The 57,128-nt window shown below is 43.6% G+C and carries 63 protein-coding genes and 1 rRNA gene (1 of these 64 running past the window's edge); 15 read left to right on the forward strand and 49 right to left on the reverse strand.

Features of this window, described 5'->3' with window-relative positions; all coding sequences use genetic code 11:
* The 3 genes from G327_RS0114120 to G327_RS0114130 all read right to left on the reverse strand — a co-directional run.
* Positions 1–98, reverse strand: a 16S ribosomal RNA gene (locus G327_RS0114120); the annotation flags it as partial.
* A gap of 584 nt (positions 99–682) precedes the next feature.
* Positions 683–970 (reverse strand): pyrimidine/purine nucleoside phosphorylase, encoded by a 288-nt coding sequence (gene ppnP / locus G327_RS0114125; protein ID WP_019615441.1) that lies wholly within the window; start codon positions 968–970, stop codon positions 683–685.
* 69 nt (positions 971–1,039) lie between these two features.
* Positions 1,040–2,956: an ABC transporter ATP-binding protein gene (locus G327_RS0114130; protein WP_019615442.1), complete on the reverse strand. Its 1,917-nt coding sequence runs from the start codon at positions 2,954–2,956 to the stop codon at positions 1,040–1,042.
* A 139-nt stretch (positions 2,957–3,095) separates the two neighbouring features.
* Between G327_RS0114130 and G327_RS0114135 the strand changes: the two genes are divergently transcribed.
* Together G327_RS0114135 and slyD are read left to right on the forward strand one after the other, a co-directional pair.
* Positions 3,096–3,311, forward strand: a complete 216-nt coding sequence (locus tag G327_RS0114135; RefSeq protein ID WP_019615443.1) for a YheV family putative zinc ribbon protein — start codon at positions 3,096–3,098, stop codon at positions 3,309–3,311.
* 27 nt (positions 3,312–3,338) lie between these two features.
* A complete protein-coding gene (slyD, locus tag G327_RS0114140; protein ID WP_019615444.1) occupies positions 3,339–3,962 on the forward strand; it encodes a peptidylprolyl isomerase in 624 nt (207 codons plus the stop codon).
* A 106-nt stretch (positions 3,963–4,068) separates the two neighbouring features.
* On the opposite strand, the gene G327_RS0114145 is transcribed toward slyD, so the two are convergent.
* The 3 genes from G327_RS0114145 to bioH form a co-directional block, all read right to left on the reverse strand.
* Positions 4,069–4,488: a hypothetical protein gene (locus G327_RS0114145; protein WP_019615445.1), complete on the reverse strand. Its 420-nt coding sequence runs from the start codon at positions 4,486–4,488 to the stop codon at positions 4,069–4,071.
* Between the two features lie 11 nt (positions 4,489–4,499).
* A complete protein-coding gene (locus G327_RS0114150; RefSeq protein ID WP_019615446.1) occupies positions 4,500–4,787 on the reverse strand; it encodes a hypothetical protein in 288 nt (95 codons plus the stop codon).
* An 89-nt stretch (positions 4,788–4,876) separates the two neighbouring features.
* A complete protein-coding gene (gene bioH / locus G327_RS0114155) occupies positions 4,877–5,650 on the reverse strand; it encodes a pimeloyl-ACP methyl ester esterase BioH (RefSeq protein WP_019615447.1) in 774 nt (257 codons plus the stop codon).
* A 28-nt stretch (positions 5,651–5,678) separates the two neighbouring features.
* On the opposite strand from bioH, the gene G327_RS24765 reads away from it, so the two are divergent.
* Positions 5,679–6,455, forward strand: a complete 777-nt coding sequence (locus tag G327_RS24765; RefSeq protein WP_281167235.1) for a ComFC family protein — start codon at positions 5,679–5,681, stop codon at positions 6,453–6,455.
* A 134-nt stretch (positions 6,456–6,589) separates the two neighbouring features.
* Positions 6,590–7,171 carry a Fe-S biogenesis protein NfuA gene (gene nfuA, locus G327_RS0114165; protein WP_019615449.1) on the forward strand — a complete coding sequence of 194 codons (582 nt, stop codon included), beginning with the start codon at positions 6,590–6,592 and terminating at the stop codon, positions 7,169–7,171.
* Between the two features lie 84 nt (positions 7,172–7,255).
* Here the strand turns inward: nfuA and G327_RS26120 are convergent, their stop codons facing one another.
* The gene (locus G327_RS26120; protein ID WP_019615450.1) at positions 7,256–9,952 is read right to left on the reverse strand and encodes a family 14 glycosylhydrolase; all 2,697 of its coding nucleotides are present in this window, start codon (positions 9,950–9,952) and stop codon (positions 7,256–7,258) included.
* Between the two features lie 585 nt (positions 9,953–10,537).
* On the opposite strand from G327_RS26120, the gene G327_RS0114175 reads away from it, so the two are divergent.
* The gene (locus G327_RS0114175) at positions 10,538–12,256 is read left to right on the forward strand and encodes a DEAD/DEAH box helicase (RefSeq protein WP_019615451.1); all 1,719 of its coding nucleotides are present in this window, start codon (positions 10,538–10,540) and stop codon (positions 12,254–12,256) included.
* Positions 12,257–12,577: 321 nt separating this feature from the next.
* Here G327_RS0114175 and glmU read toward each other — a convergent pair whose 3' ends face one another.
* Positions 12,578–13,936 carry a bifunctional UDP-N-acetylglucosamine diphosphorylase/glucosamine-1-phosphate N-acetyltransferase GlmU gene (gene glmU / locus G327_RS0114180; protein ID WP_019615452.1) on the reverse strand — a complete coding sequence of 453 codons (1,359 nt, stop codon included), beginning with the start codon at positions 13,934–13,936 and terminating at the stop codon, positions 12,578–12,580.
* A 215-nt stretch (positions 13,937–14,151) separates the two neighbouring features.
* Between glmU and nadE the strand changes: the two genes are divergently transcribed.
* The gene (gene nadE / locus G327_RS0114185) at positions 14,152–14,982 is read left to right on the forward strand and encodes an ammonia-dependent NAD(+) synthetase (RefSeq protein ID WP_019615453.1); all 831 of its coding nucleotides are present in this window, start codon (positions 14,152–14,154) and stop codon (positions 14,980–14,982) included.
* A 196-nt stretch (positions 14,983–15,178) separates the two neighbouring features.
* A complete protein-coding gene (asd, locus tag G327_RS0114190; protein WP_019615454.1) occupies positions 15,179–16,291 on the forward strand; it encodes an aspartate-semialdehyde dehydrogenase in 1,113 nt (370 codons plus the stop codon).
* Between the two features lie 69 nt (positions 16,292–16,360).
* Here asd and G327_RS0114200 read toward each other — a convergent pair whose 3' ends face one another.
* The 5 genes from G327_RS0114200 to G327_RS0114225 all read right to left on the reverse strand — a co-directional run bounded on the left by G327_RS0114200 (position 16,361) and on the right by G327_RS0114225 (position 19,888).
* On the reverse strand, positions 16,361–17,281 hold the full coding sequence (locus tag G327_RS0114200) for a hypothetical protein (protein ID WP_019615456.1): 921 nt from the start codon (positions 17,279–17,281) through the stop codon (positions 16,361–16,363).
* A 342-nt stretch (positions 17,282–17,623) separates the two neighbouring features.
* On the reverse strand, positions 17,624–18,628 hold the full coding sequence (gene gpsA / locus G327_RS0114210; RefSeq protein ID WP_019615458.1) for an NAD(P)H-dependent glycerol-3-phosphate dehydrogenase: 1,005 nt from the start codon (positions 18,626–18,628) through the stop codon (positions 17,624–17,626).
* Positions 18,629–18,653: 25 nt separating this feature from the next.
* Positions 18,654–19,139: a protein-export chaperone SecB gene (gene secB / locus G327_RS0114215; protein WP_019615459.1), complete on the reverse strand. Its 486-nt coding sequence runs from the start codon at positions 19,137–19,139 to the stop codon at positions 18,654–18,656.
* A gap of 65 nt (positions 19,140–19,204) precedes the next feature.
* Positions 19,205–19,456: a glutaredoxin 3 gene (gene grxC / locus G327_RS0114220; protein WP_019615460.1), complete on the reverse strand. Its 252-nt coding sequence runs from the start codon at positions 19,454–19,456 to the stop codon at positions 19,205–19,207.
* A gap of 3 nt (positions 19,457–19,459) precedes the next feature.
* Positions 19,460–19,888: a rhodanese-like domain-containing protein gene (locus G327_RS0114225; protein ID WP_026339367.1), complete on the reverse strand. Its 429-nt coding sequence runs from the start codon at positions 19,886–19,888 to the stop codon at positions 19,460–19,462.
* A 225-nt stretch (positions 19,889–20,113) separates the two neighbouring features.
* Here G327_RS0114225 and gpmM point away from each other — a divergent pair, with 225 nt between their 5' ends.
* The 4 genes from gpmM to panM all read left to right on the forward strand — a co-directional run bounded on the left by gpmM (position 20,114) and on the right by panM (position 24,230).
* The gene (gpmM, locus tag G327_RS0114230; protein WP_019615462.1) at positions 20,114–21,643 is read left to right on the forward strand and encodes a 2,3-bisphosphoglycerate-independent phosphoglycerate mutase; all 1,530 of its coding nucleotides are present in this window, start codon (positions 20,114–20,116) and stop codon (positions 21,641–21,643) included.
* Between the two features lie 97 nt (positions 21,644–21,740).
* On the forward strand, positions 21,741–22,958 hold the full coding sequence (locus tag G327_RS0114235) for a murein hydrolase activator EnvC family protein (RefSeq protein ID WP_019615463.1): 1,218 nt from the start codon (positions 21,741–21,743) through the stop codon (positions 22,956–22,958).
* A gap of 24 nt (positions 22,959–22,982) precedes the next feature.
* A complete protein-coding gene (locus G327_RS24775) occupies positions 22,983–23,792 on the forward strand; it encodes a divergent polysaccharide deacetylase family protein (RefSeq protein ID WP_019615464.1) in 810 nt (269 codons plus the stop codon).
* A 15-nt stretch (positions 23,793–23,807) separates the two neighbouring features.
* The gene (gene panM, locus G327_RS0114245) at positions 23,808–24,230 is read left to right on the forward strand and encodes an aspartate 1-decarboxylase autocleavage activator PanM (RefSeq protein ID WP_019615465.1); all 423 of its coding nucleotides are present in this window, start codon (positions 23,808–23,810) and stop codon (positions 24,228–24,230) included.
* Between the two features lie 67 nt (positions 24,231–24,297).
* Here panM and G327_RS0114250 read toward each other — a convergent pair whose 3' ends face one another.
* Positions 24,298–24,894 (reverse strand): DUF4136 domain-containing protein, encoded by a 597-nt coding sequence (locus G327_RS0114250; protein ID WP_019615466.1) that lies wholly within the window; start codon positions 24,892–24,894, stop codon positions 24,298–24,300.
* 52 nt (positions 24,895–24,946) lie between these two features.
* On the reverse strand, positions 24,947–25,939 hold the full coding sequence (dusA, locus tag G327_RS0114255; protein ID WP_019615467.1) for a tRNA dihydrouridine(20/20a) synthase DusA: 993 nt from the start codon (positions 25,937–25,939) through the stop codon (positions 24,947–24,949).
* A 107-nt stretch (positions 25,940–26,046) separates the two neighbouring features.
* Between dusA and G327_RS0114260 the strand changes: the two genes are divergently transcribed.
* Complete coding sequence (locus G327_RS0114260; RefSeq protein WP_019615468.1) at positions 26,047–27,117, forward strand: tyrosine-type recombinase/integrase; 1,071 nt, start codon at positions 26,047–26,049, stop codon at positions 27,115–27,117.
* A 10-nt stretch (positions 27,118–27,127) separates the two neighbouring features.
* Here the strand turns inward: G327_RS0114260 and G327_RS0114265 are convergent, their stop codons facing one another.
* The 24 genes from G327_RS0114265 to G327_RS0114380 form a co-directional block, all read right to left on the reverse strand.
* Positions 27,128–27,325 carry a hypothetical protein gene (locus G327_RS0114265; protein WP_019615469.1) on the reverse strand — a complete coding sequence of 66 codons (198 nt, stop codon included), beginning with the start codon at positions 27,323–27,325 and terminating at the stop codon, positions 27,128–27,130.
* A gap of 1 nt (position 27,326) precedes the next feature.
* A complete protein-coding gene (locus G327_RS0114270; RefSeq protein ID WP_019615470.1) occupies positions 27,327–28,937 on the reverse strand; it encodes a hypothetical protein in 1,611 nt (536 codons plus the stop codon).
* On the reverse strand, positions 28,934–29,407 hold the full coding sequence (locus G327_RS0114275) for a baseplate complex protein (RefSeq protein WP_019615471.1): 474 nt from the start codon (positions 29,405–29,407) through the stop codon (positions 28,934–28,936). The genes G327_RS0114270 and G327_RS0114275 overlap by 4 nt, the downstream gene beginning before the upstream one ends.
* Positions 29,395–30,291 carry a hypothetical protein gene (locus G327_RS0114280; RefSeq protein WP_019615472.1) on the reverse strand — a complete coding sequence of 299 codons (897 nt, stop codon included), beginning with the start codon at positions 30,289–30,291 and terminating at the stop codon, positions 29,395–29,397. Before G327_RS0114280 ends, G327_RS0114275 begins: the two co-directional genes overlap by 13 nt.
* On the reverse strand, positions 30,288–30,890 hold the full coding sequence (locus G327_RS24780; RefSeq protein WP_019615473.1) for a hypothetical protein: 603 nt from the start codon (positions 30,888–30,890) through the stop codon (positions 30,288–30,290). Before G327_RS24780 ends, G327_RS0114280 begins: the two co-directional genes overlap by 4 nt.
* Entirely contained in the window at positions 30,890–33,232 is a 2,343-nt protein-coding gene (locus tag G327_RS26125; RefSeq protein WP_019615474.1) for a tail fiber protein, read from the reverse strand. The genes G327_RS24780 and G327_RS26125 overlap by 1 nt, the downstream gene beginning before the upstream one ends.
* A gap of 1 nt (position 33,233) precedes the next feature.
* Positions 33,234–33,806: a phage tail protein gene (locus G327_RS0114295; RefSeq protein ID WP_019615475.1), complete on the reverse strand. Its 573-nt coding sequence runs from the start codon at positions 33,804–33,806 to the stop codon at positions 33,234–33,236.
* A complete protein-coding gene (locus G327_RS0114300; RefSeq protein ID WP_019615476.1) occupies positions 33,806–35,047 on the reverse strand; it encodes a baseplate J/gp47 family protein in 1,242 nt (413 codons plus the stop codon). The genes G327_RS0114295 and G327_RS0114300 overlap by 1 nt, the downstream gene beginning before the upstream one ends.
* Positions 35,044–35,376 (reverse strand): DUF2590 family protein, encoded by a 333-nt coding sequence (locus tag G327_RS0114305; RefSeq protein WP_019615477.1) that lies wholly within the window; start codon positions 35,374–35,376, stop codon positions 35,044–35,046. The genes G327_RS0114300 and G327_RS0114305 overlap by 4 nt, the downstream gene beginning before the upstream one ends.
* Entirely contained in the window at positions 35,366–37,534 is a 2,169-nt protein-coding gene (locus tag G327_RS0114310) for a phage tail tape measure protein (protein WP_019615478.1), read from the reverse strand. The genes G327_RS0114305 and G327_RS0114310 overlap by 11 nt, the downstream gene beginning before the upstream one ends.
* Positions 37,531–37,707 (reverse strand): DUF6890 family protein, encoded by a 177-nt coding sequence (locus tag G327_RS26870; RefSeq protein WP_019615479.1) that lies wholly within the window; start codon positions 37,705–37,707, stop codon positions 37,531–37,533. The genes G327_RS0114310 and G327_RS26870 overlap by 4 nt, the downstream gene beginning before the upstream one ends.
* A gap of 8 nt (positions 37,708–37,715) precedes the next feature.
* Complete coding sequence (locus G327_RS0114320; protein WP_019615480.1) at positions 37,716–37,997, reverse strand: putative phage tail assembly chaperone; 282 nt, start codon at positions 37,995–37,997, stop codon at positions 37,716–37,718.
* Positions 37,994–38,233 carry a hypothetical protein gene (locus G327_RS0114325; protein ID WP_019615481.1) on the reverse strand — a complete coding sequence of 80 codons (240 nt, stop codon included), beginning with the start codon at positions 38,231–38,233 and terminating at the stop codon, positions 37,994–37,996. The genes G327_RS0114320 and G327_RS0114325 overlap by 4 nt, the downstream gene beginning before the upstream one ends.
* Positions 38,233–38,478 carry a hypothetical protein gene (locus G327_RS0114330; protein ID WP_019615482.1) on the reverse strand — a complete coding sequence of 82 codons (246 nt, stop codon included), beginning with the start codon at positions 38,476–38,478 and terminating at the stop codon, positions 38,233–38,235. Before G327_RS0114330 ends, G327_RS0114325 begins: the two co-directional genes overlap by 1 nt.
* A 14-nt stretch (positions 38,479–38,492) precedes the next feature.
* Positions 38,493–38,915: a DUF5675 family protein gene (locus G327_RS0114335; RefSeq protein WP_019615483.1), complete on the reverse strand. Its 423-nt coding sequence runs from the start codon at positions 38,913–38,915 to the stop codon at positions 38,493–38,495.
* On the reverse strand, positions 38,915–39,124 hold the full coding sequence (locus G327_RS0114340; protein WP_019615484.1) for a TraR/DksA C4-type zinc finger protein: 210 nt from the start codon (positions 39,122–39,124) through the stop codon (positions 38,915–38,917). The genes G327_RS0114335 and G327_RS0114340 overlap by 1 nt, the downstream gene beginning before the upstream one ends.
* Before the next feature lie 2 nt (positions 39,125–39,126).
* Complete coding sequence (locus G327_RS0114345) at positions 39,127–39,579, reverse strand: phage protein (RefSeq protein WP_019615485.1); 453 nt, start codon at positions 39,577–39,579, stop codon at positions 39,127–39,129.
* A gap of 3 nt (positions 39,580–39,582) precedes the next feature.
* Complete coding sequence (locus G327_RS0114350; protein ID WP_019615486.1) at positions 39,583–40,716, reverse strand: DUF2586 domain-containing protein; 1,134 nt, start codon at positions 40,714–40,716, stop codon at positions 39,583–39,585.
* Between the two features lie 27 nt (positions 40,717–40,743).
* Entirely contained in the window at positions 40,744–41,445 is a 702-nt protein-coding gene (locus G327_RS0114355) for a phage virion morphogenesis protein (RefSeq protein ID WP_019615487.1), read from the reverse strand.
* Complete coding sequence (locus tag G327_RS0114360; RefSeq protein WP_019615488.1) at positions 41,442–41,945, reverse strand: phage tail protein; 504 nt, start codon at positions 41,943–41,945, stop codon at positions 41,442–41,444. The genes G327_RS0114355 and G327_RS0114360 overlap by 4 nt, the downstream gene beginning before the upstream one ends.
* Positions 41,942–42,406, reverse strand: coding sequence for a head completion/stabilization protein (locus tag G327_RS0114365; RefSeq protein ID WP_019615489.1), 465 nt, complete (start codon positions 42,404–42,406; stop codon positions 41,942–41,944). The genes G327_RS0114360 and G327_RS0114365 overlap by 4 nt, the downstream gene beginning before the upstream one ends.
* 120 nt (positions 42,407–42,526) lie before the next feature.
* Positions 42,527–43,240, reverse strand: coding sequence for a phage terminase small subunit (gene gpM / locus G327_RS0114370; protein ID WP_019615490.1), 714 nt, complete (start codon positions 43,238–43,240; stop codon positions 42,527–42,529).
* Between the two features lie 8 nt (positions 43,241–43,248).
* Positions 43,249–44,265, reverse strand: coding sequence for a phage major capsid protein, P2 family (locus tag G327_RS0114375; RefSeq protein ID WP_019615491.1), 1,017 nt, complete (start codon positions 44,263–44,265; stop codon positions 43,249–43,251).
* The gene (locus G327_RS0114380) at positions 44,265–45,149 is read right to left on the reverse strand and encodes a GPO family capsid scaffolding protein (RefSeq protein ID WP_019615492.1); all 885 of its coding nucleotides are present in this window, start codon (positions 45,147–45,149) and stop codon (positions 44,265–44,267) included. Before G327_RS0114380 ends, G327_RS0114375 begins: the two co-directional genes overlap by 1 nt.
* A 203-nt stretch (positions 45,150–45,352) precedes the next feature.
* Between G327_RS0114380 and G327_RS0114385 the strand changes: the two genes are divergently transcribed.
* The 3 genes from G327_RS0114385 to G327_RS26570 all read left to right on the forward strand — a co-directional run bounded on the left by G327_RS0114385 (position 45,353) and on the right by G327_RS26570 (position 48,982).
* A complete protein-coding gene (locus G327_RS0114385; RefSeq protein ID WP_019615493.1) occupies positions 45,353–47,116 on the forward strand; it encodes a terminase large subunit domain-containing protein in 1,764 nt (587 codons plus the stop codon).
* Positions 47,113–48,150: a phage portal protein gene (locus tag G327_RS24790; RefSeq protein WP_019615494.1), complete on the forward strand. Its 1,038-nt coding sequence runs from the start codon at positions 47,113–47,115 to the stop codon at positions 48,148–48,150. Before G327_RS0114385 ends, G327_RS24790 begins: the two co-directional genes overlap by 4 nt.
* A gap of 580 nt (positions 48,151–48,730) precedes the next feature.
* Positions 48,731–48,982 carry an Ogr/Delta-like zinc finger protein gene (locus G327_RS26570; protein ID WP_019615495.1) on the forward strand — a complete coding sequence of 84 codons (252 nt, stop codon included), beginning with the start codon at positions 48,731–48,733 and terminating at the stop codon, positions 48,980–48,982.
* Between the two features lie 71 nt (positions 48,983–49,053).
* Here G327_RS26570 and G327_RS0114395 read toward each other — a convergent pair whose 3' ends face one another.
* The 10 genes from G327_RS0114395 to G327_RS0114440 form a co-directional block, all read right to left on the reverse strand.
* Positions 49,054–49,311, reverse strand: a complete 258-nt coding sequence (locus tag G327_RS0114395; RefSeq protein ID WP_019615496.1) for a hypothetical protein — start codon at positions 49,309–49,311, stop codon at positions 49,054–49,056.
* Positions 49,312–49,580: 269 nt separating this feature from the next.
* The gene (locus tag G327_RS25700; protein ID WP_211217235.1) at positions 49,581–50,501 is read right to left on the reverse strand and encodes a DNA-methyltransferase; all 921 of its coding nucleotides are present in this window, start codon (positions 50,499–50,501) and stop codon (positions 49,581–49,583) included.
* A 315-nt stretch (positions 50,502–50,816) separates the two neighbouring features.
* Positions 50,817–50,999, reverse strand: coding sequence for a hypothetical protein (locus G327_RS0114405; protein ID WP_019615497.1), 183 nt, complete (start codon positions 50,997–50,999; stop codon positions 50,817–50,819).
* A gap of 33 nt (positions 51,000–51,032) precedes the next feature.
* The gene (locus tag G327_RS0114410) at positions 51,033–51,758 is read right to left on the reverse strand and encodes a DNA-methyltransferase (RefSeq protein WP_019615498.1); all 726 of its coding nucleotides are present in this window, start codon (positions 51,756–51,758) and stop codon (positions 51,033–51,035) included.
* 11 nt (positions 51,759–51,769) lie between these two features.
* Positions 51,770–52,000, reverse strand: a complete 231-nt coding sequence (locus G327_RS0114415; RefSeq protein WP_019615499.1) for a DUF7415 domain-containing protein — start codon at positions 51,998–52,000, stop codon at positions 51,770–51,772.
* A gap of 19 nt (positions 52,001–52,019) precedes the next feature.
* On the reverse strand, positions 52,020–52,247 hold the full coding sequence (locus tag G327_RS0114420; RefSeq protein ID WP_019615500.1) for a hypothetical protein: 228 nt from the start codon (positions 52,245–52,247) through the stop codon (positions 52,020–52,022).
* A 20-nt stretch (positions 52,248–52,267) separates the two neighbouring features.
* A complete protein-coding gene (locus tag G327_RS0114425; RefSeq protein WP_019615501.1) occupies positions 52,268–53,764 on the reverse strand; it encodes a DNA cytosine methyltransferase in 1,497 nt (498 codons plus the stop codon).
* 48 nt (positions 53,765–53,812) lie between these two features.
* Positions 53,813–56,515, reverse strand: coding sequence for a replication endonuclease (locus tag G327_RS26130; protein ID WP_019615502.1), 2,703 nt, complete (start codon positions 56,513–56,515; stop codon positions 53,813–53,815).
* Positions 56,516–57,082 (reverse strand): 3'-5' exonuclease, encoded by a 567-nt coding sequence (locus G327_RS0114435; RefSeq protein WP_245542698.1) that lies wholly within the window; start codon positions 57,080–57,082, stop codon positions 56,516–56,518. It lies immediately after the preceding gene.
* Positions 57,083–57,092: 10 nt separating this feature from the next.
* Positions 57,093–57,128, reverse strand: the final stretch of a protein-coding gene (locus G327_RS0114440; RefSeq protein ID WP_019615504.1) for a hypothetical protein. 255 nt of this gene lie beyond the right edge of the window; the window shows 36 of its 291 coding nt (coding positions 256–291); its start codon lies off the right edge, out of view; the stop codon is at positions 57,093–57,095.

Here is a 57,128-nt window from a genome sequence, read left to right on the forward strand (position 1 = left end):
TCAGCAAGATAGCAAGCTACCCTCTGTTACCGTTCGACTTGCATGTGTTAAGCCTGCCGCCAGCGTTCAATCTGAGCCATGATCAAACTCTTCAATTTAAAGTTTAATTTGCACCTAAGTGCGACTCAATATTACTGACTAAAACTAATCACCGAAGTGATTGGTTATTCTGAATTAATGAATTAATTCGTGTGTCATTCTATTGATAATGTAACTCTTTCACGAAGTGAAAAGTTACTTTGATTTTTTTGAAATCACATCAACAATGAATGTCCACACAGATTGTTTGATTAAATTGTTAAAGAGCGTGCCTTTCGGCGAGGCACGTATATTACGCGCCTTTCAAACGATGTCAATGGTTTATTTTAACTTTAAAACCAAACCTCTTTCGTTCTCAGAGTTTGGTAAGTAGCTTGCGCTGCATCCCGTGTCTGTGGGGTCGCATTATAGGGATTCAGATCACGTTGGCAAGTATTTATTTGCAATTATTTAAATTTAAAGTTCAAGTGGGCAATTAGTAAACAAGGCGTGCATATATTAGCTAAATTACGCTTGTTTTTTAACTAGACAGATAACATTCAAGAGTTACAACTGTTGTAATTCTTAACTGATTTAAAGGATTCGTAACGAGAAGTTATAAAAAAAGGAGCTTTCGCTCCTTTTTCATAGTTAACAAAGTGCATTATTTTTCATAAAGACAAAGATAAGCTGTCTGCACTGTAACTTTTACGTCAAAGCTGGCATTGCCTTCAACTTCGAATGTTTCGCCAGCATTAAATGTTTTCCATTTTTCTTCACCCGGTAGTTTCACAGTCAAGTTTCCACTTACTACAGTCATGTACTCTTTTGCACCAGTACCGAATGTATAGTCACCAACTTCCATTACACCAACTGTTGCCGGTAATGTTTCACTCTGGAACGCGATTGATTGTACGTTGCCGTCGAAGTATTCATTAGTTTCAAAGCTCATCGTCTTTCCTTTATAGGTGTGGTTTGTCTGTAAATGATTATGACCAAGCTAAATTTAAAACTCAAGACGCTAAATTAAAGACTCAAATTCACTCTGCATTGCTTCAATCATTTCTTGTGCATCCATCCAGTTCATTTCCGCTTCTTCAAGCTGCTCTTTAAGTTCTCTCTGGTTTTTTAACAATTCTGTTAAACGCGACTTTTCAGAGTGTTCATATAATGAAGCATCTGTCAGCTTCTGTTCAATTTCTTCAAGCTGTACAGTAAATTTATCCATCAACTTTTCAGAACTTGTTAACTGCTTCTTATAAGGTGTTAACTTTTTACGAAATTCTGCTTCCAGACGTTTTTGTTCTTTGCGGTTAGCACTAGGAGAATTGTTTTTTTCAACTTCCAGCTCAGGCTGCTTTTCAATTCGCTGCTGATCCGATAGCCAGCGGTGGTAATCATCTAAATCACCAACAAAAGGCTCAACTTTCTGATCATGTACTAAATAAAGATCATCTGTTGTGGTGCGTAATAAATGGCGGTCATGCGAAACAACGACCATCGCACCTTCAAATTCCTGCAGCGCCATGGTTAATGCATGGCGCATTTCCAAATCCAGGTGATTGGTCGGCTCATCAAGTAATAATAGGTTAGGTTTCTGCCACACTAATAATGCTAAAACCAGACGGGCTTTCTCTCCGCCAGAAAAAGGAGCTACTTTATCTAAAGCTTTATCTCCTTGAAAACCAAAGCTTCCGAGAAAATTCCGCAAGGACAGTTCTTTTTCATCTGGTGCCAAACGTGCCAGGTGCTCAAGCGGAGATTCATCTAAACGTAAGAATTCTAACTGGTGCTGTGCAAAATAACCGATTTTAGCATTCGGATTAATTTCTAACTTACCGGAAAAAGGCTGCAGCTGATTTGACAGCAGTTTAATCAAAGTTGATTTACCCGCGCCGTTTCTTCCTAACAAGCCAATACGGCTTCCAGGCACAAGGTTGAGTTTGATTTTATCAAGAATTAACAGGTCATCGTAACCGGCACTGACTTTTTCTAAAGTAAGCAGCGGCATAGGTAATGCGTCCGGCTCTCTAAATGAAAAACTGAACTGACTATCCATATGAGCCGGCAGCAGCTGTTCCATTTTTTCCAGCGCCTTAATACGGCTCTGCGCTTGTTTGGCTTTACTGGCTTTATAACGGAAACGATCAATATAACTCTGCATATGATCCATCTGTTTCTGCTGCTTCTCAAACGAGGCCTGCTGTTGTGCTAATTTTTCAGCGCGCTGTCGTTCAAAACTGCTGTAGTTACCGGTATATTCATGAAGCAGGTTCTGCTCGATATGAATGATTTTATCCACGATCGTATCAATAAAGTCACGGTCATGCGATATCAGCACTAGCGTTCCTGGATATTGACGCAGCCACTTTTCTAACCAGATAACGGCATCTAAATCGAGGTGGTTGGTCGGTTCATCGAGTAACAGTAGATCCGAAGGACAAAGCAGCGCTTGTGCTAAGTTTAAACGCATCCGCCAGCCGCCTGAAAAATCACTGACAGAGCGGCTTTGAGCCTGCTCTGAAAAACCCAGCCCGGCCAATAGTTCAGCAGCGCGAGATTCAATGGTATATCCACCAGCGTTATCTAGAAGAATATGCATTTCCGCTATTTTAGTACCGTCGTTATCGGCCTCTGCTTCTCGGAGCTTTTCCTGCAGCATTCTAAAATCACTGTCACCATCGATAACATACTGCAGTGCATTTTTATCTAAAGCCGGTGTTTCCTGAGCAACGCTGGCAAGGCGCCAGTGATGCGGAAGACTTAAATCACCACCATCCACGTGGGTTTCTTGTTTTAATAAAGTAAAAAAGCTGGACTTGCCGCAGCCGTTTGCCCCGACTAAGCCTACTTTTTGACGAGGGTTGATTGTTGCACTGGCATTTTCAAGTAAAGGTTTACCACCGCGTATAAATTCAATATTACTGGCAACAATCATAAATATGGCTTCTCATATAATAAGGTATAAAAATTAGGAGTGGATAATAACGGACTTTGCAAACTTGAGCTATAGCCGCTGGTAATGAAACTTTATTTGGTTACCATTAAAAAATGATTCATTTATACAGTTGACCACCATGGCTTTATCAAAAACAAAAAAACGCTTTATCGCAGGAGCGACTTGTCCAAAATGTAATGCGCTTGACACGGTTGCACTGACATTAGAAAATGCAGTCGAAACGCTAAATTGTGTGCAGTGTGGTTTTAAACAAACTCAAACACCCAAACAAGCAACCGCAGCTACGCGTCAATTTGAACAGATGATCGGTGTTTTTGATCCCGCTGCAGATTGAGCAAAATTATATATAGTGAGAGATAGAATGAAAATTGAAAATGATTTAGTGGTTTCAATCCACTTTGGTGTTGCAGAAGTTGATGGTCACGCACTAGACAGCACAGAAAACGGCGCGCCGCTTGAATACATTCAAGGAACGCATTATTTAGTGCCTGGATTAGAAGCTGAATTAGCCGGTAAAGAAGTCGGTGATAAATTTGATGTAACACTAGAAGCAGAACAGGCATACGGTCCTTTCCAGGAAGAGTTAGTGCAGCAGGTACCACGCTCTTTATTTGAAGGTGTTGATGAAATTGAAGTTGGTATGTCATTCCAGGCAGAAACAGACCAGGGGCCACGTACTGTTGAAGTTACTGAAGTAACTGAAGAAAATGTCAGCATCGATGCTAACCACCCGCTTGCAGGCATGGCATTACAGTTCGTTGGCGAAGTTGTTGGTATACGTGAAGCCACTGCAGAAGAGCTGGCACATGGTCATATTCATCAAGCCGGCAGCAGCTGTAGCGGTCACAGCCATAAGGAAGATCATGAATGCTGCGGCGGTGATAAAAGTAAACATGCAGAAGGCGAAAGCTGCTGCGGCGGCCACGGTCACGAAGAAAAGAAAGAAGAAAAATCTCCTGAAGGCTGCTGCGGAAGCTGCCACTAAGATTGATTAATCCTTTCAAAAAAACGATTGAATCGCACAACCTTTTAGGCCAAATCAGTGCGATTTAATCTGTTTTTTTATTTCCCGAGTACTGCAGGCTTATCAACTATATCGCATAGGACACGGTTGGATCCGCCAATGGACTCACCGCATCTTTATAACGCGCCTGAATAACCGATATTACCAGCTTAAAATCACTAATAGCTGTCAACTGCCCGTCGCCATTTTCTGCTTCATAACCCGAAAGCTCACTTCTTCGTGCAAAAAAAAGTGAACGCCTCTGCTGCTGAGATGACTCTTTCTGTGTATCCGGATCTGTTTTCTGGTCCTCTTCATTCTGTAGAATACCGCGAGCCTGATCAGAAAACTGCGTTCGGCTTTCATCTTCACGTAATTTTGTATATGAAGAGATAATTTCTGTTTTCGGGATCACCGGTTTGATTATATTATCACGCTGCAGGCTTTCCGTGGGCGGATGAAAGGAAGCTGCAACGGCGGGGGGAAGATGAGCGTTAATATTAACCATAAATGATAATCTTAAACACTGGTATCGATTAATGTACCTAACATATCATCTGCAGTGCTGATCACTTTTGCTGAAGCTTTCGCCTGTAATTCAGCAATTTTTAAATTAATTAACTCTGTTGTTATAGAGGTGGATGCCCGTTCAGCAGATGGAGATCGACTCTCCGGTGTCTGCGGATTTTCCGTCATACTTTTTTCTGCAGTACCCGCATGGGCTATCCGAGCGCTTGATTGACTCAGCTGCGCAGATGCATCTTGAAAACCTGTTAGACCTGAACTATAAGCAGAACGAACATCCATAAATCACCTTCTTATCTACACTTTTTGAAGAAAGGGGTTCATAAAAAGTATGGCACTATCTTAACAGAAATAAAAGAATTGTTCGATTTTTAATCAACAGCGAAATTTATTACCGTTTTACAGAAGTCATCAGCCTCGCTGACAAATGGTGCATGTGATGAATTTATAAATATTTTCTGTTTAGATTCAGGTAATAAACACTGCATTTCGCGGCCGGCCTGCACCGGAACCAGACTGTCAAATAAACCAAACAACGACAAGCATGGTACTTTCAAACACCTGAATTCAGATCTTAAATCACATTCATTGAGCAGATCTAACCCCGATAAAAGCGCCGTTAACTGTGCTTTTTCACTCGAAGCCAACAGTTTTTTCAAAATGACAGTATCTTTACGCGCACTGACACAGCCCATTGCCTGCAGTCCGATAAAGCGAGCTAGGGTTTTATCACAGTTATTTTCCACGCCGGATTTAAAGTTGTTAAAAACAGAAGACTCGACTCCCGGCCAGTTTTCTTCACTGACGAATTTAGGTGAAGCACTCACCTGAATTAATTTCTGAATTTTCTGCGGGTATTTAAGAGCTGCATAGGTCGCAATCAGTCCGCCTAATGACCAGCCGCACCAAACCGCGGAATTCGGGACTACCTTCACAACTGCATCAACAATTTCCTGCAGGTTATATTGTGTTAAAGGTCCGCTCCGACCGAATCCCGGCAAATCAATCAGGTGTAAACGAAAATGTTTACTTAACTGCTCAACAACCGGCGTCCATACAACCGAGTTAACTCCCCAGCCGTGCAGCAGTACTAAATCTTTACCTTCGCCGATCACCCGGCAATACACAGTTTGTTCTATACTCACAATCTCTCTCTTTAATCCGGAGGCACATTTGCATTCAATTTTAAATTTTACAAAACAAAAATTCGAACAATTTATTGAACAGCTTCTGCCCGCTCAATGCTTGTTATGTCATTTACCCAGCAATGATAAACTTATCTGCACATATTGCCAAAATGCATTGGATACAAAGAGACCGTGCTGTCATAAGTGCGGCTTGCGCCTAGCTAAAGCACAAGATTTTTGCGGTGACTGCCTGCAGCAGGAACACCTGTTTACACAGCTGCATGCACTTGCCGATTATCAGAGCCCCTATTCATCGTTAATTAAAAAATTCAAATATGCAAAAAAATTGATTCACGGCGAGCTATTAGGGGAGCTGCTGACATCATCGGTCAGCAGCAATGTAGATTTACAGACCATAGCCGAAGTTGATTATCTATTAGCGATCCCGCTGCACAGAAAGAAACATCAAAAACGTGGTTTTAACCAGGCAGAGATTATTGCACAAGTGGCCTCTAAACAGCTTGCTATCCCGCTGCTTAATGCTGTTGAACGCCACAAAAACACGTCAGCACAAGAAGGTTTATCCCTCAAAAAAAGAAAGCATAATTTAAATAATGCTTTTTCGCTTAAGCAGGCACAGCAGGATAAACTTGCCGGTACTCATATTGTTATTATTGATGATGTGGTTACAACTGGTGCAACGGTAAATAGTTTGTGTCAGATATTGCTGCAGGCGGGTGTACGGCGTATTGATATCTGGTGTGTATGCAGAACAGCGCTACCGGTTCATAAATTAACATCTGATAAACAAGCTTCCATTTAAAATTATTTTCACTATCATCAGAGATTCAATAATATTTCCCTGACAGGTAACAATAATCACGACTCTTTGCTTTGTGCTTACAGGCAATGCTGGTTATAATGCCTGAGTAAATGACTCAAGATTAAGGTTTAACAATGATTGAAATCACTCCTGTTGCACAAGCACATTTTAAAAAGTTACTTGAACCACAAAAAGAAGGTACAAACATTCGTGTGTTTGTTATCAACCCAGGTACCCCTAAAGCAGAATGTGGCGTTTCTTACTGTCCGCCGGAAGCTGTTGAAGGAAGTGATACCCGCTTAAACTTTGACGGGTTTGATGCCTTAGTTGATGATGTCAGCCTGCCGTTTTTAGAAGATGCTTTTGTGGATCTGGTTGAGGAAGAAACTGGTACACAATTAACACTAAAAGCGCCTAATGCGAAAATGCGCAAAGTAAAAGACGATGCACCGTTAATGGAACGTGTTGAATATGTTATTCAAGTGCAGGTAAATCCGCAGCTGGCAGGTCACGGCGGCTTTATCAAACTAATTGAAATTACTGAAGACAATGTCGCAGTCATTGAATTCGGCGGCGGCTGTAACGGCTGTTCTCAAGTAGATTTAACACTGAAAGAAGGCATCGAAAAAGAGTTATTAGAAGAGTTCTCAGGCGAATTAAATGCTGTTCGAGATATCACCGAACATCAAAGCGGCGATCATTCTTTTTATAAGTAAGCTTTAAACGAATAAGTATTATAGTACCGCCCTGCCGGTAAAAAGGAGAGTATATTTTATCTATATACTCTCCTTTTATATATTCTAGATAGATCGATTTACCAACGATCTAAGCTTTGTCAGAGGAAGCTTATTTTCATCAAAAAAGTTCTGCATTCGTAATAAAGTGATCCCGCCATATCCTGGATTACGAGTCAATGCCCGCTCCATCTGCTGCCAGCCCTGTTCTCCATAAAGTTCACCTGCCAGTGCGTTTTCCCCCATTAACTCGACCCCGACTTCATTAGCCGCATCAGCCATCCAGTTAACCAGATCTTCTGCCCGAGAATAGCCTTCATGATCTTTGTTTATCATCTCCAGGCAAGTAAAATGAACGACCACCCGCGAAAGATATTCTTCAGGAATAATCCCTTTGAGTAACTGCACGTATTCACCCGCATTTTTGTGATTAAGATTTGGATGCACGCGAATTAATCCCGCTGATATCTCTGCTGCCCGCGGCATTTTCGGATCGCTGATTTCCCAGTGGATACCGGGGATTTTAATGCCTATTGGCACATTTATATAATCACTGTCAGTAAACAGCTTTAATACGCCGCCAAGAACATCGTGTCCGTGCTGTACTAGTTTTGCGTTGTACCAGGTCAGCAGCTCTCTACCCCAGGCACTATAAATGTATTTTTTATTTTCAAATAAACTATCGGCACTCGGCATTGTGATCTCATCAAAGCTTTGGTGCTGAGTACCGAAAGTGTAATTCAATGCTTCAATAGTGTTGAATTTATTACGTAAATAAATACACCAGTCACGCTGAGCAAGCGGACTGTAACACTGCAGAGTGCCGCGATTCGGGTAATCCCCCCAGTCGTGCGCATTGTAGCTCGGATAACGTAACTCCCCTGCCGGGCCCATACTTATATTTATTTCATCAATCAGGTGCGCCTGGCAGCGATAGTGATCTCGGAATGCCTGCACAAAAGCTAAATAATAAGGTAATACATAAGGATCGGCCCACAATGAAACATATTCCATTGAAGCATCACCGGTTTCACTGACATACTGCAGATCACGGACAGATTCAATATCTCGATGCTGTTCGAGTAACTTGCCCCATAACCATAGAGGAATGGTCTGGTTAAAATCATCATTTACATTACCTCCGGCCTGATGAAAGGACAAAATGGGGACCCAATGCATATTATTGCTGTCAAGCACCTCAACAAGCCGATCGTAATAGCTCCAGTCAAACTCCCCCGGATGACGTCCTTCAATAAGACCCCACCATAGGTCGGTTGAAACAGCCGTTACACCGGCTTCACGCAGTATATTAAGTTCCTGTTCAAAAACCTGCCAGTTCTCCTCTTCAAGCAGCTGCTTTTGACTGGCGACTTTTAAGTGCAGAGGAGCCATTACTCGGAAGGACTTCCTCACAGCCCCCTGGTACTGCCCCTGCGCATATTTTAACTGCCCGAACTGACGCAGTCTAGAACAGCCGATTCCGTCATCGTCACTCAGAATATCCAGATCACGCAGGATCCAGCCGCTAAACGCATCCTGCTTCATGACTCTTTCTAATAATTTATCCCATTCAGCGTGTTGTTCCAGTTTCACCTGCTGGCTGTTTCCGGTAATGAGCTGCAGGTTAAGATCTTGCGCGGCAGAGATAAGTGCCCAATGATTCTGCTGAGTTGATTCGTCTAACCCGCAAATAAGCAGACGAGTTCGGGACTTCCACGTGCCGTTAAGTAAACGGGAAAAGCTCTGCAGCCAGTTATTTTTCTGCATCTGCTGATCGGCACCTAACTGCGGGCATAACCCTGATACTAATTCAGCAATTTCAGCACTGTTTTTCAGATCCGGTAAATGCAGAGCAAAACGTAAACCAAGCGTAGTTTTCTGCCATTGTTGGTTAAATACTTTATCGGCCAGAGCAAGTAAGCGTTGACCATGATCCATAAGCCCCTGATGATACCAGCTAAGAAAGTAGTTAAAAGCCTCGCTCTCGGCCCCCTGATGCAGGTCTTGTAAATAACTCAGCTGCTGCTCAAAAAAATCATCGTTCATTAACTGTAGATATAAATCCTGGTTTTTAAGGGCAGGTTCGCTTTTCGTCTGCAGCTCAATAAACTGCTTAAAATCTGCTTTTGCAGCCGCACTAAAACAAGGCAGCTGCAGAAAATCAGGGCCTTCGCTATGAAAGCCTAAAAAAGGATAACGCAGTTCACCTTCAGGGCCACCGCCTAAATTGATATGGGGAATATGATCAGACAAATCTGAAAAATGCTGCTGAAAACCAGATAATAAGCGTTCAAAATAGGGTAGAACCAGATGATCGCTCCACAGCGATGTTGCGGCGAAACTATCCTGGCCATAGCTGTCGATATATTTAATACTGTCAGCAGCATCATCTGACAGCTCGTTAACTAATAATCCCCATAACCAGTCCGGCAGCAGATTTAACAGGCTTGCATCTTTTAAACCTGTTGCCGCAGAATGAAACTCTGGAATGACTTTTAGTCCCTGGCTAATGCAGATTTCGATTACTCGACGGTAACTTGCCCAGTTACTCTGCAGCTCTGCACTATGAGGACCGTATGGTTCAATAACTCGCCAGCTGACAGGTAAAATAACGGCATCAACGCCCAAAGATTTTGCGCGTTTCAGATGTTTTAAAAAAGCCTTGTTCCAGGGGTTATTGCTTTTACTCAACAATCCCAGACGACGAATAAAACTCGCCGGCATTTGAACCCAGACCTGCAGCGCTTTCTGCACATTAACCATAGTAATATTCCTTAGTTATTATAAATAGTTATCCATAAAACATGATCTACAATAATGTGAGTTAAAGCGTTAGTCTCCCTCCCTCTTCTACGCCCCCTGGACGAGTCTGACAATAAAAATTGATCAACAGGCATAATCAGCTAAGTTACCATCAATACAAATAGCCGACTCACTACAAATAAAGACCTTTGCTAAATATTTGCTCCAGGCAAGCCCGTAATTTGTTTAAAAAGGCTAAAGTGACAATCCTAAAAACAATTACAAGCTGCACTAAAAAGTGTTTAGCAAGCCTTTTATTCCAAAATTCGACGAGAAACGTCTTTTTTTTATAATTTTGAGCGACACATCAAAAATAACACGGGCATTTTCTGAACAGTTCGAGTAGAATGCGCTCCCTCGCAAAAGGTTACTCCTTTAACAGATGCGAAATATTCAGATTAAACCTGCTACGCGGTACACAGCGCGAGAATTAATAGATGGTTTCAGTAGATTATTGAAATTATTAAAGTGACGTAGGTATAGGCTGAATTTAGTGTATTTAAGCAGCAGTTTAAATACGATTTAAACCGAACTCATGAGGCCGCTATGTCAGAGTCAAAAAATACAGAACAACAAACAACAACTACCTTTACAGATTTAAACCTGCCGGAAACAATTCTTAAAGTTGTTTCAGAATTAGGTTACGAAACACCTTCTCCAATCCAAGAACAATGTATTCCGCACCTTTTAAACGGTGAAGATGTATTAGGTCTAGCACAAACGGGTACAGGTAAAACAGCTGCATTCGCACTACCGTTACTTGCAAGTATTGATATCTCTGCAAATCACCCGCAGGTACTTGTGCTTGCACCAACACGTGAATTAGCTATTCAGGTTGCCGAAGCATTCCAGACTTACGCACGTCATTTACGTGGTTTCCATGTTATGCCGATTTACGGTGGTCAAAGCTACGACATTCAGTTCAAACAATTACGTCGAGGCCCGCAAGTTGTTGTCGGTACACCTGGTCGTATAATGGATCACCTGAAACGTAAAACATTAGACCTTTCAAACCTAACAACATTAGTGCTTGATGAAGCTGATGAGATGCTGCGTATGGGTTTCATCGACGACGTTGAAACAATCATGAAAGATATGCCTGAAAAGCATCAGACTGCGCTTTTCTCAGCAACAATGCCGGATCAGATCAAACGTATAACTAAACGTTACATGAACAACCCGACTGAAGTTAAAATCAAAGCTAAAACTTCAACTGTTGAAAATATCGAACAGAAATGCTGGATTGTACGCGGCGTTAATAAACTTGATGCACTAACACGCATGCTTGAAACAGAAGAGTTTGACGGTGTCATCATTTTTGCCCGTACTAAAACTGCAACTGTTGAATTAGCTGAAAAATTAGAAGCTCGCGGTTACCGTAGTGCGGCGTTAAACGGCGATATGAACCAGCAGACTCGTGAGCGTACTATTGCTCGTCTTAAGTCAGGTGGTTTAGATATTTTAGTTGCAACTGATGTTGCAGCACGTGGTCTTGACGTTGAACGTTTAAGCCTGGTAGTTAACTACGATATCCCGACAGATACTGAATCTTACGTTCACCGTATCGGCCGTACGGGTCGTGCAGGCCGTAAAGGTAAAGCGATCTTATTCGCAGCACCACGTGAGCGTCGTTTATTACAAGCAATCGAACGTGCAACTCGTCAAAAAATTACCATTATGGATCTACCGACTCATGATGAAGTAACAAAAACACGTATATCTAACTTTGAAAAACAAGTTGCAGCTGTGTGTGAAAGCGAAGATCTTTCTTTCTACCGCACTTTATTTGAACAAGTTCAAAACAACAGTGAACTTGAAGAGTTAGATTTAGTTGCAGCTCTTCTGTACATGGCACAGAAAGATAAACCACTTCAGCCGGTTGAAGAAAAATTTGTAGAGCCTCGTTCGAATGACCGTGGAGACCGTAATCGTCGAGATCGTGGTGATCGCAACGACCGCAGCCGTGACCGTGGACGTGATCGTGCAGAGCGCGGTGGTGATAAGCCTCGTGGACGTGGACGCCCTACAGATGTTGAACTAGAGACATACCGTTTAGATGTTGGTCGTTCACACGGTGTACAAGTTAAAAACATCGTTGGTGCGATTGCTAACGAAGCAGATATCAACAGCCGTTTTATCGGAGATATCAAGCTGAGTGATGATCATTCAACAATTGAGTTACCGAAAGGTATGCCGGCAGATACCCTAAAACATCTTGAAAATGTTTATGTCTGCAAACGTCAGTTGAAAATCAAAAAGAACTAATTAAACTTTAGTTTCTAAATTAAGGGTGCTTTTCAGCGCCCTTTTTTGTGCGCGTAGATAAATTTACTTAGCTTCGCTAATGCCGACCCGCTTAATAATATGCACTGCTTTAGGAAGTGAGGCTTCTGCCTCGCCTTTTGTACTGCGCGCTTAAACCACGCTTGCAAATAAAAACAGAGTGATTAGCTTGGCGAATTGGAATAATTTAGTTCTTTTAAAAATAGTAACAATACAGACGGTGTGACTAAAGAAGAGGGCAGACTAGAAAATGAGAAAAGGGCATTGGGGTAAAAATAATTACCCCAAATATAGTGGAAAAACTTATTTCTTAACCGGACGTTTCCAGTTGTTGATATTACGCTGCTTAGCACGCGCAACGGCTAGTGCATTTTCCGGCACATCATTTACAACCGTTGTACCGGCAGCCGTTGTTGCACCGTTAGCAATCGTTACAGGCGCAATCAGCTGACAGTCAGAGCCGACAAAGACATCATTACCAATTTTAGTCTGGAATTTATTGGCACCGTCATAATTACAAGTGATCACACCGGCACCGATATTAACATTGCGCCCAACCGTACTGTCACCGATATAGCTTAAATGACCACATTTAGTGCCGTTGCCTAGTGTCGATTTTTTGATTTCGACAAAGTTGCCAACGTGCACCTCTTTTTCAATCACGGTATCAGGACGAATGCGTGCAAACGGACCAATCGTTGCGTTATCACCAATACGGCTGCCTTCAATAATCGAATTTGCCTGAATAACCACATTGTTTTCAATATCACAATTGTCCAGTATACAGTTCGGCCCGATAACCACACCGTCACCTAAATTCACACTGCCTTTGATAATAACATTAACATCAATATCAACATCCTGGCCGCAGGTAAGTTCACCGCGCAGATCAAAACGCGCCGGATCACGAAGCATCACACCACGCAATAATAGCTGCTCTGCTTTTTTCAGCTGGTAAGTGCGCTCTAAGTTAGACAGCTGTAAACGGTTATTTACACCTTCAACTTCAAAGCTGTCTTCCGGGTGAACAGCATTAATAATACGCCCTTCCTGATGAGCCATTTTAATAATATCAGTAAGATAAAACTCACCGGCAGCATTATCGTTACGTAAAGCAGGCAGCCAGCGGCGCAGATCACGAGAACTGGCAACTAAAATCCCGGTATTGACCTCATTAATATTCAGCTGGTTCTGAGTTGCATCTTTCTGCTCAACAATACCAACAACATCACCGTCAACACGTTCAATACGGCCGTAACCAGTAGGATCATCCAGCTTAATGGTTAATAGACCAATGCCGCCTTCCGGCTGAACATCAATCAAATTCTGCAGAGTTTTTGCAGAAAGCAGAGGAACATCACCGTAAACAATTAATATTTTTTCCGTTTCTCTGAAATGCGGCATCGCCATCTGCATCGCATGACCCGTTCCTAACTGCTCAGACTGCTTTATCCAGTTCAAGCGGCGCTCAGTGATCTGCTCTTTCATCTGATCTCCGCCATGCCCGTATATCAGATGGATATTTTCAGAACCGATGCCTTTAACAGTATCGATAACATGCTGCACCATAGGTTTGTCGGCAATTTTATGAAGTACCTTCGGCAGACGAGAGCACATTCGCGTACCTTTACCGGCAGCAAGAATAACAACACTAAGAGACATAATTGGAGCTCCAAAATAGAATAAAATTAAGGTCATATTTTAACGGACTTTTCAGCAGGAACGAATAAGAAAATAAGCATGTACAGGTTTTTCTATTAAATAATTCACACAAATATTAAAAATATAACCATTAAAGTTTAAATTTCTCTATAAAAGAGAACAGATATTCACCATAATCTTCACTACAGAATTTTTCTCCGCAATATAGGCCGTGCATGAAACAAAAAATATTACAAGAGATGCGTGTTTTACCAAGCATAAACATTGAAGCTGAAATCCAGAGACGTATTAATTTCATTAAAGAAAAATTACAACAGGCGCATTGTAAAACATTAGTGTTAGGCATTAGCGGCGGTGTCGATTCAAGCACTGCGGGACGTTTATGCCAGCTGGCTGTTGAGCAGCTTAATCAAACAGAAAAAGACAAAGAATATCAGTTTATTGCCGTACGCTTACCTTACGCAGTACAAAAAGACGAAGATGAAGCACAGCTGGCATTGCAGTTTATCCAACCTTCTCACTCTGTTAGTGTTAATGTCCAGAGCGGCGCAGACGGCATACATGAAAGCACCTTAGCTGCACTTCGAAATTCAGACCTGGCTGTTTCTGATAAATCTAAAATAGACTTTGTGAAAGGTAATGTTAAAGCGCGTATGCGCATGATTGCACAATATGAAATAGCCGGTTTAACCGGCGGCTTAGTGGTAGGGACAGATCATAGTGCTGAAAACATCACCGGTTTTTATACTAAACATGGTGACGGCGCTTGTGATTTAGCACCGTTATTCGGTTTAAACAAACGTCAGGTACGAGCATTAGCAAGACACTTAGGAGCGCCGGCTTTATTAGTTGAAAAAGCCCCGACAGCAGATTTAGAAGAAGACCAGCCGCAGCTTGAAGATGAAATAGCTTTAGGCATGACCTACGATCAGATTGACGACTTTTTAGAAGGAAAAAGCATCAAGCAGGAGATTGAAGATAAGTTAATTGCAATTTATCTACGCACTCAGCACAAACGTTTACCTATTCCAACGATTTACGATTAATAAAATCACTGGCTTCCTGCATATTTATGCAGGAATTCAGCCTTATTTTCTAAAATTTACAACATATAGGCTTATTTATTCATCTACAACAATCAAAACACTAGCCATAACAAAGCCGATAGTGGTAAATTCGTAATTCGGTTAATCATTAACCGAATACTCTTTTATCTTTTTAAAAATTAAGGAAGGTCGGAAAATGAAAAAAGTTGGTTTAGTTGGTTGGCGCGGTATGGTTGGCTCTGTGCTTATGCAAAGAATGCGTGATGAGAATGATTTTGCAACGATTGAGCCTGTATTTTTTACCACCTCACAAGTGGGTCTTGCTTCACCTGAAATCGGAAAACCAACCGATACATTAAAAGATGCCTTTGAAATTGAAGCGCTGGCAAAAATGGATATCATCGTAACCTGTCAGGGCGGTGACTACACCAATGAAGTTTACCCGAAACTACGGGCATCCGGCTGGAACGGTTACTGGATTGATGCAGCTTCTTCATTGCGTATGAAAGACGACAGCATTATCGTATTAGATCCGGTTAATAGAGATGTTATTAAACAAGGTTTAACTGACGGCATTAAAACTTATGTCGGTGGTAACTGTACGGTTTCGTTATTACTAATTGCTCTGGGCGGTTTATTTGAACAAGACCTGATCGAGTGGGTAACACCGCATACTTACCAGGCGGCATCTGGAGCCGGCGCGCGCAACATGCGAGAGCTGATCAGCCAGATGGGTTCAATTCATGATCTTGTTAGCGATAAGCTTGCAGATCCTGCTTCAGCGATTCTGGAAATCGATCAGCAGGTTGCAGAGCATATTCGTAGTGATGCATTACCAACAGAGCAGTTCGGCGCACCTTTAGCCGGCAGCCTGATCCCATGGATTGATGTACCTATGCCTTCTGGACAAAGTAAAGAAGAGTGGAAAGCGCAGGTTGAAGCAAATAAAATTTTAGGCACAAGTGATAATCAGACTCCTATTGACGGATTATGTGTACGAATCGGTGCCATGCGCTGCCATAGCCAGGCTATCACGATGAAACTGAAGAAAGATGTTTCAGTTGCTGAAATTGAAAATATCTTAGCTTCACATAATGAGTGGGTTAAAGTTATTCCTAATGAGCGGGATATCACAGCGCAGGAACTTTCTCCGGCAAAAGTAACCGGCACCTTAAGTGTACCGGTTGGTCGTATCCGTAAGCTGACAATGGGCCCTGAATATATCAGCGCCTTTACCGTTGGTGACCAGCTGTTATGGGGTGCTGCTGAGCCGCTGCGCCGTATGCTCAATATTCTGCAGGAATCATAAGATAACCCGCAAAGTAAAATAAAAAGGCTTCTTTAACAGAAGCCTTTTTTACTGCTGTTTCATTGTTGATCATTTATGCACGGCACTCTGTTTAATGATGGCGCATCTGGCTTCAGTAACAAAAGAACTTGTATATTTGCTGGTATTTCTACCTGTCACCGATATATCGTTTGCCCCGTAATGCAGATCCGTGATTAAGAAATTACCCGCACTGGAAAACCCGCCGCCAGTCACATCATAACCATTATGACATTTAGTTCCGGCTTTAACTGTCCCCCCGGGCTTAACATTCATGGAGTTTTTAAGCACTGTGACTGTATGCAGGTAATAACCGCTGCCTGCACCGATATTACTACACACTAAGGAGCCGTCTTCCTGAATTTCAGAAACTGCAAATCCATCCGGACATGAGCCGTTAATAATATTCTGCTTTAACAAAAGCAGCGTATTAATGCTGGCGGTTTCCGCCTCTAACAGAGCGATTAAATCCGAGTTATTATCAATCTGTCCCTGCAGTCCCTGCTCAAGCGAAATCATATCGCTATTGACTAACATAACAGCACTCTGCAGTGACAATATTTCAGCCTCATTAGCACTAACCTGCGCCTCTAACAAATCAAGATTGCCTGCATTGGCCAAAATATCATCCTTAAGGGTAACATTTTCAAACTCCAGCATCTCAATCCTTGAAAGAATCTCAGTAATATCACTAATATTCTGCTCAACCAATAAACCTAACGCCATATTCTGATTCTGCAGAGTGACAACGGCCATTTCATTAGCACCGACACGTTCTTCTATCGTATCAACTTCAGCAACAAGCAGTTCGACCTGTTCTTCCAGAGAGCTGATCGCCCCTTCCACAACAACGATCTGATCCTGGATAGCAACAAAGGGTTTACCTTTCGGTTTACCGCCGGCAAGCGCACTGCTCGATGAAGCGGTCAGCAGAAGGATCGCCAGTAATGATTTTATAAACAATGATTTCATCTTCTTTCTCCTTAACTATCAAATAGTAAGCAACTATTCCACCGGTTACCAGACAACTGTATTACAAACTCTTTTGAATCTGTTAACAAACAAAAGAAACTATTTTTGATACCCCTTAAGTATGAGCGGCGGGAGCAAAAAGAAGCGGTCATTTAAGCTAAATAAAAGACAAATTAAAGCCGCTGTATTGAGGCATAAATTCACTGTAGACAGGCTGTGCAGCAGCAGTATCGATATAGAAGAAAAGAGCGACAGGGGACGGGCAAGTAATAAAAAAGCCGCTCAATAAGATTTAAACGGCTTTACATTCACAAAACAGGCTTATTTACGACAAGGGAGCCGTTACTCGCCTTTTTTACTACGGGAAAGCAGATCCATAGCGGCGTCTTTTACGCTTTTTCCCTGATACAGTACGTAATAAATTTGCTCACAGATAGGCATTTCAATACCGACACGCTTAGCGAGATTATAAACCTCTTCAGTGTTGCGGTAACCTTCAACCACCTGACCGATTTCAATCTGTGCTTCATCGATGCCCTTACCTTGGCCTAAAGCCAGACCAAAACGGCGATTGCGTGACTGATTATCGGTACAGGTAAGCACAAGATCACCTAGACCGGCCATACCCATAAATGAAGACTCTTTCGCTCCCAGCGCCACACCTAAGCGTGTTAACTCAACTAAACCGCGAGTAATAAGTGCAGTACGCGCATTCGCGCCAAAACCTAAACCGTCACCTAAACCGGCGCCGATTGCAATCACATTTTTAACCGCCCCACCTAACTGTACAGCGGTAAAATCATCTGAGATATAAGTTCTGAAATTACTTTCGTTATGGAACAGCCCGGCGATATCCTGAGTAAACTGCTCTTGCGTTCCAGCAACAGCAACAGCGGTAGGCAGCCCCTTTGCAACTTCCATCGCGAATGTCGGTCCTGAAAGTACAACTAACGGGTAAGCATCCCCTAACACGTCCACGGCAACTTCCTGCAGTAAACGTCCGGTTTCAGCTTCCAGACCTTTGGTCGCCCAGGCAATGCGATGCTCAGGTGTTAAAAAGGGTTTTATCTGTTGTAGAACAAGTGCAAACACGTGACTTGGGACCACCAGCAGAATATTGCGGGTTGAAGATAAGCAGACCTGTAAATCAGTTTCTGCAGTTAATAAGTCAGGAAAAAGCACACCTGCTAAAAACTCTTTATTCTCACGATCCTGCTGCAGGCGTTCGATATGATCCGCCTCATGTCCCCAGATGATAGTCGGGTGACCATTGCGTGCCAAAGATACAGCAAGGGCGGAGCCATATGACCCCGCCCCTAAGACTGTAATGGCTGTTTTATCTGCCATTTAAATACCTATTTTGTAATTCAGACTAAGAGTCTAATGTAGCTGTTTCAGCCTGTTTCTGCGCTTCAGCCTGCTTGCTTACTAATGCTTGTTGAAATAATGCGTCAAAGTTAACAGGTGCAAGGTTAAGCTGTGGGAAAGTACCACGAGTAACCAGGCTTGATACTGCTTCACGCGCATACGGGAAAAGAATATTAGGACAGAATGCATTTAGACAGTGAGCCATCTGTGCACCTTCTAACTGACCAACAGAGAAGATACCTGCTTGTTGAACTTCACATAAGAAAGCAACGTCTTCGCCGACTTTTGCTGTTGCAGTTAAAGATAAAACAACTTCAAATACACCGTCTTCTAATTTAGTGCTTTTAGTATCAATATCCATTGATACTTCCGGAGCCCACTCTTTCTTAAAGATAGTTGGAGAATTCGGACATTCAAAAGAGATATCTTTAGTGTAGATGCGTTGAATATTGAATTCGATTTCTTGTGATTTAGCTTGTTGTTCAGACATGGTGATCCTTTAAAGTTTATTTTAATTATTAAATATTATATCTAGATATAATCGCTGTTAGGCAATTATTTTTCTAGTAATTTATCAAGTTTACCGCTTCGTTCCAGAGCATAAAGCTCATCACAGCCGCCCGTTGCTTTATCGTTAATCAAAAGCTGCGGTACGGTTGTTCCTCCGGTTAATGCAACCATTTTTGCGCGAACTGCCGGCTTAGAGACATTAATCTCTGTGTACTTTACTTTTTTATTATCCAGCAGTTTTTTTGCCCGAGTGCAATATGGGCACCACTCGGTTGTATATATAATTACATTCGCCATATTTTATTTCTTTGTTGTTGGTAAATTTGCAGATGACCAGCCGCTCATTCCTGATACCAAGTTATTCACCTGCACAAAACCAGCCTTAACTAACTTTGCACAAGCACTTGCAGAACGAGTACCTGATTCACATACGACTATAATGGGGGTCTGTTTATGATTTTCAATGCCTGTGAAATTTCCTTGCTCAATTTGTGACAGAGTTATATTTTTTGCGTCAACAATGTGCCCTTTTTTGTAATCTTCCTGAGAGCGAACATCAATAATAAGTGCATCCTGCTTATTGATCATCAAGGTTGCTTCTTGTGTAGTGACACTTTTTACACCGCTTAATTTATCTTTTATTAAGCTGTGCACCAGCATAGCGGCAATAACAACCCAGGCAATTGACAACATTGGGTTAGCGGAAAAAAAATCTATATATTCTTGCATAATTTATGTTCATCTTCTGTAAAGTTAAGGGAAATTTTGCACTGAGTATACCTTGTGAAATGCAGATGAACAGTCTTAGGCTTTTTTCATTGCGATGAAAACGAATTAATTCAGTTAATTTCACACTGTATTGATCTGTGTACAGGCTTTTTCAGTGACAACGAGAATGAATGTTGTAAAATCCATCTCATTAAATTTTAAACATTAATGTCAAAGAGGCTCTACATGACTACTGCTAAAAAACCACTTGTTTTATTAATTATGGACGGCTGGGGTTACCGCCCGAACATGCCGGACAATGCTGTTGCTAACGCTAATACCCCAGTACTTGATCAACTATGTAAAGATTACGCCAATGAGCTGATTTCAGCGTCTGGAATGGATGTTGGTTTACCAAATGGTCAAATGGGCAACTCAGAAGTAGGCCATACCAATATCGGTGCCGGCCGTACTGTTTACCAGAATCTGACTAAAGTGACTAAGTCTATTATGGACGGTGACTTTTTCGACAATGCGACTTTTGTTGAAGCAGTAGATAAAGCCGTTGCAGCAGGCAAAGCCGTACATATTATGGGTCTTGCTTCTCCAGGCGGCGTTCACAGCCACGATGAACACATTGTAGCAGCCATTGAACTAGCTGCAAAACGCGGCGCAAAAGATATTTTAGTACACGCATTCCTGGACGGCCGCGATACACCACCGCGCAGTGCAGCCGGCACCCTGGCTAAATACGAAGCTAAATACGCTGAAGTTGGTGCAGGCCGCACCGCGACTTTAGTGGGCCGTTATTATTCAATGGACCGCGATAACCGCTGGGAACGTGTTGAAGAAGCTTATAACCTGCTGACACAGGCAAAAGCAGAATTTACTGCAGACTGCCCGCTGGTTGGTTTAGAAAATGCCTATGCACGTAACGAAAATGATGAATTTGTTAAAGCAACTGTCATTGGCGACAAAGCACCAATTCAAGACGGCGACGCCGTTTTATTCTTAAACTTCCGAGCTGACCGTGCACGTGAATTAACTTATACATTCACAGACGCGGCTTTCTCTGGTTTCGAACGTACTGTTACACCAAACATTCACTTTGCTACATTAACTGAGTTTGCTGCTGATATCACTGCACCAGCCGCTTTCCCAAGTGAAGAACTGACCAATACACTCGGGCAGTGGTTAGCTGACAATAATAAAACACAGCTGCGTATTTCTGAAACAGAAAAATACGCACACGTAACTTTCTTCTTTAACGGCGGTGTTGAATCTGAATTTGCCGGAGAAGACCGTACCTTAATCAACTCACCAGCTGTTGCAACATACGATATGCAGCCGGAAATGAGCTCTGTAGAGCTAACTGAAAAATTAGTTGCTGCGATTAAGAGTACAAAATACGATGTCATCATCTGTAACTACCCTAACGGCGACATGGTCGGCCATACCGGTGTATACGATGCAGCAGTTAAAGCTTGTGAAGCTGTTGATGGTTGTGTCGGCCAGGTTGTTGATGCACTAAAAGAAGTGGGCGGTGAATGTTTAATCACAGCTGACCACGGTAACGCAGAGCAGATGATCGATCCTGATACGGGTGGTATTCATACTGCACATACTAACTTACCAGTGCCGTTCATCTATGTTGGACGCGAAGCGACAATGGCAAAAGACGGGCGCTTATGTGATATAGCACCTACAATGTTAAAATTAATGGATATGGAAATCCCTGCAGAAATGTCTGGTACACCACTTATTTCATTAAAATAGTCTGATAACTCAGTATTTAGTTATTTTACTCAACTTATATTGATAAAGTGGGTAAGATTTCTAAATACTGAATTGTGAAAAATAAGTGTAGAAATCAATGAATAGCATACATATCAATAAAAATATCAGCATTCAAAAAAAACTACTTAACTGTTTTCTTTTGTTATTTATATTCACCCTGCCGATACAAAATAGTTTTGCAGCTAATGACCTTACAACACTGCAGAAACAGATCAAAAAAAGTAAAAAAAGCAAAAGTCAGCAGACTAAAGAACAGAAAGCATTAGAGAATCGAGTCGCAACGCTAGAGCAGCAGACAGCAGAAGCATCGCTGCAGGTGCAGAAGACTGAAGAGTCTATTGAGCTTGAAGGTGTCCGCTTGAAAGAATTAAAAGCGCAGACACTCATTCTTCAGGAAGATAAAATTAAACAGCAGAAACTGCTTGAACAGCAGCTTATCAGTGCTTATATGGCCGGACAAAACGATTTAGTCAAACTGCTGCTGAATCAAGAAGATCTCAGCAAAATAATCCGTGCAAAAAGTTATTACCATTACCTCAACAAAGCACGTTTAGAAAGTATTAAATCACTGCAGGAAACACAGCTGCAGCTGGAAAAAAATAAAAATGAGCAGGCTGATTCATTACTTGCTTTAGAAACAATGTATCAAGAACAAAAAACCACTAAAGAAAAATTATTATCGCAGCGTAATGAACGAAGCAAAGCCCTGCAGGAATTAAAACAGGATCTTAGTTACCAGAAAGCGCGTCTTGCGCAGCTGAGTGACGCCGAAAAAAACTTAAAAGCCAAACTTAAAAAAGAACGCGAAGCCCGCCAGGAAAAAGAACTAGCAGCGGCGAAAGCAAAAGCAACAAAAACACTAAAACCTAAAACAGAAACTCAAAGCCATTCGAGTATTGCTCAGCAGCGAGGCAAGTTAAAATGGCCGATTCGAGGTCAGGTTTTATCAAAGTTCGGCAGCCAGCGCAGCAGTCAGATAAAATGGAAAGGTATCTCCATTGCGGCTAACGAAGGTGAAAAAGTACGTGCCGTTTCCACCGGCCGGGTTTTATTCGCCGGTTACTTCAAGGGCTACGGCATGGTTATCGCAATCGACCACAGTGACGATTACATAACTTTATACGGTTACAATCAGACATTATTACAAAAAGCGGGCGACGTTGTTTTCCAAGGTGACGCTATTGCCCTTGCCGGACACAGCGGCGGGCAAGATAAAAACAGCCTGTACTTTGAGCTAAGCCATAAAGGCAAAGCACAAGATCCGCTTAAATGGCTTGAAAAGCGCAGACGCTAACGGAACAGGTAATTTAAAGTAACTATGCGACTGACAAGCTTAATTTTCCTGCTGTCTCTGATGCAGAGCCCCATGGGCTTTGCACAACAGACAGGCACTATCACTATTGTTCTGGATGATATGGGCAACAGCTTAAACGATTTTCAGGCACTCTCGCTGCCGAAAGAGATTGTTTTTTCTGTTCTTCCGTACACCCCTCAAGCTCAACTGTTAGCAGAAAAAGCCCACCAGCAGGAGCGGGAAATATTACTGCATGTGCCGATGCAGGCTAAAGCTGATAACGATATGTTAGGAAAAGGGGCGTTAATGCTGGATATGCAGGAAAAAGAGTTTAAAGAAACCCTAAACCGCGCCCTACGCACCCTACCCTACGTGCAGGGCGTCAACAACCATATGGGAAGCTCTTTAACTGAACAGTTACAGCCTATGTCCTGGGTAATGGAAGTACTGCACACACAAGGTTTATATTTTCTGGACAGCAGAACCACTGCACAGACTATTGCTGAAAGTACTGCCAAAATTTCGGGCATTCCAGCATTAAGGCGCCATGTATTTTTAGATAATGTAAAAACACAGCAGGCAATGGAAAAGCAGCTGCAGAGCGCAGTCCAGCTAAGCCGTAATAAACAATCTGTTGTTATCATTGCTCACCCGTACCCGGAAACCATTAAGTTTCTGCAGAAAAGATTTAAAACACCAGAGCATGGACTGCACTTAATAACACTTAACCAGCTTATTCCAGAAACTCAGCGCCTGGCAATGCAGCGGAAAAAATCAGAGTTTCAACAGGCAAATAACCAGGCAGTCACCAGCCCTTCTATACAAATACATTAAAAAAGAGTTCATATTATGCGTTTATCTGTTTTTTCACCAGAAAGCTCAACACAACTATTGATTGATCTTGCAAAGATTTACCAAGGTTATTTTCCCCCGGAACAGCTTACACAGGAATCACTGCAGGCTCTTATTGAAAATGAGCAAACTCAATTCTATGTAACCCTGTTTAACGAGCGTCACCTTGGTGCCCTGCAGATACAGGTAACAGAACATCAGGCTCAATTAAGTTTATTATCCGTTCGAGATCTTACCCGCCGCCGCGGTATCGCTAAAAACTTATTAAGAGAAGTCGAAAAGCAGTTGAAAAGCGAGCAGGTAAGTATGATCAGCATGTCTTTAAAGGAAATACCGGAAGCAGAAAAGCAGGGATTAACTTTATTTATGCAGGCCGTCGGTTATCAGCTAAGTGACAGTGTTTTTACAAAGACCCTATAAAGCACTTTGCTTACTTCTTAAATAAGAAAGCCGCAATAACTGCGACTTTCTTATAAATACACCAGACTTATCGTCCCGCCGGCGGGAAACTTCCCAGCATATAATGCAGGACTTTCTGCATACGCTGTGCACTTTTATCATTTTTATCTTTTTCTAAATCAACCAGCCCCTGCATGGCAGAGCGCCAGTAAACCTGACGTAATTCAGTATCTAAAACCGTCAGCAGTAATGTGCCTTTTTCATAACGGGTATTCTCAAATGGTTTATTGCTCAAACCTGGCAGCAGGCCGAACTTATCGACAATCGTCTGATCTGCAACATCACTTTCTAATGCAAATAAAAATCCGATAACCACATCGGCTTGAATCGGGTCCGGCTGATATACATACCCTTTGGTTTTTAAATAGCGAATAATTTCACTGCGGATATGCGCTTGAATTTCTTTTTCATTACTGTCATTTACGTCAGATAAAACGCGAGTATATTCATCATTCCAAGTGAAACTAGTAAAGGCAGGTAAAACTTCCTGCGGTTTACCGCTGCTGACTATCGTTAAACGCTCCTCTGCTTTTTCTTGTATTTCAGCCTCTGGCGTTGAAACACTGCAGCCGGAAAGGCTAAACAATGATACAAATACACTAACTAATAAAGCGAACTTTTTCATGTCTGTCTCCAACCAGGGTAAATATAGCCAAGCCGCTGACTATAAAATTTAATTACTCTTCAATAACAAATGAGGCGGCCTTTTCCATGACCTCAATACCGGCACCGGGAAGGTGACCATTTTCACTTAAATGGCGGCGCCATGCTCGAGCACCGGGTAATCCTTGAAATAATCCTAACATATGACGCGCAATATGATTTATATATGATCCATTACTAAGCTGCTGCTCAATATACGGGTACATTTTTTCTAATACTTCAAAGCGCGTTAGTATTTTTTCCTGCCCGTTAAACAGGCGCTGATCTACCGAACTTAACAGATACGGGTTAGCATAAACCTCACGCCCGAGCATCACACCGTCTAAATGGCGCAGATGTTCATCACATTCATCTAAAGTTTTAATGCCGCCGTTAATCGCAATGGTCAGCTGCGGAAAATCTTTTTTCAGCTGATAAACACGCTCATAATCCAGCGGCGGTACATCACGGTTCTGCTTAGGGCTTAAACCACTTAACCACGCTTTACGCGCATGAACAATAAAAGTATCACAGCCTTTAGCATGCACTTTTTCAATAAAATCACACAAAAACTCATAGGAATCAAGTTCATCAATGCCGATTCTGGTTTTAACCGTAACAGGAAGTCCCGTTGCATCGGACATCGCTTTAACCGCATCACCAACTAACTCACCTTCCGACATCAAGCAGGCACCAAAACGCCCGTTCTGCACGCGATCTGACGGACAGCCGACATTCAGATTGATCTCATCAAAACCACGCTCTTTACCGGCTAATGCAGCCTTAGCGAGATCCACCGGTGCACAGCCGCCTAACTGTAAACTTACGGGGTGTTCAGTTTCACCTTTCTGCAGGTAATCACCTTTACCGTATAAAATAGCCCCCGTTGTAACCATCTCGCTATACAGCAGTGTATTTTTACTCATAACACGATGAAAATGCCGACAGTGTCTGTCAGTCCAATCCAGCATCGGTGCGATGGAAAAGCGGTTTGACGGGTAAACATGGGCTGTTACTGGGTTTGGCATTAATTTAACTCACTTTTCTATATGCTAGTTCTGCGCTGAATTGCGTTGAATTACGTTCAATTTCGTTCTACAGTACGCCTTAAGTACGCCTCAAAGGAGTAGGACAAATGGCATCGTTTTCGATACAAACTCGTACATTAGCAAGCGGTGAAGCTCGCTTTAAAACAACTGTGGTTGTAAAAAAGAACGGCTCAATCATACACAGAGAAGCAAAGACTTTCAAAAAGAAAGAATTGGCTCGGACGTGGGGAAAAAACAAAACTGCTGAACTAGAAGAGTTCGGCGTTAATAAACATAAAACGTGCTCTATTGGGCAGTTAATCGATACATTTATAGATGATCGTTTTTTGTGGGACGGTACTGGCCGAACCAAACAATACGTTATCAAGATGCTCCGTGACTGCGATATAGCAAACATCCAAAGTGACTCACTCAAAACCAGTGACATTATCGAACATTGTAAAAATAGACTCTCTGCAGGAGCCAAGCCTCAAACGATTTATCATGATATTGCCTATTTACGTTCGGTGATGAAAAAAGCCCTACCCGTTTTTGATATAAAAGCCAACTTCGAAATATTTGAAGAGGCCGTGCCGGTGCTTATCGATATGAAATTAGTAGGCAAAAGTAACAAGCGTACCAGACGCCCTACTACAGATGAAATTGAGCGATTAAAAGAAGGATTACTTAAGCGCCAAAATACACGCGCGAATGGGCAAATACGAATTCCGTTTATTGATATTCTTGATTTTAGCATTCTTACCTGCATGCGTATTGGTGAAGTCTGTGCACTGCGTTGGGATGATTTAAACGAAGGGCATAAAACCATTACCGTACGCGATAGAAAAGATCCACGTAAAAAAGAGGGTAACCATATGATAGTGCCTCTTTTAGCGGGGTCGTTCGACATTATAATACAACAAGAAAAAAGCAATGCCCTGATATTCCCTTATAATTCTCGCAGCGTAACAGCAGGCTTTCAGCGCGTTCGCAATGAGCTAGGCATTGAAGATTTGCGTTATCATGATTTAAGGCGTGAAGGAGCAAGCCAATTATTTGAAAAAGGTTATTCTATTGAAGAGGTAGCACAGGTAACCGGTCATCGTAATTTGAATATTCTCTGGCAGGTTTATACACAACTGTTTCCGCATAAACTTCATGAAAAATTTAAAGAATAAAGCAAATAAATCAAGTCACTTTATAATTACCAGCAGAACTCCCCGAAGTAACAGGAACCAATGCATTTTCGGTTATTTCATCAACAACCGCATTCGCGAAGGCTTCAGCAAATTTACTGGTCATCGCAAACTCTCCCTCAAGTACAAAGCCCTGGGCTTTTAACTCTGTTTCGAATTTTTCTTTTAATGATGATTTACTAAGCGGCATATTATTTCCCTGCAAAAACGGTGGTTGAAATATCTACATGCGGACTGCCTGTGAACGGACAAATTGACGCACCTGTACAAACACCTGCCCCGCCATTTAGCTTTATAGTGGTTGCGTCCTGGGTGATATTTTCCGCAGTAATGTTGAAGTTTTTTTCTATCGTCTGCATTTTATTACCCATCACTTTTAATTTATCGTCCAGGGTAACCACCACATTGCGCAGTTTGCCGATGGTGGTGATAAGCTCCCCCGCAGTGGCTACTTGCATATTTCCCAGTGAACCGAGTGTTAAATCATCACCGGCTAATAAATCGATTGCGCCCAGGGCTTCAATCACCTTTTGACCAATAATTTCTTCAATACTGTGCTGGCTGATGGTGAGTGTATGTTTGCCGAACTCTCCCAGGTATTCATCGGCCTGGTCATATTGTTTAAATGCTTGTTGGCTTTGCTGTTGGTCGGTTTGCTCTGTTGTATTACCTGCCGCGTCTGTCTTTTGGCTTACCTCTATACGCTGCTGTTGCAGTTGCTCGCCGGGTTCAATATCGGGCAGCGCATAGTCACGGCCATAAATACCACGAATGATAGGTAAATCGTTTCGGCCATAAGCAAAAGCGATTTCAACAATGGTCCCTTCAAGTGGATAAGCTAATAATCCAGATTCATGGCCAGACATATGCACCGGCATCGGAATAGATTTATAAACTGGAACATTTAAATCAGCCTGCAGGGACTCGGTGAGCAGTTGAATATCGATTGCATAACGAGGACGAAATGGATCTGCTGTTTGCCCTGCGCTCGCAGTATCGCGCACTGCTTCAACACGTCCAAACTTCGGTAAATGGTTTTGCGTGGCAAGCTCCGGGAAGAATTTGAATATTTCATGCTTTTTAGCCGGCACACTGTTTGTTTGTGGCCCCCAGTAAGCGGTCATCTCATCACCGATTAAATCTAACCGGGTAAGGCGTTTTTCAGTTAGCTTCTCATCTTTGATTAAAGCGCCTGGGCGAAGCATCGGAAATGGCGCGAAGGTCATATTATCGCCGTTGGCCCTTGATGATAAATCAAGTGGCACGGTAACCGGCTTGCCATAGAACCGGCAGTCCTGGTAAGCACCAATATGAACACTTTGGTCTGTGTGTTGAAACCAGACTAAATCAGGCACCTTAAACGCTCGGCCGATTTGCTGTAAGCACTGATATCCTGTCCCCTGGCTGACAAAATTCGGAATTTGTTTATCGGTATAATCTACTTCTTCCGGCAGGATAAACTGCAGGCCTGTTTTTTCACCCAGTGCCGTTAAGACTTCCCGCATGGTCGGATGCTCAACACTCAGCGGCCAGCGGTTACTTAGAATGCCCACATTTTCTTTTACTGTCATTCTATAATGCCCGTTCTCTGCAGGCTGGACTTTCTCAATATACCCTTCAAAAAATGGTTTAAGGTTACTTTCATAACCGATATCAAAACGCACTGCCTGATGTTTTTCAGGGATAAACGTATCGGCAATAGTGAATATAGCAACACTGCCCAGGGATAATTTCAAGCTAACCATGTGCGAAGCTAATGTCATTTCCTCACCAGCGATATAAAGGCGCTTTTCTAATTTCATAGGCCGGTCTCTTCTGCATCTTTAAGCGCCTGCTGATGGCGGGTATTTTGCTCCTGCGTGGCTTTTGTCTGCTGTTTTTGACGGTTTTCTTTCTGCTCAGCGACACCGTTATACTCACGCAGTTCAAAAGAGACATTCCAGGCTAATAAGCTGTCATGCTCAGTGGCATTAATGCTGCCGGTGAATTTTGCCTGGCGAATTTTCAGTGCAAGCGACAGTATGTTACCCACCCGGTAAACTTTACGGTTACCATGTTTATCTTTTGCCGAAGCGAGTTGATACAGCAGGGTTAATATCCATAATGATTTAAACGGAATAATCCCGGCCACAGATAATTTCTTACCTTTATCCCCCTGTTCGGCTGTATCCGTGCCCGATGACTGTCCGCTCATATCCTGGTCTTTAAGCTCCATGGACATGCCCACGGTCATGGCGTCGAGCTTTACGATTATTCCGTTTAAGCTGAGCATAATAACTCCTCAAAAAATGTCAGCGGCGCAGCGCTAAGCAGTAAACTGGCAACGGTATGTTGATTATTACCAGGTACCGGCGCTTGGCTTAACTGCGTTGCAATACTTTCCGTACTGCCGTTGAGCGACATACTCCAAACACTGCCAGTCAGGTTTTTCAGTGCGTTAACAGTTTCACTAATTTCTGCTAGCTTGCCGGCACGCTTACTCGCCAATACTTGTAACTTATCAATGACATGGGTTTTATCATGAGCTAATGACTCAAGCGTCGCAATCTGCGCCCCTTGATAATAAAGTGCATCACGAAGAGGACTCGCGTGTAAATTGGCAGCCGGTTTAAAACGCGGCTGACTAATTGATGCCGGCTGAAATAACTTATCCACTGATTGTGTGGATAACGCAGTGGACTGTCTGGCGACTTGTCCCCAATCAGGCAAAGGGAAGACGCTCACTAGATTACTTAAGACAGAAGCAAACTGATTTAACTGGGACTCACTGACCATCACAGCAATACAATAAAGTTGCCCTGCAGGGCGGTTTTTATCAACCTGGTCGCGCAGTTTATCCGCTAAACAGTTCACTGCTTGTTGCGGATTAAGGTAAGCACCAGATGTTTGCTGGTCACCGACTTGGAATTGATAGGGCGACACGGTTAAAACAGTGCCTTGACTGAGCAAAGCATCAAGGTCAACTCGCAATCCTAATAAAGCCTCGGCCTCGAGGCTTAGTGGGTGACGGCTATAATTTGCGTCCCCCACTAAGGGCGTTAACCGAGCAGTGGCCTCAACCATTGTTGTGCCGACTTGTGTGGTAACCGTTTCTGCACCCGTTTGAATAGACTGCGCCGCATTCGGCCATGTAAGTAGTGAGTTAACCCAGCTCATACTATCCCCGACAATACCGGCCTGCCACACTCTGGAAAGTCATCCTGAAGCGGGTACTCATGAAGCAGTTTACGATCCCTCAATAAAGCATAATAATGCACATCGGTATAATCCGTTATCATCAATGCAGAGTATTCGTCAGGAATAAGGCGGTCTTGCTGGCACCTCATTATCTCAATGTTGACAAGCTGTAATGTTTCTTTGCTCCAGGTTGTTTCTTGAGTGATAAGCTCTGCACGATAACGTTGTTCATCATACTGCCATCCGTTATCAAACCAGCTGTCATATTCTCCCGGCTTAATTAATGTGTGTGTATCAGGCAGTTCACCAGGCTCAGTGACATGATAATTACCCCCATTATCTCGATCTTTTGCGTAACACATCTGCCCACTGTAATCGGACACCACCTCCCATGTATTCCCATTGAACAATGCACACTGCTCTTCTGACAAATCAGGTAACGGCTCAATTGTACTGTTGGCCGGCAGGCCGGTACCGGCCTGAATTAGGGTGATGCCTGAAGCAATAAACTGCCCGTCATGCCCCTTATAATGATGAACTAATACTTCCTGATCTTCTTTTAAAAATTTAAATGTCATTAGGCAGCCCTTACTATATAAAGATATGCAACATTACGTGGAACAGCATCCCAAGATAGCATTAGTGCTTTTATGTCTCCGCCAAGAGCAAGCTCCCCAGAAGGGCCAACTGGCGTCCTTGATTCATGATTCTCTACGGTACCAGGGCTGTATTCGTCCCCCCAAGCCGCGCCAGCATAACCTTCTATTCGCCTCTTCTCAGAGTGACGTGATGCTGCTTGATATGAACCAATAAGACGTCCAGGGTCAGTGCCTTTGTCATCATCCCAGCCTCGGATAAACTCCCCGCGTAAGTCAGGTAGCGTACCGTTAGGATATACAGCCCCAAGTAAAGGATATGTGGTAATACTAAACGCCTGTCCGACACATGCTAAAAAACCAGATGGTATCGCCTCGTTAGGCCATGGCAAGGGCACACCAACGGGGCAAATACTTTTGTCCGCCAAATCATAAGCTGCTTTAACCGCACTGGGAGTGGCAGCTAAGAGCGTACTTGTTGAGCTAATGGAGGTCGATAATTGCACCGCCCCCTTTTGGGCCGTTGTACCATCAGCAATTGACAGTGTTCGGTCAGCAGATAAATCACCGCCTCCCTGCAATGGACTAGTTGTGGCGATAGTGATTGTCTGTGCGGCCTTACCGGCAGCCAGGTCATAAGCGGACTTTACCGCGCTTGGTGTGGCTGCTAAGACAGTACTTGTGGAGTCAATGGCTGTTGATAACTGCGTCGCACCAGAGACTGTGGTACTGGCGGCCACATAGGTCCACTTTGCATTGGCAACACCTAGCGCTTCAACTCCTTTGTCGTAGGCCGTTTTCACCGCTGTAGCGGTAGCACTTAAAATACTTGAGACAGTCGACACGGAATCAGTTAACTGCACCGCCCCTTTTTGCTCAGTGGTTGCATCGCTAATCGACAATGTTCGGTCAGCGGATAAATCACCGCCCCCAAGCAATGGACTGGTTGTGGCGATTGTTGTTGCCTGTGCAGCTTTAGCAGCGGCCAGGTCATAAGCTGATTTCACCGCGCTTGGTGTGGCGGCCTCGGCAGTGCTGGTTGAGTCAATGGCAGTCGATAATTTTGTAGCGCCATAAACCGTGGTGCTGGCAACCACATAAGTCCATTTGGAATTAGCAACATTAAGTGCTTCAACTGCTTTGTCATACGCTAATTTTACTGCGCTCGCGGTGGCCCCTAAAATGGTGCTGGTTGAATTAACCGAATCAGATAATTGAACAGCCCCTTTCTGCGCGATTGTTGCATCATCAATTGATAAGGTTCGGTCAGTAGATAAGTTTCCACCGCCTTGTAACGGGCTGGTTGTTGCAATAGTTCGACCAGTAAAGGCTTCACTGATTTTATTAGTAATACCGCGCCAGAACTGCGCTAATTTCACATGCTTACTCTCTGTTGACTCCTCATCAATATCACTGTCAGTCGCAGCGTTATCTTGTCGTTCGAATGAGGGGGAGCCACCTAAAAAACGCGTATCAGTGATATTACCTACAGCATCAATCTCAGCTATATGCGTGACATAATGCGCGTATCCATCTTCATCAATATAATCAACCAGGTTATCTCTCGAGGAAATAAGCTTAATCACTGTATTCCACTGACTGGTCACCTGTCCCTGCCAGCTAGCATCAACATAAATTCTACTAGGCGTTAGCACATCAGTAATAGGCCTGTCGTTTTCAATCGCGCAACGTAGTCCCTCAACATACCCGGTACCCTTTGTTGCTTTGTAAACGATAGGAGTAGTTAAAGCGGTATCAATTACCTCTTCTTTAACGACCTTAAACCCATCATTAATGAAGGAAGCTGAATAATAATGGTCAACATTACTTAAACGCGCAGCTTCATCAGTACCGAACAACCGCGCAGTAAAATCAATCTGCCAGGTAGACGCATCAACATGAATTTCAGTTAATTGTTTGGCACCGCTATAACTCATCATAATTGAGCGGGTGATGGCATTACCGTTCTGCTCGCCGACAATGGTTTTTAATTTATGTACCAGCGGAATATGGCTGATAGCAGCAAGCACATCCGAGGCTTTATTGCGCAGGCCAATCCAATTAAAATCAAAGTCGCCGATGCTGGTATCCATGATTAAGGAATAAACCACTGCATTGGGACTCACATAACCGGTTTGACTGACATCACTGATATATACAATATGCTCTTCGTCCGGTAATCCTTCATTTGGGTCAACCGGCACGCTTGGGTCTAAATCGGGTACATTAGCCAGTACAAACTCATCAAGTATAACCGGAAGACCAAGCGCTTCCTGCTCTGCTTTATATGCCTCAAAGGCTAATGTGATAACGGTATTTGACATGTTATTCCTCTAATATTGCCACATGGCATTGATGCTCCCAATCCATCGGTGCTGCACTCATTTCCAATAAAACCGGAGCAATGACTTCAAACTCATAACGCCGACACGTCCGCCCGTAACTTCTGATAATCTCATCCAGCAAGGCGGCATCTTCTGTCAGCTGAGAGTCATCAACACGTATTGAGATGATGTCCCAGTCGCGCCCAGGTAATCGCTCATCAATTTCAATAAAGCCCACACCCAGGCGCTCAAAAATCTGAATAAACCCGGCAACACTGCCCGCGTCTTTAGCGTTAACAGCAGCATACTTCACTCGAACACGAAACAGGGAAAGCGGCTCATCCTCAAAACGGGTTATATCCCTGTCCCACGCCATTAAATTAAGCATGGACTCACTGCAGGTTAATGCATCCGCCTGGCGCAATGGGAACAGCATCCAGCCGTTAATTAAACGAAAGAACTGGTGAACACCTTTTGATAAGAAGTACGGCTCGACTAACTGCGTCGAGATAGTTTTGCCGTCCTGCCACCATGGAATATTGCTTTTAGGTAATACCGGTAACCGCTTTAACATTATTTGCCCTCTATTACTGATAACACGCGCTCAACAATTGTCGTCCCGCCCTCAATAACAGACAGCCCACTTAACCTCGGTTGCTCTAGCGCGCTGATAATGTCCTGCTGCACTTCGCCGTCAACAATGAATAATATTGATGCAACTGCATCCATCGCGTTATGAATCTCACTGCCCATCTGCGATAAACTAAAACGGCTGAGCGGCATAGTGCGGGTCATATCGGTAAACCCTTCTGTTTCACGAAACGCCGCGCGAATACGCTGCTGAACTTCTGTGAGTTGAAGCATGGTTTCCTGCTCGGTTAAGTTTTCAACCAGCACCACCTCCGCCGTCATTTCATGGTATTTATCCGGGATGGCCTGACAAATCATGATATCGCCGTGTCCGTGGTGACCATCACTCATAATATGCTGATTAAGCTCATCAAGCGTCGACTGCGGCGTGTAGCCGACTTCCATTAAAATATAAGCAACGGCTGAGCCCGGCGTAATATCACCGGTATTTAAAAAGAAAATATGATCGCTTCGAATACCGGCCACACTGGCAATAATGGAGCGGTAGGCATCATCAATATGCCAGCTTCCGGCACTGGTAAAGGCATTCTGAAGTCTCAGTGCTAACGCCTCATCAGTTTCAGCGTTCGCGCCCAGGCGGGTTATCCAGTCTGCCTCATTAACCGCAGAAATAATGCCTGGAAGCTCGGTTGGAAGAATATTAAAATACCCAGCAGGCAAGTTATATGCACTGCCAGCCTGGACCGCCTGGGTCAACGCCTTGCCCGTCGGCAGTCCCGCCTCAATGACAGTATCAGCCAGCACCTCTACTTGATAAACCACCCCGTCAATCGGCAGTGTTTGAACGATCGCTCCCTGGGCAATCGTCACGGCATCATCGGCATTGGCTTTGGTAAAGGTGATGTTCCCCTGCGTTTTTTCAGCTTCTTTCACACTGACATTAAGCTCCCAGGCTTTCAGCTCAAGCGCCCACCGCGCTGCTGTAGCGACAAACATATTCGGCAGTACAAAACCGGCTAACAAAACCCGAACAAGCCACTGCGCAGGTGTCACCACTGCTGCACGCACCCAGCTCCAAAACGGCGACATCTGCGAATCATTAGACAGGTGACTGCCCGCATCAACCACTTCTGCCTGCAGCTTTTCTGCAAGCGCTTCTTCCGAAGTAGGAATACCGGCCTCATTTAATATCTGCTCAAAATCAGCATCTGGTCGTTGACTCATGTACTCACCCTTATTTCACCAGTCGGTCCGTATTCATAGGCGTCCGCTGTTAATATTATTTCACCGGCCTGTCGCTCAGTGGCCGTTGCACTACCGGGCGTGATACGAATATCCAGCTCCGTTAACTGCTCTATCTGCACCAGCACATCCGCACGTAATGCCGGGTTTCTTTCACCAATTAATTCACGGGCCAGCCCTGACTCCATAATGGCGTGTTTAATATCCTGCGAGATGCTGTACAAATCACTGCACTCAAGCGGCTGCTGTCCCGCATCTATTTCCCAGCCGCCATTCATTACTTGTAAATCAATGTACTTTTTATCCGGCATTGAGTTCATCCCACTGTGCTAACTGGTCTGGTGTGAATGCATTTTGTGTAGTGATAAACACATCGCCATACTGACGTGTGGCAGTGGGTTTAGGTTTATTAACGGTCGTGACATTGGATACCATCCCCTGAGGTAACTGTGTTTGGTTTTGCGGCAGCTGATAAGGCGTAACGCTAGGCAGTGTTTCATTACTCGCTAACGTGGCGCTTTCAAGGGCCGGCATAGCATCCATTGTTTCCTGCGTGACATTCACGTCTTGAATCTGCTGAGCGATATCAACATCAGGGATGCCAGGCTGCACGAACGACGGCATTTCAGGCGCTGACGGCATCTCAGGCATTTCAGGAATGAGCGGCATATCCGGTGTTTCAGGTACGGACGGCTGCGCGGGACTTTCCATCATCACCGCAGTGTCAGGCTGCGTAAAAGACAACATGGGAGGCACTTCACCGGCCTTTATCTGATTGGCCGATTTCAATGCCGGCATTTCAAGCTCCGGCGAATCAACTGATGCGACATCAGGTATCATCGGGGGAAGCTCAGTCCGAGTAGCCATTGACAGCATGACCGGCATTTCCGCAGCCAGAGCTTGTTTTTCAATATCAACACCGGGTGCCTGCGGCAGCTCGCCCGCTTTAAAGTCAATTTCAACACCCGGCAGTTTATTAAGCATGCCGATAACCCAGTCAATGGTATCAGCTAAAAATTTAAACACGGCTGTATCAGCGATTGACGCTTTAAAATCATCCCATCCATAAATAGCAATATAAATAGCACTAGCAAGCGCTGCGAGCCCGATAACAACCCATGTAATTGGATTTGCTAAAAGTGCAGCACTAAATGCCCATATTGATGTGGTCATCAGTAATGTAACGGCGCGTAATGTTTTAAATACGCCACTTAGCACGCCAACTGTTAATGCCCAGCCTGCTGACATCATCTGTCCGATACCCATAGCAAGCGACAACACAGCGACCACCCCCGCAAGGGAAATACCGGCAATGGCTACATACCCAATGATTTCACCTAATATCGGGAATTCATGGAGCCAGACGCTCAGCACGGTAATGCCGTCAATCATTGAGGCAACAACGGCATTAATTGACGGCAGTACCGCGCCAAACACCGAAGCACGCACCGCAAAGAAAACAGCTTCTAAACGCTCCCACTGGTCAGTCATAGAAGCAGCCATTTCTTCGGCTTTACTCATTCCCTGGACTTGACCTAATGCGTCAATGTTTTGAGCAAGGCCTGCAGTATCAGCCATCAGCAATTTAATCATGCCAACAGCTTCCTGTGTGCCGAATGCCTTAGTCAGCTCTGCCGATTCAGCCACACTAATAGTGTCGCCATAGCGCCCCTTTAACTGCTCTAAAATATCAATCATCGGCAGCATCTGCCCCTGGCTGTCCGTAAAGCTCATATTCAATTCATCTTGCGCTTTAGCAACACCATTTAAAAAGGCCCGGTATTTTGTGCCCGCTTCACTGCCTGACATGGTTGCCTGCAACGTGCCCAGTATCGCCATCTGCTCGTTCATGCCGATACCCACCGAGGTGGCTTCTGCGCCAATACTGGTAAATGCACTGCTCATTTCAGAGCCCGTCGTTTTAAACATCTGCACGGCACTGGCCGTCATGCCGGCAACTTGCTCAACCCACTCGCCTTTGCCCATTTCAGTGGCTTGGTTTTTAAATATGCCGTACATGGTCCCCATGTAACTGGTAATAGTGGCGGTATCCGCTTTAGTAGCGGCCGCCAGTACACCGGATGCTTTTGTGAATTGTGATAACTCATCACCGCTGAGCCCTGCAATGGCTGACTGAATATCATAGGAAGCAGCCACAAAATCTGTGGCAGATTTGCCGTATTCAACGGAAAAATCAAGCGCCGTCGCCTGCAGCTGCTTTAATGCAGCATCTGTCACCCCCAGCGATTTCACCACCCCCATTTTTCTGTCCATTTCAATGGCCGGCATCAGTGCATTTTGAACAGCAAAACCAGCGGCCACCAAACCAGCCCCGCCACTGGCCATATTAGCCATGCCTTGTCGGCCTGCATCCACTGTGGTCTGCATTTGCGCAGTGATCCCCTGCAGAGGTTTAGTTACCTGGTCAATCAGTGCCACGGTCATTAACAATCTGTCTTGAAAACTCATTTTTTAAATAATTTTCCTATGGCATTAGCGACGGCTATTTCCTGGCGTTTATAAAGGTGTGTGTCTAACCACATAGCGCGAGCAAGGTTTTGCGGCTGGTCATCCTCGCCAGGCAGAAGGTGACGACGCAGGGTGAGAGCTTGTTCATAGGGGTTTTTATCAATTCTCCCCACCCGCTCGGTTAGTTTTTTAAGTTGACCTTAATACCGCCCTTTGCGCCTTTGTTAACTTCCATGAACAATTCCATGATTAATCCCGGCACACTGTCCAATAGTTCAATTAACGCGTCTTTCTGCTCACTGTCGACAGTACGTGTTAAGAAGGTATACGCCGGTGCAACTTTGTTATCGGGCATCAGCTCATTGGTGTAGTTGTTATGGTCGGTCACAGTGGGCGAAAAATTAAACTCAGTGTCCCCAACGCTGACGATGATTACTTTTTTTGCTGTGTTTACTGATTTCATGCGCTCTCTCTTCTGTTGAGTGTTTCATAAATGCGATTAAATCCTCTTTCCATCTGCCGCTCTAAGCGCTCAGCATGGTCTTTGAATTCATCTTTGGTCACATAACTTTCTGCTACGTGTGTTTTAAATTCCGAAATTTCTTTGGTTAACGAAAAAAACTTAGCAATTAATGCGGTCAGCAGTACCGTGACAAACATAGCCACAGCGATAAATGCTTTGATTACCGTTGGATCCATCACGTCTCCTTTTTTTCCTGAATTAAAGGGACTTCTTTTAACCGTTTTCCCTGCAGTGACAAAATAATGTCGTCGACGGTAGACTGTGCAACATCATTGGACGTGAAGCTTTTTAACACTTCTAACCCCCAAATTATCAGGCGGGTAACAAAGCGTTCAGCCATCACACTCCACGCCATTTTAAACAGCATCCCCTGCAGAATTTCCCAGATTGTTTTGCCTAAAATAGAAATAAAAAAATGCATGGTTAGTCCTTCATTTAATCTTTGATAATGGTTAACTGCGCAGGCGAGCCGCCCAGTTCATTCATTAATGCATTAAAAGCATCCCCTGAATGCGTCACACACCACTCATCGTCTAAAAAACCAAAATCAAGTCCCGGTGACAGACAACCAAGCAATTCTGAGGGTTTATTAGCCGGATGAATCAGGCAGGCAGTACGCAGACTTGACCCGTCAATCGTCACGCCTAATGTAGCGGCAACCAGTGCATAGCACTCACCATACTTGGGGCTGTTATGCGGCACGATTAAATAACTTCCCTCCGGCACACAGGATTTAAAGGGCTCGTTGTTACGCCATTCACGCTCAACTATGTGGCAGACTTTGCTGCTGTCTTCGCGGTACAAATAGGAGTATGTACCGTGCTCAAAGTAACGCCGTTTTAAAATAAAATGTTTCATCAAATCCCCTGTTCGGATACCGATTGACAGTTAACACATAACTGACAACCTGGTACTGCAAACCGGCGGGCAGCCGGGATCACTTCATCACACAAAGTGCAGTTGTGTGCACTGGTAATAAACTTAATTTTACTGCTCTGCTGGTGACGGTTAATGAGCCTTTGTGTCTGGGCCATTTCATGCTCACTGGCTCGGTCTAAATCATCCATGGTTAAAATAAGCCCCGCGTATCATTTTCACTCAAATAGGGAATACCGTTAATACTGACAAAGTGCGGACTGGTGACAAACCCTTTAAGTTTACGGGTGGTTTTATCGGTACTTTCCGGATCGACACTGATTAAATCTGAGATAACCAGTTTCACGCCGTACAGCTCAATCTTGTCTTCATCTACTCCGTTATTTGCATAAAACTGGCAGTCATGCGGGGCAATTTCCCGCCAGCTTCCGGCTTCACGCGCTTTTTGCTGCAGCTTACGAAAGTTGTTTAAATCCAATTCATATTCCGTTTCACACTGAGCAGTGCCGTCGGTATAACCATCTGTTACGCCGCGACTCAGTGCGACGGCTGATTCATCACTAATGGTGGCAGTGGCTGACTTCACATGCACCATGACGCCAAGAATAGTGACGTCAAAATTACGACCGGTAAATCTCGCAGTCATCGGTTATTCTCCTATCCGTTGATTAAGCATGATGCCCACGGTAATTTTCACCGGGCATTCATAAGGGGTGACAGCCATTAAAATTTCTATTTCTTCGCTATTAATCCAGGTGATGGTGATGTCTTCATCCAGAGGCGGCTTGATTTCCCCTGGGAACGTGTAATCACCAATGATGGTACTGATCGCCATCTCTCGTAAATCCTGACTGAAATACAGTTCTGCAGAGGCGATACTGCCGGGGGTGGAGTTAAGCTCTCGATCGCCCAGGCGTGCAATAGCGCGGATGCGGACTTTACGCGCCGCCTTCATAGCAACACGGATATGGCGGATATCTTGAAAGTCGCCGCCTTCCACATCAAGCGTTCGCCCGGTTGTCCAGTACTGGCCGTCATAGTCGGGATACCACATCGGCACCGCATAGCGGTTTGATTCGAGCGTTTTTAAATAGGCAAGCTCTAAGGCCGCACCGTCAACATCGACAGCAAGCTCTGTACTGCCTAATACGCTACCGGTTTTAACGCGAGCAGGGGAGTCCGCAATGGAGACTTCTTGATTAGCTAAGCGCCCGGCATAAATACCAATGGTTGAATTATCGGCATGCACCAGTGGAACAACCGTCACGTATTCACTGGCAACCGAATCCTGCATGGCAACAGTATCAGCTAACCACTGCGACCAGGTCTGCCCGGTATCTTGTGTTGTATCAATGTAAGGGCAACAGCAGATAGCAAAGGTTTCACGGCCAAGTTTGGCTTTTAATTCATTTCGCAGAGCAGCTGCATCTTCAAACAGCTTTTTGTCCTCGGCGGGAAAATCTAAAACAAAGGCTTCAAAGCTCGATGTTTCATTGGCTTTACTGACCGCATCCTGCCAGTTATCCTCTTCTTTTAAAATCATGACGCCAGCAGTCCAGCCTTGCTTGCCGTTAAGCTGTGCAGCTTTCACCGTGGTCATTAATGACTCACCGGCAGTTTTGATAACTTCATCTAAATCACTGCTGCTGTCGACCATGATAAGGTCGCGCTCAGGCCCTACTTCTAAGTCACCGTAGCCGACAAACAAAAAATGAAATTCAACGCCCGGAATTGACCCGTTCATCATATTGGAAATGTTAATAATAACTTCTGGAAACGCCATTGCTTTGCTCCTGTTTAACGATATTCGTTACTTTTTGCCGTAATTCATACTCTGGAAAGCACGCGCCCATGCTTTAGTGGTTCTTTCTTTATCAGCCCCTAAAAAACGACGTGACGGTGTTTTTATCTGCCAGCTTTTTTTATGAGGCGGCATTAACCCCATGTCCCGCAGGTAACCAAATGCACCTTGCACTTCTTCTGTGGTGAAGTTCTCAACCATAAATTTAACCGTGGGAACGATTTTCTTTCCCCTTGGGGCGTTAGGGTTCATTCGCCTTGCGTATATTTCATAGCCCAGTGCTTTAAGCGTTTTGGCCTGCGCCCTTGAGCAGCCCTCTGGTTGATTCTTTTTATAATGATTCTTATCCGCCTTTGCCGTGACCGTATTACCTTTGCTGTGACGGCTGCCAAGAACGCCTGCATGTACCCGGTAATTACCTCTTTTAAGCGTGATATCAGCATGATTTTCATCAGAGCTTCCACTGACGATAATATGCTGTCGCAGGCCAAGGAGCATTTTAGGCTTTCGCTTAGTGCGCCTTTTTTTCCTTTTAGCCCACTTACTGCCCTCCGGCATCTGCTGCCGTGTAATATTCTGCCTGGAGGCTGTCGCTATATTGGCAGCCACTCGCCTAAGCAGACGTTTTCTCTTTTGCGGGGGCAACGCTATCGCTTTAGCAACGTTTTCTACCTGTTTTAATGTCTTCTTATTAAAACTAATTTTTATCATGATGCCGGTTGCGTATTGGCAATCACCACGTCACCATGCACTGCTGTCCATATCTCATAAGGTGCTAGAGACCAGTGGCTGTCCTGCCAGTAAATTGGTCCGGCATCATCGGGCACCACCATCACCGGCTCAATAAATTCAATCTCTAAATTCATTAACACCGTGGTTTCACTCTCAGATTCCACATCAAAAACCGGATCGTTTAATTCAAACTCATCACGATGCTGGTCGTTGTCCATTATCCAGGCCATGACGTTGGCAATAATCACCGCCGGGTCAACCTGCTGAAAGGGAAACCGCTCAAAGGTAAATAACGCGCTGTAGGAGATATACCCAATATCACGTCCAAGCCCTTGGTTTTTAGCGCCGACCAGTATCTCCACATCTTCCATCCAGCACTCAATATGTTTGTGCTGGCGCTCAGGTGTCACCTTTTTAAGGTGACTGAGTAACCCCTGCAGGTAATAACCCGCATCGGTTTGGCTTAACGGCGCACTCATAACAGTTCAATGCCCGTTCGGCCTTTTCCTTTAATCGCCCGGATATGCTGCTGACTTTCAGTTAACAATTGGTCGCGTACTTCAACATGGCTGGTTGCGACATTCTCGCCGGCATCCTTCATCTGCGTAGTGGCATATTCCGGTAATAATTCTGATTTAGTGCGGGCAAATACAGCTTTCTCATACAAAATAACCAGCAGGTTTTTATCACCGATTTTCGGCTGACCTACCACGTCCTCGGCTTTTTCAATACCCGATGCTTGATAAGCTGTTTTTACGTTGACCAGCTCAATATTAATCTGGGCAGTAGAAGCAGCAACGGCGTAAGCGATAGACTCTTTGTCCATTTCCAGCGGTACACCACGGCGTTTTTCAAAATCGCCCGCGTTTAAATCCGGCCAAAACCCGTCATTTTCGATAACAGTGTCTTGATACTCCGGGTTTACCTGCCCGTTAAACATATCCGTTTCCTTAATAAGTGCGCCTCTGGCCACTGGCTAAAGGATTAAGCATCGTCATTAATGGCGTGCTCATCCTAGCCAGCCGAGGCGCGGTGGCGTAGGAGCTTTTACAATACGAATTTAAAGGTTCGTGCCGTCAATTAAGGCGCGCATACGCTGCTCAATTTTATCCAGGTGTGTGTTGACCTGTGCTTTCGGGCTTTGGTTTTGTGCTTCAATCAATAACGCCTTTGCCTGCTCAAGTGTTTCAATGTCGCCCACCGAAGACGCTTTTGCTTTACCGTTTTCATCTCGAAGCAGGTGCAGTCCGGCGAATTTGTACCACTTGGCCGTTAACTGTTCATTGATGCGCCACTCTTCCCGAACCATGGCAAACACCTGGCTAAAGAACGGCTCGATTGAATGGCCTTGTGCCGACATGCGCTCACACCATTTCAATACTTCATCCGCACAAAAGGTGGCAAAATCTCGTTTGAACCGCTGTGGTGTATCAAGCTCTCGCTCAATGGCTTGACCACACCAGTTAATTGCGGTGTCTAAGTCTTCAATATCAAACAGCCACACCACCATGATGGCAAATAACGGGTTATCAAAACGCGCTTCGCTCGCTAGATATTCTTCAACGGCGGCGCGGTACTTAGGCACTAATACTTCGCGTTTATGCCGGAGTTTATCGTCAATACGGTTAAAGCCTTTCAGCACCTTTTCATCATTAGCAAGCTCAGTTAATAACAGATGCAGGCTTTTAGGCTCAGCCCCACAAGGCTGATGATGGCCTTGTTCACTCTGCTGTTTTAATTTGTTGTGACGTTGACGCCTGATTACACTAACCATAAAAACTCCTATTCTTCAGGTGGCACAGGAACAGGCCCAATAACAACCTCTTCAATAGCAGCGAATTTATCAAAATCGCCTACGGCATAACCTTCCATGCGCAGGTATGAAGACTCATATTGTTTGCGGTCTTCTTCATTACGCGACTTGCGCCATTGCGTGCCTTTCTGCGTTAAAATCTGCAGGTTCTTTAATGAGGTTACCCAGATAGCCGTGGCCGGGAAAAATGGCGGTGTATAGGCCTTTTTACCGTCAATCGTTTGCGCCAGTGACTGTGCAGCTTTATGCTCCGTCGGCGTATTAGCTGATTCCAGTAAGCGGTGCGACTCTGCTGCCACTAAATCACGGCCGACCAGTACCACTAAATCGGGATCCCCTTGATACACTTCATGAATAACGTTATTCACTAAATCATTAACCACAGAGTCCAGGTTCTTATAAGAATCTTCAGTCTCGCCGGTGGCGTCAAGAACGACAGAATCAATCACTTGCCCAGGCGCTTTTTCTTTAACAATGGTTAACCAGCCTTTATTAACATCCTGGCCTAATGGGTTAGCTTCTGGATCGGTTGTTTCAGCAACGCTGATACCGTTAAAACCAATTCTGAGCATGTCTAATGCAAAGTTACGCGTAATAGAGGCATTCATTAATTTAACGAATTGACCGGCATTACCCGCGTTCGCCCACTGCGTTAAGGTAACCCAGGTAACCGCAGCCCCGGAGTCAGTTTCAACGAGCAGATAAGTATTACCGTCAATACCCAGTTGAGCAGTAAAACGGCCGTTCTTTTTACGACCGGTTAAGAGTCCACCGGTACCCACATCAACCACCTGTCCGGTAATTTGATCAACTGAAATCATAGAAATGCTTGATAAAAAACCATCAGAATACTGAATCGCCTGGCGCAGTTTCGTTTCCATCGGCGGGGTAACAGAGAACTGTTTAGTCACATCGATAACACCGGCAGCTTGTGCTAGAGCAACGGAGTACTCATTTAAATATTTACTGGCTAATGCATTAAACATTAAATCACCTCCACTTGGGTTTCACCGGCACCTTCATTACCTGGTCGCTGACCTGGTACTTCTTTTGACAGATCATTAAATTTTGTTTCTAAACCATTCACTTTTTCAGTTAACGGTTTAAGCTGCTTGGCAAGCTCGCTACTGAACTGCTCTGCAGAAAACTGCTGTGGCTCTTCTGCAGGCACTTCTGTTTCAGGCGCGCTTTCTTTCTGACTGAATTTTTGATCTAACTCAGTCAGTAAATCTGTTTTAAATTCGCTGAAATGCGTTTGCATCTCTTGTGCTAATTCTTCTTTAGTCACGTCGGTTTCCTCTGGTTCAGGGGTTGTTTGGACTTCTGGCAGCGAGCCACCAGACTGGAAATATTGAGCAAGGGTGGCAATGGCTTTAGTGATTGGGTTTTGTTGAGAAAAGCACTCTGAGAATTCAATCTCTTCGAGTTGGCTGCACTCAATGTTTTTTTCATCACCACTGCCTGTTGAGAACTTTAAACGGGTTGTGCCTGTTGATGCCGGAGAGTCCGTCACCGCAAGGCCCATTAAGTAACAGGTCCCCTGGCCTTTATAATCCGGGTTAGGCTCGATGGAGGTAAACAGCTTCTGCTCATTCGCGTTAGCTTTTAAAAGGTGCGTATTAGGCGTGATTTTGGCAAATAGGCGCAGCTTACCGCCTCGCTTTTCTGCTTTTAACTGCTCAACAATGCCCCAGTTATTACCCTCGAATTTACCCCAGTTTGAACGTTGATGCTCCGGCCAGATAAGTGCGCTGTATTCATCATGAGAATAAGCCTCTGCCATTTCCTTGATCCAGTTAGCAGTGATAGCACGACCGTCAACGGTTGCCCCTTCTGTTGCTACTATTTTCCAGTCGCTTGTTTTTGCCATTACCCTGGGCTGCCTTTTTAAGATTGATGTCAGTCAATGTCTCTTTGTAAGGGCAACAATACGCCTTTGAACTGGGCTGGTCAGTCACGGCACTTCCGACAAATTCCGATTTCCCTGTTCTCGGAATTAATCGGAATTTTCTTTAAATATTTGGGGTTTTTCGGGGGGTATGATGAAGATAAATACATTAATGAAGAGTGAAAATGGCCTATTCCCCAGAGGTAAAACAAGCTGCGAGAGCGTTATATTTAAAAGCCTGGACACCAAAAGAAATAGCTAAAGAGCTAGGGCTGGCTAATGAGCGTATTGTTTATTTCTGGGCGGATAAGCACGGCTGGCGTGACATGCTGCGCGAGCATACCGTTGATGAGGCAATCTCTACCCGTATTCAAGCATTACTCGAAATTCCTGAGCCAACTAAGCCGCAGCTGGATTTGTTAGACCGTTTAATCGGTCATCATGTCAAACTGAAAAAACAGCGTAAGCAGGATGAAAAACAAAGCAGCAATGACCAGCAAGCCGGCAGTAAACCCAATAAATCTAACCGTAGTAAGTCATCGAATAGCGACAAGAAAAAGAAGAAAGGCAAAAATAACATTGAGCATATAGCGACCGATGACTTTAATGGTTGGAATGCTTCTTTATTTAAGTACCAGATAAAAATGCGCAATAATATCGGCCAGCGCATTCGTAATATTCTTAAATCCCGGCAAATCGGCGCGACTTATTATTTCAGTGGTGAAGCCTTAGAAGATGCGATTTTAACCGGTGATAATCAGATATTCCTCTCCGCATCACGCAACCAGGCGGAAGTGTTCCGCAGTTATATTATTGCCATCGCCAAAGAGTTTTTAGATATTGAGTTAACCGGTAACCCGATTATTTTATCCAACGGCGCAGAGCTGCGTTTCTTATCAACCAACAGTAAAACGGCACAAAGTTACCACGGCCATGTGTATGTAGATGAATACTTCTGGATCCCCAAGTTTGAAGAATTAAACAAACTGGCTTCCGCCATGGCCACCCATAAGAACTGGCGTAAAACTTACTTTTCAACGCCCTCTTCAAAAACACATCAAGCGTATCCATTTTGGACCGGCGACAGCTGGCGACGTGGTAAAGACAGCCGCGCTAATATTGATTTTCCGACCTTTAAAGAGATGCAGGGCGGCGTAGTGTGTCCCGACAGACAATGGCGCTACATCGTCACCATTGAAGATGCGCTCACTGGAGGCTGTGAATTATTTGATATTGACGAACTGCGCGACGAATACAGCCACGCTGATTTTCAAAATCTGTTTATGTGCGTGTTTGTTGACGGCGCAACGTCAGTCTTTCAGTTCTCACACCTTGAGCGCTGCATGGTTGATATGGCGCACTGGCAGGATGTCAAACCCAATGATAAACGCCCCTTTGGTCATCGTGAAGTCTGGCTGGGATACGACCCGTCACGTACCCGGGACAATGCCTGTTTAGTTGTTGTTTCCCCGCCGATTGTCGCTCCGGAAAAGTTTCGCGTATTAGAAAAGCATTACTGGAAAGGCCTTAACTTTCAGTACCAGGTCGCGCAGATAGTCAAAGTATTTGAGCGCTATAACGTCACCTATTTAGGCGTAGATACGACCGGCATCGGGGCCGGTGTTTGGGATTTAATCAGTAAAAAATACCCGCGGGAAGCCCATGCGATTCATTACAGTAACGAAAGTAAAAACCGCCTGGTCATGAAGATGATAGACATCATTGAAGGTAACCGCCTGCAGTACGATGCTGAGCATAAAGATATCTCAATGGCGTTCATGGCCATCAAACGGGCATCAACACATTCCGGTAATGCCATGACCTTTAAAGCCGAGCGCAGTGAATTAACCGGCCATGCCGATGCTTTCTGGGCTATCTCACACGCACTCATTAATGAACCTTTGGATTATAACGACAAACCCAAATCAACATGGAAAACCGCCGCATGACAGATATTCAAGTAACACCGACAGAGACCCCAAATAATGAAAGCGTCATGTTCAGCTTTGGGGAGCCAGAGATAATGAACAAAGACTTCACTAACTATGAATACAGTGATCTTTTTTATAATCATAGCGAGGACTACTGGGAGCCACCACTCGACCGAAGAGGACTCAACAAACTAACCAGGGCGAATGCCTATCACGGCTCTATCTTAATGGCCAGGCGAAACATGATTGCAGGCCGATATCAAAAAGGCGGCATGACAAAACAACATATGCAGTCCTGCGTACACGATTTTTTAGAATGTGGCGATGCCGGTATTCTGAAATTACGAAATCACTTCGGGCAGGTTGTCGGTCTACACCCGCTGCCTTCTATGTATCTGCGCAAAAATAAAAAAGGGGATTTCTGGCTGCTTGAGCGCGATGATAAAAAACGTAAATACAAAAAAGAAGATGTGATTTTTATTAAACAGTACGATCCGGTTCAGCAGGTTTATGGCGGACCCGATTACCTAGGCTGTGTGCAGTCGGCATTATTAAGTAATGATGCCACCACCTTTAGGCGCCGTTATTACAAAAACGGGCTACATATGGGCTTTATTTTCTACGCCTCGGATCCGAATTTAAGCAAGAAAGATGAAGAAGACTTAAAAGAAAAAATGTCATCAAGCCGGGGTGTAGGTAATTTCCGCTCTATGTTTGTCAATATTCCTAACGGCAAAGAAAAAGGCATTCAGCTGATCCCCGTTGGCGATATTGCCACTAAAGATGAATTTGAGAATATAAAAAACATTACCGCACAAGAAGTCCTCACCGGCCATCGTTTCCCTGTTGAACTAGCCGCCATTATTCCTCATGGTGGTACACGTGGTGACCCGATCAAATTCAACTACGTGTATAACGAAAATGAAGTTATTCCCGCCTGCCAGATTTTAATGGATTCCATAAACGGTGATAAAGAAATTCCAAAGCACCTGCAGTTCGAGTTTGATATAAGCAATGAAATGGCTGCTCCCGGCACCACAAGCATTTCATAAAAATGAAATTCCTGTTTCGGCCTGAAATCCTCCTCAGGCCCTATAAACACTGGCCTGCGCGATCCTTACCAGATCTTGAAATTTCAAAGAGATCTTTCCTAATAACCCACGTAAAATTTAAAACATATTATTTTTCAATAGCTTGAATAAAAACAAACTATTTTCTTAGAGCTTATTTTTTCAAAAAACTGAAATTTTTTTCAATTTACGAAATTTTATATCGGGCAAAACAAGCGCTTTTAAGCGATCTTTAAGATCGCAAAGCCCCGCGCTATATAAGGTCTGAACACCCGTATGGGGTTACACTAGCCCCCTTAAATTTCATGAATTCAAAACTGAAAAAAAAACGCATCACAAACCGCGCAGGTGTGTGAGGGGTGTGCGTTTTCCGTGGCGTAGAGTCTCCTTTGTGTGAGTCCGTCAGAATTATTTTTAAAATTTTTGGCGCTAAAATTTTGAAGGGCGCAGTCATTCGAGGTTTAACCAGGTCGTTAAGCAATGATGAGATATCAATACGTTATGGCTGTACATAAACACAGCGCATATCATATACTGGAGAGGTCAGTCAGTGAGGTGTTTTATGAGAATTCTTTGTCCGGAATGCGGTGAGAAAAGCAGTATCCAGAAGTCCAATAGAATATCGTTAGGGTATTCAGATTTGTATTGTAGTTGTCGTGATCCGGAGTGTGGCCACTCCTTTGTGATGAACCTGTCGTTCAGTCATACATTAAGCCCGTCTGCTAAGACCTCAACGCAGTTAGCGTTTGAGTTATTAAAAACGCTAGCCCCCAGTCAGCAGCAAGAGCTTAAGGCTCAACTTTCTTTGTTGTAACAAAAAGCCCACGCTATGTGGGCTTTCTGTCATTTAGCCATGAATAAATATTTATATGGCCTTACTCCAATTTATTTGACTTCAACAGTCACCATGCAACCCATTTTGGAGCTACTTGCTTTCTCTAACGCTTTGTCCATTGCAAGTAAAATATTCTGACAACTGTGTGAGCAAGCTATTGAACCATTGTCACGAGTAACACCATTAAAACAGATCACTCCCGCATCTGAAAACTCATGAACCGATCTAATGGATTGAACAGCAATTATCATAGTTCCATAAAACTGAGTGCTAACTTTAATGTATGGGATAGCGTAAATTTGACTCATAAGCATATTTCCTTAATATATTTGAAAAATAAATGGCATTTCAGCATACCTAAAATATCTAACCCATTCTATTCAAAAAAACTATTTAATCGATCTATGCCATAGGTGCCAACTAACGATAAAAGATTGGGCATATATTGAATTACTAGCTAGCACTAAGAACTTGGATTCAAATAAAATAAGTGCATAACTTAAAACATAATTTTCTTTGTTGTAATAAAAAGCTCACGTTTTGTGGGCTTTGTCTGAACCTTCTTTTCAATATATTATTAATTGAAACCCACTATCGTATTTTTAAATGTAGCCTCTTCCATTTCAACACCTATAAACTTTCTATTCAGTTTTAAACACTGCTTACCGGTAGACCCAGACCCCATAAATGCATCAAGCACCAATTGCCCTTCTTTACTGCTCGTTAAAATAACATGATCAAGTAAATCAGCTGGCTTTTCACATGGGTGTTTACCAGGGTAGTATTGAACGGGAGGGTATACCCACACATCCGTATAAGGTACTTCACTCGTCACACCAAACGGCCTTCTTAAATAATCGTATTGTTTTTTTAAATCCTGATACTCTAATAGCAAATGCTCGTATTTATTGAGCAGTTCAGCGCGTTCTTTAACTAGGCCTCCATGAGTTCGTGATAATTCATCACCACGTAGCGAGAATAATTTTTGCAATTGTTTATATTGTTTTTCAGTAGGAAGCTTCCACTGGCTTGATGAGAACCAATGTGAACACATTTGAGAGCTTGTCGCCTCGTTAATTTCTTTTGCTGATATATTTAACGCTGTTCGTGCATTTTTAAAATAATTAATCAACGGCTTAAATACTTCTTGTTTTAATTGGTTGCATTTTGTTGCATACCCATTAGCCCCTTTTGCAAATCCTTCTGCGCCGTAGTGTTCGGCAAAGATAATTCTTTCTGTTGCGGGAAAAAACGAACGTAATGACGGTTTATGCGATCTTTTCCAAGCACCAGACGGTTTAGCCCACACAATATGATTCAACACTTTGAAACGATTTTTAATTAATATTTCTGTTTCGGCTGATAATTTAGAACCACAAAAAAGATATAAACTGCCCGATGGTTTTAATACTCGCCAAAACTCAACAAGCACCTCATCAAGCCAGGCTAAAAAAGTTTCTACGTCCGGCCATTGGTTGTCCCATGTATTAGATTTCACTTGAAAATACGGAGGGTCTGTTAAATTAAATCTACATGATTATCTGGAAGGGTTTTTAAATATTTTAAGCAGTCAGCGTTAACCAATGTTACCTGACCGTTTTTTATAATATGTTCGTGCATTTCAGCTCCTTTAAAAGAGCCTTGAATACAGGAGTAAGCAAGCTACAGGCGTAGCTTGCTTATATTTTTGTTGCTTCCTCTCCAGAACTACTGGGTCTCAGGTACTCAAGGCATCAAAAACATAAGCAGTATATCCAAATGCAATTAGACTGTATATATACACAGCCCAATTGCATTAAATAACCTGGGTTCGTTAAAAATCGAATTTTTTACCGTCTTTTAGGGTACTCGTTATATATCCGTAGCCAATGTTAGAATTATTATTTACATTGATAGTTTCATACAGACTATCGAGATCAATTTGTTCAAATTCTTCTTCTGTCATTTCAATTTCTTCGGTTACATAAACCGTATATTCAACTGTTACTTTTGGCATATTATAAATTTCCCATGTTCGTTAATTAGTAAATTAAACTGCAGATTGAATACTCAGCAGGTGTTTTTTTGTACCCATAAATATTAATGGAGTTTTTTCCATTCCAATAAAATTACGGCCAGTTAACAAGCAAGCTTCACCAACTGATCCCGACCCCATAGTGTTATCTAAAATCACATCACCAATTTTTGAATAGGTTTTAATCATATCTAGCAATAGAGATAAAGGTTTTTGGTTTGAATGCCTACGCTCTTTATTAGGAACAGGCGCATGTTTTACCACTGAGCGCGGGTGACGTTCTGTGCTACCTCCGCCAGATTTAACCTTGTCAGCACCACCGTAGCATTCACCAGATTTACGGGTATAAAATTTATTTACTGGTTTATTCCCTTTAGTTTTTTGTGGGTTGTAATAGGGCTGTCTTTTGTAAAATACACATAAATATTCATGCGCTTGCATTGGCATTCTTCCAGCGTTTAAGTGACCAGTTGCACGGGTTTTCTCCCAAATCCAATCATAGCGGTATGTTTTTAGATTACTGCAGGCAAGGACTTTATCAAATGGCGGTTTGGCAAATAGGACAATAGCACCATCATCTTTTACAATTCGGTTGTATTGCTCCCATAGGGCGTTCATATCAATCACCTTATCCCACTTTTGGCGAGTAGTACCAAATGGTAGATCAGCAAGCACCATGTCAATGCTGTTATCTTCTAATTTGGCCATTAAATCTAAGCAGTCGCCCTGTAGTAGTTTCATCACTCAGTTTCCTAGATTGCTTTAATCTGTTTAACTAACTCATTTTTATTCAGAATAGTTGTTTTTCTATTTTGCGAATATTCAAAAAATCCATCATCCGCAATTAACACGCCTTCACTAAATCCCGTTTCAGGATTTCTAAATATAGCTAAACCAACCGGGTGTAGAATCTCAGTGTTAATTTGTTCGATCAAACCCAGTTCACTCATTTTATTCCAATCTATTTTTTTCATAGCGGCCATAAAAATTTCCTACGTTTAGTTAATCTTCATCGTGACCATATAAAAGGGCTTCATGGACGCTTGGGTTATTAGCTCCCGCACCTGTCTTACAAGCATATTCAGCCAATAAGTTTTGAGTATTTTTTAATTGAGAATCTAGTTCTACAATTGCATCAACATCACTTTCATTATCAAAATTAGCAGCTGATTCACCATCTATTGTTAACCACCAACAGTGATGGCCTCTAGTTTTACCGTATTTAGGCATTGTTCAATTTCCTGTGTTAGTTAGGCCGCAATACGGCCTTGTTTAATTTCTACATTTGCTATCACTAACGCTTGTGCAAGTGGAGGACAAACCGCATTGCCACATCGGGCAACCTGCTTTGCTTTTGGCAGTTTTTTACCGGCGCTGTTATGACTTATCTGGTAATCAGATGGAAAGCCCATCCCCGCAAATAGTTCATGTGGTTCAAGCATCCGCATACCGATATCAACAATTTGATAATATTTCCCTTTAATAGTTACTAAACCAAAGCGATCTCTAACTGTGATTGTATCTAATGGCTGAGCACAACTAACTGCACCGCCAGTGCCGTAGTATTTAACGAGAAAGGCTCTTACCTCTCCAATATGAAAACCGCCGGCTGAAATAGTGTGCACAGGCTCATTTGTCCCATGCCCTATATTGGTACCGCGCAGTTTGACCATGTGGCTTGAAACTAAGGCACTTTTACCCATCCCCCCAGCTGTTATAGTGCCAAGCGGTTCGGTTACGGAATTACATGTAGACATTCCAAACTGCCGATCTATTATTGGGGCGACCAGTGCAAAATGTCCGCCTTTCACCTGTGCACAAATAGTTCGTAACGGCTCGTCTATTGGCATGTTCCGCTGACTTGATGCATTGGCATGCTCAGTAATAAATGGCGTTATACATTCACCAGGTACTATGAAAGGTTGCTCTGCTTGAAGAACATATTTTTCCAAACCTTTAGCAATACGTTTTAATGTGTTTTCTACTAAAGGGCGCTTTCTGTTAAAGATAGACCTAACTGGAATTGACCAGTCAATAATATCGGCAGCGGTTTTGTAAGGCAGTAGCCCCTCTCCATGTGTCGGGTTAGGCCAGGTGATAGGTTCGTTGTCTTTACGAGCGATTAAGAACAGTCTTTTCCTAATAGTTGGAGTACCATAGTCACAGGCTTTTAATATTTTCCATTCAACTTTATAACCTAAACCATTTTCAATCTGGTCTAAATTAAACGCCTTACCTAGCGCTGTTTTTACATCGTCAATAGCAGGGTGGTTGCGTGATAGGCCTGTTGTTAATGCATCAACAAACGCATTAAATGTTTCACCTTTTCTTTGCTTGCAAGGTTTATTATCGTCACCGATTGGCCCCCACGTTAAAAACTCTTCGACATTCTCAAGCATAATTACGCGCACGTTAACCAACGCAGCCCAGCGAACAGCAACCCAAGCTAACCCCCGGATGTTTTTATCAACAGGTTTACCGCCTTTTGCGCGACTGAAATGCTTGCAATCCGGACTAAACCAAGCCAGCCCGACAGGACGCCCCGCACATGCAGCAACGGGATCAACATTCCACACTGATTCGCAGTAATGTTTTGTTTCAGGGTGGTTTAACCGGTGCATATCAATTGCATCTTTATCATGATTGATCGCAATATCAACATGGCGATTTAAACCTAACTCCATTCCAGTGCTGGCACCGCCACCACCGGCAAAGTTATCCACTACAATTTCAGCTTTAAAAGTCATAATTATTCCCTCCCATTAAACCAATTTTTTCTGGATATATATCTGTATTTATCCATTCCCGGCTTGCTTTTTATTAACTTTTTTGTCTAATAATTTATTCCCCCAAGTCCTTACACGTTTCACATATTCAGTCGTAAACGGCTTAATACAGTTTGTGAATTCAGAAAAACGTCCCAATTCCCACATTTTATTGCCAGTCACGCCAAACTTGTCATGAAAATGAAGCATGTTATTCATGTATGCCACAAACTCTTCTTCAGTAATTTCTCCCTTTTCAAAACGTGAATAAATAAACTCGTATTCATGAATTTCAGACTTATCATCATGTAATGTTCCTTCTGATACAAACTCGTCCCACGTCATTGGAAACGCCTCACCATGCAGTACCTCGTTGTGTTCAGCTTTCATCCGTTTATCAGCAACGCTTTCATATCGAACATTAAAAACAGCGTTCTTCCTACCCGTTGGATCATATTCAAAGCGCACTAAATGCGGATCAATATAGGTAATATTGCGTTTTACTCGCTCCTCCCAAACTTTCAGCCTGAAATTACCGCCAATATTTAACGAGTTTTGTTTCAATCGGCCCCAAACAGTGCGCTTTTCATCCCCTACCCAGCGCTCTTCAATCACGATATTAGTGAGACTCAGTAGGTCAGTCACAACCTGTTCATTTACCCGTTCACCCTGGCTTTCCAATAAATCGCTAACCTCTTGTTTTTTAATTGGATCAATTGAAACCGTACAGTTAGTGTCAGAACTCCAAGGGCGCTGCGCGCCTGTTTTAACCCCAACTGTCTCCGTTGATTTGTGTGTGAATTTCCAACTACCAGCGCGTGTTATCATAGTTTTGTTATTATTGGTCACGCCCTTTAACTTCTTCACCGTTTCGCCACGTGCGCTGGTTGCGTCTTTATAAACCATCTTAACGGGGTGATCTTTACGCGAGCAGAAAATGCCACCCATTGCTTGAATGTACATACTCCAGCTACCTTTGTTGGCGCTAATACGTGCTACTTCAATCGAGTCATGTTGTTTTTGCAGGTCATAAAAAGATTCTATTTTTAGAGTAGAGACGTGCTTTTCACCTTTTTCCTCAGCAGCCTTCCGCGCTTTCATCTCAGCCACTTCATCTGCCGTCTGTTCAAGCCGTCTAAGTTCTCGCCAAACCGACACAGACGCACCGCCAATCTGCTGAAACTGCCTGACATTCCACAAGCTAGCCCAACCACGTACCGCCCGTGCTTTTACATCAGCAGGGGTCCCCGTTTCTTGATCATCAGAAAGCTGAAAACCGTCAATGTTTTTCGCGATATATTTAGCGATATAAGCTGTTGCACTGCCTTTTTTTGGATCGAGACGCTTGTAATCAAAACGTCGCTTAATTCGCTTACTCACACTAAAAATATGTTTACGCTCTGCTTTTTTATCCGGATTAAACATATCTGGGGTGGCAAATCCTGCCTTGATAGCCTTCGCCCACACCTTGAAGTCATCACGATTGACATGTAGTTCATCTCTATCCTCTTTAGTGAAGTAGTCCGCTAACACAAAGCGGAGTGCCTGCTCATCATCAGGTTTAAAAAAGAAAAGGGCATGCCAATGCGGGGTGCCGTCATGGTGTGGTTCGCAGATACGAAAACCAAAAACATAAATATTCATCCGTTTTAGTTTTGCCCGTGCTCGCGACCATATCTTAGAAAGGTATTTTTGCGTTTGTTTCGGGGTAGCCCCCTTGTAGTTTTCGTTGTCATACGCTTTTTTATTGTTCTTGGTAGAGGTAAACGCATGAAAACGACTCGGAGCCGTTATCGTAAAAAAGCCCCCCATTAAACCAAGCTCTTGCGCTATCGCTTCAAAACCAGCGCTGCGTACCATAAATTCACAGCGTTTTATCTTTGGATTTGCAGTAGACGATTTAAGAATATCCAGTGCAGGTACCTCTTCACCTGTCTCCTCATTTCTCGCCACAACCTGCGAAAGAGCTAAAATATTCGCATCTTGTCGCTCCTTATAATCTGCACGGCCAGCCATACTTAAATACTCAGAAGCCCCTTTGCGAACACGACCAGCAATAATCTGACAATGTTCACAAAACTGCCTATAGGCAACTTCAATACGTCTACTCCACCACTTTTCATCGAGTAGATAATCCAAATGAAGCCATGCACTATCCACCTCAATACGAAACTCATAATCGGCAATGCTCTCCCCCTCAAACATACAATCATCTTGTATTGACGGTGACGGTTTAAAACCCCACTTATCTGCGAGCAGTTGCACCGCTTCCATCACATCGACAACCGTCAGCCCATCTTGAGCACTCTCCCTGGCAAGCTCGGTACATTTCAACGCCCAAACCTGCGCTTCCATTTCACGCAGCCCTTTGCTTTTTAAGCGATTGAGTGCAACAGGCAACGATTTCGCTCCACGCTTAATCATCTTAATACGTTGACGCAACCAACGATTCGGGTTTTTACTTTCCCAGTATTCGCGCTGTTTTTCATTTACCATCACCACAGGTTTATCGAGGTAATAGTTGTTCCAGCGATAGACAAAACCATTAAACAGCGCAATCGCCACCGACTCAGCCAAGCTTTTGTAGAGTGAAGTCACCGCGAAATGCTGATCAACTTCCCACTGATACGCACAATTAATCTTTGCCAGTGCCTTTTCAGGCCTGGCAGTAAAATCAATGTATTTAGTGGGAAGTTGCTTTTGAAATTTGGCAAGTTTTTGATTGATGTTCACTTACGCCAACGCCATAAAGATTGCACTTACATAACGTACCTGGAACTTGGCATCATCAAGCGCATTGTGTGCAGTACCTTCTAGGGTTAAATCCTTCTTCGGGTCAATACCGCGTAAGTAACGGCCTAAATCAACCACCGTTCTCACGTCACGGTCATTTGCAAATAACCAGGGTTGACGCAAGCGTACTGCCTTGTAAGCATTTCCTAAAATTACATTGTCAAAGGTAGGGCCATTACCCCACACAACCGCATTGGTTTTATCTTTTTCATTACGATCACAATGATCCGCTATCCAGGCAGTGAACGCCTCTAAAGCGACACGCAACGTCACCTTGTTTTTATCTTCGAAAACAGCGCGTGCTTCATCACTCTGCTTTAACCACCACAACACGGTTGAACTGTCTAGTTCACCATAATGCGCACTACTGTTTAGGCTGACAACTTGGTAAAACTCCTCGCCCGTTTCACCTGTTAATGGTTCAAAGAACACAGCGCCGATTGATACGATGGCTGCATTTGAGCTATTGCCCATTGTTTCTAGATCTAACATGATATTTTTCATCATTTATTTCCTATTACCCAAAATCACTAAATGAAAGTTTGCTGAACAA

Origin of the sequence: Psychromonas ossibalaenae ATCC BAA-1528 (assembly GCF_000381745.1) — a bacterium.
In the GTDB taxonomy this organism is placed as follows: Bacteria; Pseudomonadota; Gammaproteobacteria; order Enterobacterales; family Psychromonadaceae; genus Psychromonas; species Psychromonas ossibalaenae.

Coding starts and splice junctions, on each gene's coding strand:
- ppnP (WP_019615441.1), bottom strand. CDS start 970: ATGAGCTTTGAAACTAATGAATACTTCGACGGCAACGTACAATCAATC.
- G327_RS0114130 (WP_019615442.1), bottom strand. CDS start 2,956: ATGATTGTTGCCAGTAATATTGAATTTATACGCGGTGGTAAACCTTTA.
- G327_RS0114135 (WP_019615443.1), top strand. CDS start 3,096: ATGGCTTTATCAAAAACAAAAAAACGCTTTATCGCAGGAGCGACTTGT.
- slyD (WP_019615444.1), top strand. CDS start 3,339: ATGAAAATTGAAAATGATTTAGTGGTTTCAATCCACTTTGGTGTTGCA.
- G327_RS0114145 (WP_019615445.1), bottom strand. CDS start 4,488: ATGGTTAATATTAACGCTCATCTTCCCCCCGCCGTTGCAGCTTCCTTT.
- G327_RS0114150 (WP_019615446.1), bottom strand. CDS start 4,787: ATGGATGTTCGTTCTGCTTATAGTTCAGGTCTAACAGGTTTTCAAGAT.
- nfuA (WP_019615449.1), top strand. CDS start 6,590: ATGATTGAAATCACTCCTGTTGCACAAGCACATTTTAAAAAGTTACTT.
- G327_RS26120 (WP_019615450.1), bottom strand. CDS start 9,952: ATGGTTAATGTGCAGAAAGCGCTGCAGGTCTGGGTTCAAATGCCGGCG.
- G327_RS0114175 (WP_019615451.1), top strand. CDS start 10,538: ATGTCAGAGTCAAAAAATACAGAACAACAAACAACAACTACCTTTACA.
- glmU (WP_019615452.1), bottom strand. CDS start 13,936: ATGTCTCTTAGTGTTGTTATTCTTGCTGCCGGTAAAGGTACGCGAATG.
- nadE (WP_019615453.1), top strand. CDS start 14,152: ATGAAACAAAAAATATTACAAGAGATGCGTGTTTTACCAAGCATAAAC.
- asd (WP_019615454.1), top strand. CDS start 15,179: ATGAAAAAAGTTGGTTTAGTTGGTTGGCGCGGTATGGTTGGCTCTGTG.
- G327_RS0114200 (WP_019615456.1), bottom strand. CDS start 17,281: ATGAAATCATTGTTTATAAAATCATTACTGGCGATCCTTCTGCTGACC.
- gpsA (WP_019615458.1), bottom strand. CDS start 18,628: ATGGCAGATAAAACAGCCATTACAGTCTTAGGGGCGGGGTCATATGGC.
- secB (WP_019615459.1), bottom strand. CDS start 19,139: ATGTCTGAACAACAAGCTAAATCACAAGAAATCGAATTCAATATTCAA.
- grxC (WP_019615460.1), bottom strand. CDS start 19,456: ATGGCGAATGTAATTATATATACAACCGAGTGGTGCCCATATTGCACT.
- G327_RS0114225 (WP_026339367.1), bottom strand. CDS start 19,888: ATGCAAGAATATATAGATTTTTTTTCCGCTAACCCAATGTTGTCAATT.
- gpmM (WP_019615462.1), top strand. CDS start 20,114: ATGACTACTGCTAAAAAACCACTTGTTTTATTAATTATGGACGGCTGG.
- G327_RS0114235 (WP_019615463.1), top strand. CDS start 21,741: ATGAATAGCATACATATCAATAAAAATATCAGCATTCAAAAAAAACTA.
- G327_RS24775 (WP_019615464.1), top strand. CDS start 22,983: ATGCGACTGACAAGCTTAATTTTCCTGCTGTCTCTGATGCAGAGCCCC.
- panM (WP_019615465.1), top strand. CDS start 23,808: ATGCGTTTATCTGTTTTTTCACCAGAAAGCTCAACACAACTATTGATT.
- G327_RS0114250 (WP_019615466.1), bottom strand. CDS start 24,894: ATGAAAAAGTTCGCTTTATTAGTTAGTGTATTTGTATCATTGTTTAGC.
- dusA (WP_019615467.1), bottom strand. CDS start 25,939: ATGCCAAACCCAGTAACAGCCCATGTTTACCCGTCAAACCGCTTTTCC.
- G327_RS0114260 (WP_019615468.1), top strand. CDS start 26,047: ATGGCATCGTTTTCGATACAAACTCGTACATTAGCAAGCGGTGAAGCT.
- G327_RS0114265 (WP_019615469.1), bottom strand. CDS start 27,325: ATGCCGCTTAGTAAATCATCATTAAAAGAAAAATTCGAAACAGAGTTA.
- G327_RS0114270 (WP_019615470.1), bottom strand. CDS start 28,937: ATGAAATTAGAAAAGCGCCTTTATATCGCTGGTGAGGAAATGACATTA.
- G327_RS0114275 (WP_019615471.1), bottom strand. CDS start 29,407: ATGCTCAGCTTAAACGGAATAATCGTAAAGCTCGACGCCATGACCGTG.
- G327_RS0114280 (WP_019615472.1), bottom strand. CDS start 30,291: ATGAGCTGGGTTAACTCACTACTTACATGGCCGAATGCGGCGCAGTCT.
- G327_RS24780 (WP_019615473.1), bottom strand. CDS start 30,890: ATGACATTTAAATTTTTAAAAGAAGATCAGGAAGTATTAGTTCATCAT.
- G327_RS26125 (WP_019615474.1), bottom strand. CDS start 33,232: ATGTCAAATACCGTTATCACATTAGCCTTTGAGGCATATAAAGCAGAG.
- G327_RS0114295 (WP_019615475.1), bottom strand. CDS start 33,806: ATGTTAAAGCGGTTACCGGTATTACCTAAAAGCAATATTCCATGGTGG.
- G327_RS0114300 (WP_019615476.1), bottom strand. CDS start 35,047: ATGAGTCAACGACCAGATGCTGATTTTGAGCAGATATTAAATGAGGCC.
- G327_RS0114305 (WP_019615477.1), bottom strand. CDS start 35,376: ATGCCGGATAAAAAGTACATTGATTTACAAGTAATGAATGGCGGCTGG.
- G327_RS0114310 (WP_019615478.1), bottom strand. CDS start 37,534: ATGAGTTTTCAAGACAGATTGTTAATGACCGTGGCACTGATTGACCAG.
- G327_RS0114320 (WP_019615480.1), bottom strand. CDS start 37,997: ATGAAATCAGTAAACACAGCAAAAAAAGTAATCATCGTCAGCGTTGGG.
- G327_RS0114325 (WP_019615481.1), bottom strand. CDS start 38,233: ATGGATCCAACGGTAATCAAAGCATTTATCGCTGTGGCTATGTTTGTC.
- G327_RS0114330 (WP_019615482.1), bottom strand. CDS start 38,478: ATGCATTTTTTTATTTCTATTTTAGGCAAAACAATCTGGGAAATTCTG.
- G327_RS0114335 (WP_019615483.1), bottom strand. CDS start 38,915: ATGAAACATTTTATTTTAAAACGGCGTTACTTTGAGCACGGTACATAC.
- G327_RS0114340 (WP_019615484.1), bottom strand. CDS start 39,124: ATGGATGATTTAGACCGAGCCAGTGAGCATGAAATGGCCCAGACACAA.
- G327_RS0114345 (WP_019615485.1), bottom strand. CDS start 39,579: ATGACTGCGAGATTTACCGGTCGTAATTTTGACGTCACTATTCTTGGC.
- G327_RS0114350 (WP_019615486.1), bottom strand. CDS start 40,716: ATGGCGTTTCCAGAAGTTATTATTAACATTTCCAATATGATGAACGGG.
- G327_RS0114355 (WP_019615487.1), bottom strand. CDS start 41,445: ATGATAAAAATTAGTTTTAATAAGAAGACATTAAAACAGGTAGAAAAC.
- G327_RS0114360 (WP_019615488.1), bottom strand. CDS start 41,945: ATGAGTGCGCCGTTAAGCCAAACCGATGCGGGTTATTACCTGCAGGGG.
- G327_RS0114365 (WP_019615489.1), bottom strand. CDS start 42,406: ATGTTTAACGGGCAGGTAAACCCGGAGTATCAAGACACTGTTATCGAA.
- gpM (WP_019615490.1), bottom strand. CDS start 43,240: ATGGTTAGTGTAATCAGGCGTCAACGTCACAACAAATTAAAACAGCAG.
- G327_RS0114375 (WP_019615491.1), bottom strand. CDS start 44,265: ATGTTTAATGCATTAGCCAGTAAATATTTAAATGAGTACTCCGTTGCT.
- G327_RS0114380 (WP_019615492.1), bottom strand. CDS start 45,149: ATGGCAAAAACAAGCGACTGGAAAATAGTAGCAACAGAAGGGGCAACC.
- G327_RS0114385 (WP_019615493.1), top strand. CDS start 45,353: ATGGCCTATTCCCCAGAGGTAAAACAAGCTGCGAGAGCGTTATATTTA.
- G327_RS24790 (WP_019615494.1), top strand. CDS start 47,113: ATGACAGATATTCAAGTAACACCGACAGAGACCCCAAATAATGAAAGC.
- G327_RS26570 (WP_019615495.1), top strand. CDS start 48,731: ATGAGAATTCTTTGTCCGGAATGCGGTGAGAAAAGCAGTATCCAGAAG.
- G327_RS0114395 (WP_019615496.1), bottom strand. CDS start 49,311: ATGAGTCAAATTTACGCTATCCCATACATTAAAGTTAGCACTCAGTTT.
- G327_RS0114405 (WP_019615497.1), bottom strand. CDS start 50,999: ATGCCAAAAGTAACAGTTGAATATACGGTTTATGTAACCGAAGAAATT.
- G327_RS0114410 (WP_019615498.1), bottom strand. CDS start 51,758: ATGAAACTACTACAGGGCGACTGCTTAGATTTAATGGCCAAATTAGAA.
- G327_RS0114415 (WP_019615499.1), bottom strand. CDS start 52,000: ATGGCCGCTATGAAAAAAATAGATTGGAATAAAATGAGTGAACTGGGT.
- G327_RS0114420 (WP_019615500.1), bottom strand. CDS start 52,247: ATGCCTAAATACGGTAAAACTAGAGGCCATCACTGTTGGTGGTTAACA.
- G327_RS0114425 (WP_019615501.1), bottom strand. CDS start 53,764: ATGACTTTTAAAGCTGAAATTGTAGTGGATAACTTTGCCGGTGGTGGC.
- G327_RS0114435 (WP_245542698.1), bottom strand. CDS start 57,082: ATGATGAAAAATATCATGTTAGATCTAGAAACAATGGGCAATAGCTCA.